The organism is Synechococcus sp. 60AY4M2 (genome assembly GCF_002760375.1).
Lineage (GTDB): Bacteria > Cyanobacteriota > Cyanobacteriia > Thermostichales > Thermostichaceae > Thermostichus.
In genome coordinates this window covers 2,425,715-2,475,361 of the sequence record NZ_AUMZ01000001.1, presented here as the reverse complement: position 1 = coordinate 2,475,361, position 49,647 = coordinate 2,425,715, and the positions used below count along the sequence as shown (strand labels likewise).

Here is a 49,647-nt window from a genome sequence, read left to right as displayed (position 1 = left end):
TTCTGTTCCCATCGCCTCAAGGTGTGGAGACACACCCCAAAATAATCCGCCGCTTCTCTCGGTTTTACATACCTAGCCATACCAAGCAGCCATACTGAACATATTGTACATTATTTTCAGTATAGTCCAGCATATCATTGACTAGAGTCATGCTCCACCTGGCTTAAGACCCGAAAAGGCAGCAGGGCTGGCCAATCGACGTTGGTTGGCAAGTTGCATTCCCACAGGCGAATGACCTCAAACTCGTGGCTCAGCCGTTCTAGGCGAAAGGAAGTTTGGAAAACTCGCTCCGAGGTCGTTTTGCGCAGATAAATCACCACCTGATGCACAGGTAGCTGTGGATATTTCCGGTAAAGGCGCAGCCGATAGTCGGCCATGCGAAAGGGGATTTCAGGATCTGGATCTGTTTGAAATTCCAGGTGCAAAATGCCCTGCTGCAGCCCCAGCAAAATAACAGAATCTGCTCGAACAGGTTCCTCCGAAAGTTCTGTGGGCAACATTTGCACCGGCTCAGCCACTTCTCCCACTAGCCAACGGGCAAACTGCTCCGGGAAGCGCTCTGCCAGGTACTTGCAGACGTTGTCGTAAGCCATGGGGGATCCCTGGGCCTAGCGCCCGCCCACGGTGATGGCGTCCACCTTGATGTGGGGCTGGCCGACGGTGACGTAGATGCTGCCGCTGACAGAACCACAGAAGCCAGGGGCCAGGCGGAGATCCTTGGAGCACATGGAGATCTTGGTCAGGATATCCTTGGCTTCCCCGATTAAAGTGGCTCCCTTGAGGGGCTTGGTGATCTTGCCGTTTTGGATGAGATAGGCTTCTTCCACGGCAAAGTTAAATTGGCCGGTGGGGCCGACGCTGCCGCCCCCCATGCGCTTGCAGTAGATGCCTTTGTCGATAGAGGCAAACAGGTCGTCCAGTTCGGCGTCGCCGGGGGCGATGTAGGTGTTGCGCATGCGGCTGGCGGCGGCAAAGGTGTAGTTTTGCCGGCGACCGCTGCCGGTGCGGGGATGGCCGGTGCGCATCGAGCCGGCCCGGTCGGCCAGGAAGTTCTTCAAAATGCCCTTTTCAATGAGCAAAGTGCGCTGGACGGGCATGCCCTCGTCGTCCACATCCAAGCTGCCAAAGGCCCCCTCGGAAAGCCCCTCGTCCCAGGCGGTGAGGTTTTTGTGGGCAATCTTCTGGCCTTTTTTGTCGGCAAAGGGGGTGGTTTTGCGCTCAATTTGGGTGGTTTCCAAGAGATGCCCACAGGCCTCGTGGAAGATGACGCCGCCAAAGGCGTTGGACATCACAATGGGGTAGGTGCCCGATTCCACGTAGTCGGCATAGAGCATCTGGCCGGCAGCCTCTGCCAGCTCCTGGCTGTGGGCCACAAGATCCCAGCGGCGCAAAAAGTCGGGATCCCCGGTGCCCCCCGCGCGCTGGCTAACGGAAGCGCGATGATCCCCGTCGGCACAGAGCAGGGTAGAGCTGACCGACTGGGTAAGGCGGATGTCGCGCACAAAGGTGCCGTCGCTGCAGGCTACCAGGATCTCCTGCCAGTCGCGGAAGTAGTTGGTGCGGCGGGACTGGATGTGGTGAGCTTGCCGCTTGAGCTCTGCGTTGGCCCGCCCCAAGATCTCCCCCATCTCGGCAAGGGAGCTGCATTCTTTGAGCCAGCCGTCTTTGCGGCGGCGCTCGGCGTAGTCCTGCAAGATCCCCAAGTTGACAGGGGAGACCAAGGCGGCAGGGCCTGGGGGGGTAAGGCCCATCAAGAGCAGGCCTTTTTCCAGGGCGGCTTTGAGGCCGGCAAAGGAGAGATCGTTGGTGCTGACGTAGCAGTCGGCCAGGCCGCGGAACACCCGCACGCCGGCGCCAGTGGCAAGCCGAGGGGTGATGCTGGTGATGGCGTCGTCTTCGGCCAGGCAGCTGATGGAGTTAACCCGCTCCAGGAAGATCTCCACCAGGTCGGCGCCAGCAGCCCGCCCCCAGCCTAAGAGAGTTGCAAGGGGATCCCGCCAGTCTTCGTCGAAGCGCTGCAGGGTGGGACGATAGTCGAGGTTGGGCAGTTCTTTGGACAAAAGCAGCATAGGAGGCCGAGAGCACTCAAAAGAGGGAAAGGGCAGGCTGAGATGCCGCCACCTTTTGTTCCCTCAGTTTAACAAGACGTAAAGGCTGCCCTTTTGGGGAAAGAGACTCCAAGCTTGACAAGGGCAGAGGAGCAGCCGAAGATCGCTGCACAAGGATCCCTCACCTTGCAATGGCTGCCAAGAAAAGATCCTCGGAGCTTCAGCCCAGCCTATTTGACGATCCCCTAGAGCCACCTGCCCCCGCTGCGGAGACGCTTCCCCAATGGGATCAGATCCCGCTCTCGGCCCAGGTGCCCATTCCCCCCGGTACCTATCGAGAACTAGAACAACTGGAGCAGCACTGCCGGGTCTGCCAGCGCTGTGAATTGGCGGCCAACCGTACCCACGTGGTGGTGCACCGCGGCAACCCCAAGGCCAAGATCGTGATCGTCGGAGAAGGGCCGGGGGAAAACGAGGATCTGCAGGGGCTGCCCTTTGTGGGCAAGTCGGGCCAGTTGCTCGACAAGATCCTGGCCTCGGTGGGCCTAGATCCGGAGCAGGATACCTACATCTGTAACGTGGTCAAATGCCGCCCTCCCCACAACCGCGTGCCCACCCAGGAGGAGATGGACGCCTGTCGGCCCTATCTGCTGGAGCAGATTCGCCTGGTGGATCCCTGGATCATTCTGTTGACGGGGGCCACTTCGGTGCGCTCTCTTTTGGGGGATAAGCGCGGCATCACCAAGATCCGCGGCGAGTGGATCCAGTGGCAGGGGCGCTGGTGTATGCCGATTTTCCACCCGGCCTATTTGCTGCGCAACCCCGACCGCACCCCCGGCAGCCCCAAGTGGCTGATGTGGCAGGATATTCAGGCGGTGAAGCAAAAGTACCTAGAACTTGCCGGCGCAACGCCGCCCCAGCCGGACTTCTGAGCTACTTTCCCTGGTATTTGGCCAGCGCCGCTACCCTCACCCCCAGCCCCTCTCCCAAGGGAGAGGGGGGTATGGGATCCCTAACTTGCAGGCTTGAAGCCGCTCAGCAGGCCGAAGCGCAGCAAGCCGCTGGCATAGGCCCGCCGCATCAGGCCCAGCCCCAGCGCCCCACGGACGGTGACCCAGCCGCTGCGCAGCAAAGCCGGGATCCACCGCCAATCGCGAGCCGAGGCGATCACCTCGTCCCAAAAGGGGGCCACCCGCTCCGACCAGTCGGCGGTGCGCAACCGCTCGAACCCCACCTGGTGGGCCAGCGCTTCATACTCCGACAAGCTGATGACATAGGGCAGGCAGTACACGTCGTAGATCTGCTGCAAAAGGCGCTCATCCTGGCGGCTCAGGGATCCCTCGCGGTGGCACCAGGTAACCACCATCATCTGCCCGCCCGGCTGCAAGACCCGCCAGCACTCGGCCAGAAACCGCCGCTTATCCGGCATGTGCTCGCCGCTTTCCAGAGCCCAGACCAGATCGAAGGTGTTGTCGGCAAAGGGCATGTCCAGGGCATCGGCCACCCAAAAGCGCACCCTGTTGCTCAGGCCGGCTGCTTGAGCGCGCTCCTCGGCCCGCTGGGCCTGGACAGGGCTGAGGGTAATGCCTGTTACCTCGGCGCCAAAGCGCCGCGCCAGCTCCAGGCTGCTCCCCCCAATGCCACAGCCGAGATCGAGGATGTGCCGGGGGGGCTTGGGATCCCCGATCTGGCCCCATTGAATGACTCGGTCGATGAGATCGATCTGGGCTTGGCGGCGATCCTTGCCGGTCTGGCCCGGCTCGTAGTAGCCGTGGTGCATGTGCTCTCCCCACACCTGCTCCCAAAGGCCAGAGGAAGCATCGTAGAAGCGGCGGATGCGTTGGTTGAGCGGAGAGGTCATCGGCAGGTGCAGGTCGGGATCCCTCTTATTCTGGACGATCTTGCCGTCCTTCCTGGCCCTGGGGGCGGGCTGGCAAAACCCCGATTAAGCTGGGAAAGTAGGCTCTTGTTGCCGCTGGGATCTTGGCCACCTCAGACTTTGCCCTCGAGCAGCTTCTCTTCACCCCGGCCACGCCCGAGCCCGACGCGGTGCGGCTGATCTACGCTTTCCCCAACACCTACTCGGTGGGGATCACCAGCCTCGGCTACCAGGTCATCTGGAGCCTGCTGGCCAGCCGCCGTGATGTGTCGGTCGCCCGCCTGTTTACCGACCTGGCCGAGCCGCTGCCGCGGGATCCTGAGCTGCTGGGCTTTTCCCTCTCCTGGGAGCTGGACTACGTCCACATCCTGGATCTGCTGGAACGACAGAGGATCCCCCTCCAGGCCGAGGCGCGGGAAGAAGCGCACCCCCTGGTTTTCGGCGGCGGCCCGGTGTTGACGGCCAACCCTGAGCCCTTTGCTGCGTTCTTTGACTTGATCCTGCTGGGGGACGGGGAGGGGCTGGTGGAGCAGATGATCCAGACCTATCGGCAGGTACGGCGGGGATCCCGCGCCGAAAAGCTGCAGGCGCTGGCCCAGGTGCCGGGGATCTACGTGCCCAGCCTCTACGAGGTGCGCTACCGCGGGCCCGACGGCCCAGTGGAGAAGGTGATCCCCAAGCTGGACGGGATCCCCAGCTCCATCCGCAAGCACACCTTCCGCGGCAACACCCTCTCGGTGTCCACCGTGGTTACCCCCAAGGCGGCCTGGGAGAGCATTTACATGGTGGAGGTGGTGCGCAGTTGTCCGGAGATGTGCCGCTTTTGCCTGGCCAGCTATCTAACATTGCCTTTTCGGGCAGCGGATGTGGAGGGACATCTGATCCCGGCGGTGGAGCGGGGGCTGCAGGTTACCCAGCGGATTGGCCTTTTGGGGGCCTCGGTAACCCAGCACCCCCAGTTTGAGGAATTGCTGGAGTACCTGGCGCAGGATCGCTTTGAGCAGGTGCGCCTTAGCCTGGCCTCGGTGCGCACGGGCACGGTTACGCCTCGCTTGGCGCAAGTGCTTTCCCGCCGCGGCAGCCAGTCCATTACCGTGGCCATCGAAAGCGGCTCGGAGCGGCTGCGCCGGGTCATCAACAAAAAGCTGGCCAACGAAGAGATCCTGGCGGCGGCTGCCCACGCCCAGGCCGGCGGCCTGAAGGGGATCAAGTTCTACGGCATGGTGGGGATCCCGGCGGAAACCCAGGCCGACCTGGAGGCCACGGTTGCTCTTTTCAAGGAGCTCAAGAAGGTGGCTCCCCGCCTGCGCTTCACCCTGGGCTGCAGCACCTTTGTGCCCAAGGCCCACACCCCCTTCCAGTGGCAGGGGGTGGATCCCCAGGCGGAGAAAAAGCTGCAGTGGTATCAAAAACACCTGCGCCCCCTGGGCGTGGAGTTCCGCCCGGAAAGCTACAGTTGGTCGGTCATCCAGGCCTTGATCTCAAGAGGGGATCGGCGGGTGGCCCAGGTTTTGCAGCTAGCACGGCAGTGGGGCGATTCCCTGGGCAGCTACCGGCGCGCCTTCAAAGAGCTCAAAGGAAAGCTTCCGCCCTTGGACTACTACGTCCACAGCAACTGGGATCCGGCGGATCCCCTTCCCTGGCAACACCTTGAGGGCCCTCTCAGCCTGGAGCGGCTGCGGCAGCACCGCCAAGAGGCCTTTTCCGTGTAGCGCAGGAAGCTGTGCTTAAGGATGAGGGCCTGCAGCGGCCAGAAACGCCTCGATCTCGGCGCGGTGGGGCAAACTGGGCTGAGCGCCAGGGCGGGTTACACACAAGGCCGCAGCGGCATTGGCAAACCGTAGAGCTTCCCTCAGGGGTTTGCCAGTAGCTAGGCAGGCGGCCAAAGCGCCGCAGAAGCTGTCGCCGGCAGCGGTGGTATCCACTACCGCCACAGGGTGGGCCGGCAGGTAGCCGCTTTCTCCGCCATCGGCCCAGACCAAGCCTGCTCCCCCCAACGTGACGATCACTGTCGGGATCCCCTGCCGTTGCAAGGCTTGGGCCACTTTTTCGGCTTGCGCGGGTGTCTCCACCGGGGATTGGGCAAGGGCAGCGGCTTCGCTTTCGTTGAGCACCAAGTAGCGCACCTGGCGCAACAGGGATCCCGGCAGGGGCACCACAGGGGCTGGATTGAGCAGGACGGGGATCCCTTGGGCAAAGGCTTGCTCTGCCACCGCCTGCACCGTGGCCAGGGGGATTTCCAGTTGCAACAATACCAGAGCTGCCGCTGTCCAGGGGGGCAGATGGGCGGGTGTGTAGCGACCATTAGCCCCAGGGCTGACCACGATCCGGTTTTGCCCTGCTCGATCCACAGTAATTAGGGCAATGCCGCTGGGCCCTTCCAGCTCTCGCAGGTGGTGGGTATCGACGCCGTTCTGCTCCAGGTTCTCTTTCAGCAGGCGGCCAAAGCTGTCAGATCCCACTGCCCCCCACATCTCCACCTGGGCTCCCGCCCGTGCCGCTGCCACCGCTTGGTTGGCCCCCTTGCCGCCGGGGTAGGTGGCGTAGTCGGATCCCAGCACCGTTTCCCCAGGCCCAGGATGGCGTGGTACCTGCACCACCAAGTCCAGATTCAAGCTCCCCACTACGCGAACTAGGGCTGTCATTGGCTAGCTGAAAAACGGTGCCCTAGAGGTAGCTCATTCTAGCTCCCACCACTGGGTTGGAGAGCTTTCCACCTTGGAGAGGATTGGCTATCTTGTGAGGGGGTGACGCGGAAACAAGCCATGCTGCTGACCACTACAGACGTGCTCCAAGGTAGAGAGGTTGAGCGTTACTTGGGCATTGTTACCGCCGAAGTAGTTTATGGCACCAATGTTCTACGGGACTTCCTTGCTGCCCTCCGCAACATCATCGGGGGACGCACAAGAACCTATGAAGAAGTTTTCGAGAATGCCCAGAAAAAGGTTTTGGAAGAGTTGGAGCAGCGAGCCAAACGTTTGGGAGCAAATGGCATCCTAGGCGTTAGCATTCATACCAACATGAGCACGACCATGATCCTCGTCACCGCCGCCGGCACCGCCGTCAAGCTGCGCTAGAACCTTTAGGCCAGGCTCTCCATCACCGCCTCGTCGATCTCGAAATTGGCGTAGACATTTTGCACATCATCCAAGTTGTCCAGCCGCTCCATCAGGGTCAGCACCAGCTTGGCCGTCTCGGGATCCTCCACATGCACCTCCGTAGAGGGGATCCAGCGGATGGCCGCCTCTTGCACCTGGTAGCCTTCTTTTTTGAGGTAGGTGGCCACCTGCTCCAGCAGGGTGTAATCGCAGTAGACTTCTGCGTCGGTTCCCTCTACCTTGAGATCCTCCCCTCCTGCTTCGGCTACCGCTAGCAGCAGAGCTTCGGGATCTGTCACCCCCTCTAGGCTAATCACCCCTTTTTGCCGGAACAGCCAGCTGACGCAGCCGCTTTCCCCCAAGCTGCCGCCAACTTTGCTGAAGGCCTCCCGCACCTCGGCAGCCGTGCGGTTGCGGTTATCGGTCATGGCCTCGATTAAGACAGCTACCCCCCCAGGGCCGTAGCCTTCGTAGCGAATTTCCTCCAGGGGGCTGTCGTCGGTCCAGTTGCCGGATCCCTTAGCGATGGCCCGTTCAATGTTCTCGGCGGGCATGCCTGCCGCTTTGGCTTTCTCCACCGCTGAGCGCAGCCGAAAATTGGCTTCCGGGTCTGGCAGGCCGCTGCGCGCTGCCACAATGATGGCTCGGGAAAGTTTGGTAAACAGGCTGCCTTTTCTAGCATCTACGCGGGCTTTTTGCCGCTTAATGTTGGCCCATTTGCTGTGTCCTGCCATGCTGTGCACACCAGTCAAGCAATCCACGGGGAGGGATCCCCTAACTCTGAAGCCTAGATCACCACCTGCTCAGGTCTCAACCCCAGGGGAGTAGGTCAGGGCTGAATGGGTTGCCGCTCGATCACGCCCCCCGGTGGCGGTGGAGCTTCCGGCGTTGCTTGAGGTGTAGGCGTTGGTGTCTCTATAGGAGCTGGCGTGGGAGGCAAAGGAGGTACAGGCTCTTCAAGCACAGCCTCAGGCGGAGGGGTCGGGGTTGGCGGCTGAGTTAAAAAGGGCGTTACCTGTTCCAGCAGCTCGGCATAGAAGATTCCGTCCTGCTCCGACCCAAAGCGGCCCACCGCCCAGCGGTGACGGGGCACAAACAGGGTTTGCAGCAGCACTTCCCGACTGGCGAAAGAGGGAGTGCCCACAAAGACATAGCCATCGACAATGACACGGTTCAAGTCAGGCCGAGTTTGAAACACCCGATCCACCTCCCGCAGCATCTCCGCATCCAGCCGCTCCAGCAGAGTTTCCAGCGTATCCTCAGGCCTGACCAAAACTCGCACCTGAAAGCGATAGCCTTCGCAGCGATAATCTCCGCAGAGTTTAACCAGCTCGTTTCGCACCCGAATCTGCGCCGCCGGATCGATGTCCCTCACCGGCAGGAAGACTTCTGGCTCTGGCTGTTGTTCTGCTTCCTGTGCCCAGGTCAAGGGCTGGCTGCTCCACGCCCTCAACAGCAGGGATCCAAACAACAAGGCAAGTCCCCACCCTCCAAGGGGGAGGCTCCAGCCCAGGCTGCCCCGCTTAGGGCGTTGGGAAAAGAAGGGATCGCGATCCCGATTCGGGCTACTCAGCGGACTGTTCATAACCAATACGGCAGCGATGGCTACCGCCAACTCTACCCAACATCTGGCGAAGAGGCACTAAGCCGGAGAGAAAACGGAGTCGCTCTTGCTGGACATCGCTGCTCTAGGGATCCAGAAGCAGCTCAACAGAAAGACAGCACCCCAAATCAAGAGGAGAGCATCGTTGGCTGAGCTCTGTTCGCTGCAGCTTGCCGAGGTGGCTGTATTCTGGAGAAGCTAATGATCCTGTGGCAGAGGAGTGTCTATGCCATTGCCGGCATCGAAGGTTTTTGGATCCCAGGTGGGATTTTTCTGGGGTTTACTGGCCTCGACTGTACTCTTGGCAGGCTGTGGGGGAGGTGGGGGGACGGTGCCGCCTCCGGTCAATGTTTGCGAGCAAGCCTTTAGCCCAGAGTTTTTCGCAGCGATTGGCCTGCGCCGCCCAGGAGATAGCCGCAGCGGAACCTTGGGGCCGAATAGCCTTTTGGAGTTCTACTACGATAGCGCCGGCGAGATTCAAAATGCCCGGGAAGTTCCACCGCCGCCCGGCACCTTCACCTTTTACTCAGATGGATTTCTCTACTTTCCTTCTGCAGCCAACGTTACCGGAGTTACCATCCGGCTGACCAGCCCGGCTTTCGATCCGCTGTTGGTCATCGGTGCCTTTGATACCGGCAGAAACTTGGATCGGAATATCCTTTTTGTTAACGATGATGCCGCCCCTGGCAACTTTACCACCTCCCAGCTCACGATCCCGGTGCGGCAAGACCGCTGTTACTTGATCCAGGTGCAAAGTTACTGGGCGCAAAATGCTTCCCCAACCGCTGGGCCGGGCAGCCCTGGACGAGGGCCATATACCCTCCAGGTGGTGAGCGAAACGTTTGCCACCCCTCCCCCTCCCCCTGCCATCCAGCAGAAACCGGAGGATAGGGAATCGGGAGGCGGCGGTGACCGAGGTGGCGGCGTGGGTATTTAACTCTGGCGTGTGAGCTTAATGGCAAAGCTGGCGCTGCCGCAGGTGGCCGTGCCGCGAATGGAGCGCCCGTCGGCGCTGACGGTGCCGCTCCACGTGATGGTTGGGGTACCGCTACCCCCTATCCTACCGCTAACAGAAAGTTGGTTGCCGATAAGCTGGCCGCCGCGCTCGGAAAAGCTGGGTGAGGAAATGGTGATCTGGTTGCCGTCTTGCCGAATGGAGACGGTTTCCTCAATGCCGGTTGCAACATTAACCTTACACAGGGATCCCTGCCAGACAAAGGATCCTCCCTCATAGAGCCACTGACCGCTCAAGGCAAACTCTGGCGCAGGCGTTGGTGTTGCTGGGGCTGGCGTCGAGGTGGGCGTCGGGATCGGGGTGGGGGTAGGGGTAGGAGTACGGGGGACGAGCGGGGTAAAGCGAGGGATAGGGGTAAGCGTTGGTGTTGGCACCGGGGTGGGAGTGGGTGTTGGTGCCGGAGTTGGAGTGGGTGGCGGTGTCGGAGTTAGAGTGGGTGGCGGTGTCGGAGTCGGGGTGGGTGGCGGTGTCGGAGTTGGAGTGGGTGGCGGTGTCGGAGTTGGAGTGGGTGGCGGTGTTGGAGTCGGGGTGGGTGGCGGTGTCGGAGTCGGGGCGGGCTCGGGGGTAGGTGTTGGGGTGACTTCAGCGGTAGAAATCGGCTCCGGCTCTTCCTGAGTATCGCGGATTGTTGGGCGCGGCCAGAGCCAAAAGGCGGCCAACAAAGCCACAGCGCCTCCCCCGGCCAAGACCCACTTTAGGCTGCTGCCGGAAGGCTGGAGAACCGTTGGGGGGGCGGCTTGCGGCAGGGGACGGGTAGGGGGAGTATCCGTTCGTGGTGGGACGGGGGGATCCTGAGGGGGAGCAGCCGGAAGCGTGTTGCTGGCCTGGATGACTGTAGAGGGCGTTTCGGCAGTTTCGCCTTCAACTTTGGGGGAGGGATCCGGCGCAGCTTCTGCCGAGGGATCTGAGGGGAGAGGTTCCCGCTCGGCGATGTAATAGGGGATCCCTGCACCTGCAGGCGGGATGGGCTCATCTTCGACAAGATCCAGATCTTCATCGCGGATGTCTTCAAAGGCTCCAGAAGCCGATCCTGTATTGCCGGTGGTTTTGATCGGCGGTCTGGGATCGGAAGAGGGTGGAGCCTCGTTTTGAGCCTTGGCACCGCCGGTGGGAAGAATCACGGTACTGGCCTGGCTGCTGGGGAGTTGAGTGGCCACCGTCAGCTCATAGGCCTGCAGCAGCCGCTCCCCCAGCTCCTGCATCGTCTGCGGGCGTTCGTCCGGGTTTTTCTTCAGGCAATCCATCACCACCGCTACGATGGCGGGTGGGATCGGCTGGGGGGCTGTCTCCGGGTTGATCTCAAGGGGGTTTTCATAGCAATGGGCGTGGATCCAACTGTGCAATGAGTCGGTTTCCAAGCGAAAGGGCATGGATCCCGTCAGCATCTCGTAGAGCACCACCCCTAGGGAGTAGATGTCTGAGCGGGCATCCAGAGATTTGCCGCGTACCTGTTCAGGAGAGGCGTAACGGGCTGTGCCGATAAATCCGCCCCCTTTTTGGGTGCCTAGACTAAGGGTGTGATCCGCCAGCGTTTTGGCCACGCCGAAGTCGAGGATTTTCAGTTGAGACGTGAGTTGGCCCTCTTGCAAGACTTGCTCGAGAAACAGGTTGCTGGGCTTGATGTCGCGGTGAATCACGCCCCGAATCTCGCGGCCATCTACCTTGGCGCGGAACGTGTGGGCAAAGTGCAGCCCTTCACAAGCCTGCAGGGCCAACCGAATGACTTGCCGAAGCGGCAGAGCCCCTTTTTCCCGCATCAGCTTGCCCAGATCCTGCCCCTTGAGGTACTCCATCACCAGGTAGGCTTGCTCGCCCTCTTGGCCGTGATCCAAAACTTTGACGATGCGGGGATGCTGTCCCAGAAGGATGCTGATGCGGATCTCTTCGGCAAAGCGGCGGCGCAAATCATCGAGCTGGGCGTTCCCTCGGCTCAGCAGGGTAGGGGCATACAGGATCTTGACCGCCACCTCTTGGCCGTTGTTGTGTAAGTCCAAAGCCCGAAAGACGGATCCCATGCCGCCACCACCGATTTCTTGAATTAGCCGGTAGCGACCGCCCAAAATGCGATTGGTGAGATCAAAAGACATAGGTTTGCAGGCGCAAGAAAAGGCAGCTCAGGCCAAGATGTCCATACGATAAACCAATTGCTGGAATTCATACCCGCCCATTGCTCAGTCCAACTTCAGGGATCCCAATCTTTGACTCTCTGGAGGCCCAAGCGCTCCGCGCCGCCGGCGCGACCACCTCCAGCCCCTCTCCCAGCCCCCCTCACCCCCAGCCCCTCTCCCAAAGGGAGAGGGGAGTTAGGGATAGCGCTTTGCGCCGCCAGCGCGTGCGCGACAGCGTTGCGACAAGCCGTTTTTTATTACCATTTGGAATGACTATTTAGAGATTTTTTTAAGGATCTCCAGTAAATGTGAAAAAAGCGCAAGGGAATGCTGGGGGAAATTCAGCCTTCTGGGCAACCTTCAGCCCAAAGGGGGATGATCGGAAGGGATCCCTGCGCGAGGGCTTATGGACTTGGGCTTGGTGGTGATTGCCTACAAAGAGGGGGATCGGGAGAGCAAGGCCGCCTGTCAACTGTGTGCGGAGCAGTTGCGCCGGCGCGGCGTTACGGTGCTAACAGCCCCCACCGGCTTGCACCACAACCCCTACCCGGTCTTCCTGGAGGCCACTTCCGATCCCATCGACCTAGCTGTGGTACTGGGGGGAGATGGGTCGGTGTTGGCGGCGGCCCGCCACCTGGCCCCCCATGGGATCCCCATTTTGCCCATTCAGTCGGGGGGCAGGCTGGGGTTTTTGGCCCAGTCAGAGCGGGTGCTGCACCAGGATCCCTGGGATCGCATCCAGGCCGGAGACTTCGTCCTGCAAGCCCGGATGATGTTGCAGGCCCAGATTTGGGAGCAAGTGCAACTGGGGCAGGGGGCTATTCCTGGCGAGGGCAAGCGGCAGGGCCGCCCGGTCAGTGACGTGTACTACGCCCTCAACGAAATGTGCCTCAAGCCCATCAACCGGGAACGCCTGCCCGCCGCCATCCTGGAAATCGAAGTCAATGGCGAGATTTTGGATCAGTACCACGGGGATGGTGTGCTGGTGGCTACACCGACGGGATCCACCTCCTACACCCTGGCAGCCAACGGCCCCATTCTGGAGCCCAGCTTTGAGGCCATCATCATCACCCCCATCTGTCCCCTCAGCTTGTCCAGCCGTCCCATCGTCATCGGCGGCACGGCTACGGTGGAGATCTGGCCCCTTGCCGATCCGGAAGGGCTGACCCGCCTCTGGAGCGATGGCGTCTTGGCCCAATCGGTCAACCCCGGCCAGTGGGTACAAATTCAACGGGCTCACCTGCCGGCCAAGCTGCTGATCCTAGAAAAAGACCTCTCCTACTTCCGCACCCTGCGAGAAAAACTGCAGTGGGCCGGCAGCCGCATCTACATCCCCACCACCAACCACCGCCCGGAAGGGGGATAAAGGGATCCTAAAGTTGGGGAGCTAGAGTAGCGGAGTTTGACTCCCCTGGAATCCTCTCCCATGAGCCTCAGACTTTACCTACTCAGACACTTTTCCAGCAGTTCAACCTAAAGCTTTAAAGAGATCCGCGACTCAAGCTTTCCAAACGCTCCCCGACGGATTCCGCTATCAAAATGAGTCTGAGGTTCACTCAATTGGGATAAATTGCAGCAGGGATCCCGTGTGGATGAGATGGGCCGGGGCAGATTTTCCATCCTGGCCGGGATGGGCCAGCAGCACACAGCGATCTTGGGGGGTGAGGTTAAACCCGACAGAGGGATCAGGCTCTCTTTTCAGTTGAGAATTGAGTTGCGGATCCCCGACAAACGTCAGTTGAGCCAAGAGGGCCAATAGGCAATCTAGATGGGCCAAATCCGTTCCGAAAGGAGTCCGCTCCTGCAAGGTGGCCAACGCCACCGGGTGGCCTTCCCGGATGAGATAGGTGAGGATCCCGGCACAGCGCTCTACGGCCCGCTCCAGCTTGTTGCGATGCGCTTCAGGGCCTTCTCCCCGCGGCTGCCAGCGGTTTTCAAAACAGAGGACAATGGCCTGGGAACGGGGACGCTCCAGCTCGCGCACGACCAGTTGATCCCGTTTGGCCGAGATCTTCCAGTGCACCGAGCGCACATCATCTTGGGGACGATAAGGCCGCAAGCTGAGATAGTCCCCCTCCTGGCCCGGCTGAGGGCGCAACCGGCTGCCGCCGCTGAACTGATCCGGCAGCAGCAAACCCTGCACAGGGGCAGGCCGAGGAAACACGATCACCGTCTGCGCATCCTCAATTTCCACTGCCTTGCGGAAGAGTTCAAAGGGAAAGCTGGTGGCAATTTCAAAGCCCTGCAGCCGCCACGCCCCTCGCCGTGAAAAAGTGTGCTGATAGAAGGTATCTAGCTTGGCGCCGGGATCCAAGCGCAAAACGTAGCTGGAAGGCCAATCGGCCCGCCTGAGCCCCTCAATGCGCTCGCTGACCTGTAGGGAAAAACTGGGCAGGCGCCGTTTGCGGTTGACCAGCGTCAGCCCCACCAAGACCGGCTGGCCGGCAAAAATGCGGCTGGGCAACTGCCGGCTCACCTCCAGATCTTTGAGGGTAAGCTCGGAGAGCATGCCGCTGAGGAGAATGAGGCTGAGCAGCATCCCCAGCACCAAGTAAAGGGGATTGTTGCCGGTGTTGAAGGCGGCAATGCTTACCAAGAGGGTGATCCCAACAAACCGCCCCCCGATGCGGGTAAAGCGGAAGCGGCGCAGAAAACGAACCCGCTGCCTTGAGGACAACTGGGGAGGGCGGATCCCCAACTTCCGCGGCCACTGCAACGATTGCAGGAGTTGAAGTGCCGTTTGGCTAAGTTTCAATAACATTTGCCTGCCTCCTCTGCAGCCCTGTACCGCTAATTCTTGCTCCCCAACCCTCCGCGCAAGAATACCCGTATCTTGCAGCGTAAAGGGATCAGGCACTAGGAGCAGGTTTGTTCGGTGAGGATTTGGGCAATGGCCGCAGCCACCCGCTCCTGTTGTTGGAGAGTCAACTCAGGAAAACAGGGCAAGGACAACACTTGAGCAGCACAGAGCTCAGCATTGGGCAGATCCCCAGGTTTGTACCCCAACTTTTTGCGGTACACCGGCTGCAGATGCAGCGGGATGGGGTAGTAAACGCGGCTGGCAATGCCCCGCTCCTGCAACTGCTTTTGCAACCGGTCCCGCCGCCGCGAGTCCGTCGAGTCGGAACCAGGCACCCGCACCGTGTACTGGTGCCACACCGAGTTGCCCCCCACCGCCACCTGGGGCAGGATCAGCCCAGGGATCCCCTGCAACAGGCGGTGATAGGACTCGGCAATCCCCTGCCGCCGCCAGTTCCACTCCCGCAGGTGGGTCAACTTAACCGACAGGATCACGGCTTGCAGCGCGTCGAGGCGGCTGTTGAGGCCGATGTGCTCGTGCTGGTATTGGCGAGTCTGGCCGTGTTCTTTAAGAATGCGAACCTTGCGGGCCAATTGTGGATCCCGGGTCACCACCGCCCCACCATCCCCTGCTGCCCCCAAGTTTTTGGTGGGAAAAAAGCTGAAGCAGCCGATATCTCCCCAGGTTCCCACCGGCCTGCCCCCCCAACAGGCCCCCACCGCCTGGGCGCAATCTTCTATCACGGCCAACCCATGTCGCCGCGCGATGGCCAGAATCTCGGTCATGTTGGCCGCCTGGCCGAACAGATGCACCGGGATCACCGCCTTGGTGCGGGGGGAAATGCTCTTTTCCAGAAGCTGGGGATCCAGGTTAAAAGTGCAGGGATCCACATCCACAAACACCGGCCGTGCCCCCACCAAGTCGATAGCCTCGGCGGAGGCAAAAAAGCTAAAGGCAGTGGTGATCACCTCGTCACCTGCTTGGATCCCAAGGGCGCGCAAGGCCAGCACTAAAGCATCGGTGCCGGAATTGCAGCCAACAGCCTCCAGGTCCCCGCCGCCAAGAAACCGGGAGAATAGCTCCTCAAAACGCCGCACCGCCTCTCCCCCGATGTACTGGCCTGAGGCCAGCAACGCCTCCACCTCGGGCAGAAGGGTTTCAGCCAGAGCGCGGTATTGCAAGGTCAAGTCCAGCAGCGGAATAGGCTCATCCGTCACGGTGCTGCCTTTTGGGAAGGTAGCGGCCACAGCCCATTATCGAGGATGAGAGCTTTCGACACTCCCACCAACTAAAGAAAGCTGGAGAATTCTTACCCAGTCCGTTGCTGGACTCGTAAAGGCGTTGTCAAGCCGCCTCTAGACAGCTCTCACAGCCCTGTCCCGCTAGCGCAAGCAAGGACATAATGCCAAGGCTCTGCTTGGTTTGTCTTGCTTAGCTGCCGGCTAGGTTTTTCACGAAGGTAGGTCAGTATGTACAGTGTAGCAGAGAGAGAAATCAGCGATTAAAATCGCCTATGCCTCTTCCCTGAGGCGGAAAAGCTGATTTTCGGCGTCCACAACGCTCTGGCCCCAAGTGATTCTTCCCTTATCTTCGCTACAAGTGGACTGCTGGGATCCCAGCCCACTCCGAATCTATCCCAATCTGAGATAGAGTAAACGCGGTACGTCCCTGGCCAGGGATTCCCTAGGTCGGCTACAGCTATCGACAGGATGTTCTATGCAGGTTGCTTCTCAAGCAGTTCTCGGCAAAGCCCCTTTGGCCCCCCGAATTCTAGCTTTGGTGCCGGGAGGGATTGGCGACCAAATTCTTTTTTTTCCCACCCTGGCAAGTTTGCGGCAGCGCTTTCCAGAAGCGGAGCTAGAGGTGTTGGTGGAGCCGCGGGCGGCAGCTGCCTACGAGGTTTGTCCCTCGGTGAATCGGGTGCTAACCTTTCCGTTTAAAGAGCAGCTCTCGTTGGGAGATATCAGCGATCTGCTGGGGCGAATCCGGGAACGGCAGTACGATGCGGTGCTGAGCCTGGGCAGAAGCTTAGGGGTCAAGCTGCTGCTTTGGCTAACTGGGATCCCGAAGCGGGTTGGCTATGCTCCACCAGGGCCTGGGCGACCTTGGCTGACCGACCCGGTGCCCCTGAAGCCGGCCCAATATGCAGCGAGCATGTATCACGACCTGCTGCAGGGGTTTGGCATCACTGCGACGGCAGGCCTGCCTCAGGTTCGCCTAAAGAAGACAGACCTGGAGTGGGCCGAGCAGGAACGCAAGCGCCTGCTGGGGGATGCTGCCCAAGATTACGTGCTGTTACATCCCGGCGCCAGCCAACTGTCCCAGGAGAAGGGAATTCAGAAAATCTACCCCCCCGCCAGCTGGGTCAAGGTCATCAAGGGCTTCCGGGAAAAGCGGCCGGAGCTGCCGCTGGTGCTGCTGCTGGGGCCAGAAGATGAGCAGCTGGCGGAGGGCTTTCTGTCGCAACTGCCGGATCTGCCGGTGAGCCGCCCTCCCCACCTGGGCCAACTGGCGGCCTTGATTGCTGGCTCCACCCTGCTGTTGTGTACCGACAGCGCCCCCATGCACCTAGCAGTAGCCACCCAAACTCCCCTGGTGGCTGTGTTTGGCCCCACTGAGCCGGAGCGGCTGCTGCCTTCCGAAGGGCCGTTCCGCGCCGTTAAGGCTGCCAACGGGGTGATCGACTCGATTGCTCCTGAGCAAATCCTGCAAGTGATCTTCCCCGGCTAGCGGCAGAAGACTTTCCCCAAGACCAGCCCAAAAGGTTATGGGATCCTGCAGCCACTTCGGACAAGTTTGAAACCATTCCCTCACCCCAACTCCTCTCCCAGGACACTGCGCTCCTCGCCCCAGGGAGAGCTTGTCCCGCTATACCGGCTGTCCCAGCCTGGAAAGGGAGTAGCACAGTTTTCTCCTTCTCCCTCTAGGAAAAAGGCCGGGAATGAGGAGCTTGTTTGGCCATGCGGACGAAGGGACTTGAACCCTTACGCCTTGCGGCACTAGATCCTAAGTCTAGCGCGTCTGCCATTCCGCCACGTCCGCAAAAGCTGGCCCCGTAGGCCGGTTGTCAGCCGACTCGGATCCCGCTCAATTATGCTAACCCAAGCCGGCTCTGGCTAACCCGGCAACTGGGCAACGGCGACCTTCAGCTCCTCTGTGGCGTCCAAAACCACCCAGCCTTGCCCCCCTGCCCGCTTCCACAGCTCAAAGTGCAGGTGTGGCCCGGTTACCGCCCCGGTTGCCCCCACATAGCCGATCACGGATCCCTGTTCCACCACTTCCCCGGCTCTTACCGCGACTTCGGACATGTGGCCGTAGCGGGTGCGCCGACTGCCGCCATGGTCCAGCACAACCGTAATTCCCAGGCCTCCCAAGGATCCCGCGCTCACCACCTTGCCGCTCAACGCAGCCAGGATTGGCGTGCCCAGGCTGGCCCCCAGATCCACGCCGGCATGGAACTCTGGCTGGCCGCGGATGGGGTGAATTCGCATGCCAAACCCAGAGGTAATCGGCACGGGGTGGGGCAAAGGATAGAGCAACTGTTCTTCACCTGTCGCCAATTCGGGCAATGCCGGCGCTGGCGGCTTAGGCGTTTGGGGTTGGCTGGGATCCTCAATACGAATCTCTTCGCCTGGCATGAGGATGATGCGGCGACCGGAGCTGCGCTCCATCAGCACCACCGGCACCCCACTTTCCGGCTGAGCATCGACGGCCAAGTTCTGGGTTGCTGGCGGCTCCATAATAATTTCCCGCCCCACCACCGTCTCTGCGCGGGTTTCTGCCTCCAGGGTTGGAGAGCTGCCAGGTTTGGACGCCAAGCCTGGAGACTCTGGGCTGCCCGCCGGCAGGGGAATGGCACCATCCAACAGCAGGGCTTCTGCTCCAGGGGTGTCCAGAGCCGGGCCTATTGAGGGAGGAGGGGGCAGAGGATGGAGTTGCGTCTGCGCCAGCAGAGCGGTGGAAGAGAAGCAGAGCAGCAGGCCCAGTCCCAACCCTAAGCCCAGGCCCAGCCGCCGCAGCAGCCGCGCCCTTCTCGCCAACCGGCTGCCTGGCCGGGAGAGAAGACGCAGCCAAAAAGACTTTGCCGACATGCGCAAGGGATCCAACACGGGTCACTCAGGAGGAAACGAAGGGCCACTGGCAAGAGACGCTTGATAGCTCAGGCGCACCTGGTCGGGAGAAAGGACGAGGATCTGTCCTCCTGGAGTTTGTACCCGCAGCCTGCCATCCTCGGCAAGGCCCAAAACCGTAGCCGACGCCTCACCAGGGAGCCATTGGACTTGCGGCTTCACCGTCCAGGCTTCGTACCTGGAGCGCACAGGGGCAAACCCCTCCTGCAGCCAGATCTGAAACCCGCGCTCCATCCCCTGCAAAACCCAGGCGGCAACTGCGGTGCTGTCCTGCCGGGATCCCAGAATTTCTGCCAAGGCAATCCCGCCAGCGGGCACGGGATTGTTGACATTGACCCCAACGCCGGCCACCAGCCCCAGCAGTTGCCCTCTCTCCCCAAAGCGGCTCTGCACCAAGAGGCCACCCAGCTTGCGCAGAGAACCCGGACACTGCTCATCCACCACCACCAGGTCGTTGGGCCATTTCAGCCGCAGCGGGATCCCCAGTTTCTGTCGTAGGCTATCCACAACACCCCAGGCCAGCGTCAGGGTCAACTCCAGCAGCGAATGCCGCAGAGGCGGGGATCCCAGCCAGACCGACAGATACAGCCCCCCCGGCTCCGAGTGCCACACCCGCCCGTGCTGGCCCTGTCCTGCCCGTTGGCGGGTGCTGACCAAAACCGTGCCCGGCGGCAGGGGCTGAGGAAACTGGCGCCCCCACTGCAAAAGCAGCCGGTTGGTGGAGTCGGTTGTCACCACCTGCAAGAGGTGGTGGCCCCATGCCCCCTGGCCCACCAGGGATCCCAGCCGCGAGGGGGAGAGCATGGCTAAGTCCCCCCAGCCCTAGCTCAACACGATATCTTCTGCCGGGCGTTGGGCCAACCGCTTCAGATTTTGATAGCGCAACATGTCCAGCAGGTCGTTGCCGGAGCGCCCCTCCAGACGGGCCTCCACGTGCAGCGCCTGCCCCAGCGCCTCCACCGCCTGCAGCCGTGGGATCCCGCGCAACACCAGGCGATCCACGGCGTAGGCATCGGCAGCCAGAAGACGGCGGTCGTTGGTCTGGTCGCGGCGCAACTGCCAAAGCGCCAAGCCGCTCAACCCTCCCGAAACCGTCGCCCCCACCGGGTCTTGCTGCACGACCTCGAAGATCAGGCTCAGCCCTCCCAGAGCCGCTATGGCCAGGTAAAAGTCGATCTGCCGCGAGGCTGCCCGGCTGTAGTAGCCCACCTTGTGGAGAAACAGCCCTGCCCGCTGCAGGGGAGTGAACTGTCGCCACTCGTAGGGTTTGATGAACAGCCGCATCTGCCGTTCCCAGGGCATCTGTCGGCGGCCCTTGATCACCACCGTCTGCCGCTCCGAGGCCGGCAAGATCTTCACGCTCTCCCGCATGCTGGCGGGCAGCAGATCCAGCAGGCGATCGATCTCAGCCTGGTCGAGAACGTAGTTGTCGTAGCTGTAGTACTCCGAGTTCATGCCGGGCCTACTCCTGAGCTTAATCCCATCGCCTGACGCATCTCTCGCACTGCCCGCTCCAATCCCACCAGCACCGCTCGACTGATGATGCTATGGCCGATGTTCAGCTCTTCCATGCCAGGGATCCGGGCCACCGGGCCGACGTTCCAGTAGGTGAGGCCGTGTCCGGCGTTCACCCGCAAGCCCAGTTGAATCGCCTGTTGGCTGGCCTGCCGCAGTTGGGCCAACTCCGCCTCTTGCTGCGCCTCCGAGGATGCCTCCGCATAGCGTCCCGTGTGCAGTTCCACCCAGCGGGCCCCCACCTGGGCAGCGGCGGCAATTTGGATGGGATCGGGATCGACAAACAAGCTGACGGGAATGCCGGATCCCTGCAGTTGGCTTACCACCTCGCTAAGACGCGACACCTGCCCGGCCACATCCAGACCGCCCTCGGTGGTGACCTCTTCTCGCCGCTCGGGCACTAGGGTGACATAATCGGGCTTGATCTCCAGGGCGATGGCCACCATCTCGTCGGTGGCGGCCATCTCCAAGTTGAGGTGGGTGCGCACCGTCTGGCGCAGTAGCCGCACATCCCGCTCCTGGATATGGCGGCGATCCTCGCGCAAATGCACCGTGATCCCATCTGCCCCTGCCAACTCGGCGATCACCGCCGCGGCCACCGGATCCGGCTCTACGGTGCGGCGAGCCTGGCGCAGGGTGGCGACGTGGTCGATGTTAACTCCCAGACTTAACAAGGCTCAACTTCTTTCACTGTAGCTGGTGATGAATGCTCCTAGTATTACATTATTCATTACTTGTGCCGGTCAGACGAGTCAGGGTATTGCGGGGCGCAGAGCTAAGGGGCACAGGCTTTATGATCGAGAACGACACCTCGCCCCTCCGGGATCCACTGCGGGCTTGCCATGACCAATCCAGATACCTCTTTGGCGGTGGGACAACACTCCATTGTTGACCGGGCGCGGGTGCCGGTCCTGATTGCCCAATACCTGCCGGTAGAAATCTGCATCTACTACCAGGTTGTGCCCCTCGCTCTGGACACCGACAGCTTGATCTTGGGCATGGTGGATCCCCAGGATTTGGCGGCGTTGGACTACGTGAGCAAGATGCTCGCCTATTCCCAGATCTCCGTTGAGCCGATCCCGATTACTTTTGAGCAGCAGCAGGATTTAATTGCCTACTACTTCAGCCATCCGCCGAGCCCGGCAGAGGTGGAGCAGCTACGCCTCCAGGCCCAAGCCAGCCGCGTCACCCGGGAAGTTCCTGCTCCCGTGGCCGAGCCGCCCAGCCGACTGACCCCCACCCAGCCGCTGCCGGCACGGCCAACTGCTCCGCCCCTTCCTGTTGACGAATCGGAAGAGACGGCGCAGCAGTTGCTGAACTCGATGCTGCGGCGAGCTTTGGAGGAGAAAGCGGAGCAAATTTTTGTTGAACCCCAGGAGGGGTTGGTGTGTCGGGTGCGCTACCGCCAGCAGGGGATTTTGCGGGATCTATTTAAGGATCTCTCGGAGTCGATACGGGCAAAGTTGATCGCCGCCATGAAGCGGATGATGGCCCTGGATGCAGGGCTGATCGGGGAGCCCCAGCAGGCGGAAGCAGAGCGGATGTATCGGGGGGAGCCGCTGGTGCTGCAATTGCGCATCATTCCCCAGCGCTCCAAGAGTGGCCAGGTTTCCTCCTCCAGGGAAGGCGCCATCCTCAGCATTCTGCGAGGGGAGACCCTCCACAAGTATCAGCAAGGCCAAAACCGCCTCCGCGTCTCCGAGACTGTGGCTTTGGCCCAGCAGGCCCATCAACTGCTGCAACAACTGCAAGCTGCCCTCAGCACCACAATCGAGAAGCTGAAGCAATACCCCACCCCCCCCGGCAGCGACTGGCCCCTGATGACAGAAATGCTGGCGGCCATTCAGGCCCAAGCCCAGATGATCGCCATCCGCCAGCAGGACTGGGAAAAACTCAATTCCGGCAGTTGATCTCCTATGGGCATTTGGATACAGGCCGGGCCACTGCTCTCCTGCCCCAATCCCTGCCCGTAGGAATCCAGAAGCCTCTCCTCCTCGCTCCAGGCGTCCCATTCCCACGACAACCTGAGCGGCTTCTTCCTAGCGGGATCCCTCCCGCAACAGCACCAAAATCACCCCGGCAATAATGCTGATGGTGGCCCCGGCAATCAGGCTGGTGGCCAGACGTTCCAGCCGTTCCCCAATGGTTTGGGCGGTGTCGAACTTAAAAGTGAGCTTTTCGACGTCACCCGAGAGCTTCTCGACCCGCTCCGAGAGCTTTTGGGTATCTCCTGAGAGCCGATCGATCCGATCCAGAATCTCCCCTTGTTGTTGGGTGAGGCGAGCTATTGCTTGGCTGTTGGTTTCAACCAGCCGCTCGACCCGCTCTAGGCGCTCTTCTGTCGAAATCGTCATGGGGCTTGGAAGTCACGAGCAGGGTATCTCCGCCTATCGATCCTAGGCTACTCCCGGCCTTTTGTCTCTCTAGCGTCGGCTTGACCGGACAGCCTCTGCTCCTACTGCCTCGGTTGAGTGCGATAATCTGGAGATCGTGCAGTCTTGTGCGCTAGCCGCCATGTCGTCAAAAGATCCGACGTCTTTGCCCCAGCCCAAGCTGCCGCCAGGAGAAACCTCCGCTGGCTCCAGATCCCGCGCTTGGTGGCAGGCTCAGCGGGAGAACTTGCTGACAGTGGTGCTGGCGCTGCTGTTGGCCTTCGGCATTCGCACCTTTGTGGCGGAAGCACGTTGGATCCCCTCCGATTCGATGCTGCCCACCCTAGAAGAAGGAGATCGGCTGGTGGTGGAAAAGATCAGCTACCGCTTCAGCTCCCCCAGACGGGGCGACATCATCGTCTTCTACCCGCCTGCCAAGCTGAACTTCGACGGTGCCTACATCAAGCGGGTGATCGGCCTGCCGGGGGATCGCATCCGCATTGCCGATGGCAAGGTGATCGTCAACGGCATCCCGCTCCAGGAGGACTATATCTACGCTCCCCCCAATTACTCCTGTCCGGGCGAGCGCTGCCCCGGCGTGCCCAACCAGGGATCCGAATTTCTCGTCCCCCCCGGCTCCTATTTTGTGATGGGGGACAACCGCAACGACAGCCAAGACTCCCATGTGTGGGGATTTTTGCCGGAAGAGAACATCATCGGCAACACCATCTTCCGCTTTTGGCCCCCCAATCGCCTGCACTTTTTCACCCCGCCAGAGTATCCGGAGCTCTCTTCTGAAGGGGCGCAGGCCTCGGGGAGTCGAACCTAAACCTGGGAAAACCTCTCAGCGGGCCCGCTCCAGCACATAGTCCACCATCTGAAACAAAGCTCGGCGGGCTACCGAATCGGGGAGAACTTCCAACGCCTCAGCAGCCCGACGGGCATAGTCTCGCGCCAACTCGCGGGAGCGCGGGATCCCATTGCTCTGGTAAACCCACTCCAGGGCCTGCTGGAGATCCTGGGGTTCGGCCAGCTCTCGGAGGATCAGCTCTCGCATCTGGGGAAACTCCTCCAGGGCGAACAAAACCGGTGCCGTCAAGTTGCCCTGGATGAGGTCAGATCCCACCGGCTTACCGAGCATCTCTGCCGAAGCGGTGAAATCCAGCAGGTCGTCCACGATTTGGAAGGCAATGCCCAGGTCGCGGCCAAAGTCGAAGAGGCGATCGGCCACCTCAGGACTGACCCCGCTCAGCAGCCCGGCGGCCTTAGAACTGCCGGATATGAGGGAGGCGGTTTTGTAGAAGCTCTTGGCCAGGTACTCTTCCAAGGACACATCCGGGTCGAAGCGGGTGAGGCTCTGGCGCACCTCGCCCTCCGGCAGATCCATGATCACCTTGGACAGGAGCTTCACCACTTCCAGATTGTCCAGGTTAGCCAAATACCAGGCAGCTTGGCCGAAGAGGTAGTCCCCCGCCAGCACCGCTACGCGGTTGTCGAAAAGGGTATTTACTGTGTCGATGCCCCGCCGCACATCGGCAGTGTCGATGACATCGTCGTGCACCAAGCTGGCCGTGTGGATCATCTCGGTAATTTCCGCCAGGCGCCAATGCTGCGGGGTAATCTCCCCATCCGGCGTAGTAGCCCGCGCAATCAACAGCACAATCGCCGGTCGGATCCCTTTCCCCCCCGCCGAAAACAGATGTTCGGCAGCCATGGCCAGAATTGGGTGTTTGGCGCTAACCAGCCGCGACAGGTTCTGGCGTAAACGCTCCAGATCCGCTTCTACAGGGCCAAAGGGGGAGAGCACAGAGGTCATGGAGCCAAAGTATGAGAGGTTTTACAAAATTTCATATCTCCCCTTATTGTAGAGCACCCCAACGTTCTCGGGGAAAAGCGAGCGGTATCATGCAAACAGTCCTCTGCTTTTTTATGTCGGATCCCGTTCCCCCAGTGCCAACCGGCTCTGTCCCCCCCCTCCCTGCAGAACCCGATTGGGAGGAGGAGTGGGAGCTTGCACTGGAGCGGCCACCTCTATCGGGGCGAGCCCAGCCTCACCACCATGACCCGCAGTCGCGGCGCAAGCTGATCCATCGTCTGGCTCGCATCGAGGGGCATGTGCGCGGGATCCGCTCCATGATCGAGCAGGATCAGCCCTGTCCGGATGTGCTGCTGCAGATTGCCGCTGTCAAGGGGGCACTGGATCGGGTGGCGCGCCTTATTCTTGACGATCACATCCGTCACTGCATCCGCCACGCCATCGAAAGTGGCAACATCGAGGTGGAACTGGAAGAGCTGCAGCGGGCCCTGGATCGCTACATCAGCTAGTGGATACAAGCCTTTCCCATGGGGGTGGGCTGGGCTTTGCTCAAGCCAAGGCTAGCTGTTGCCGTCGGCAGCGTAGCGCTCCAGCAGAGCGGCGCTTTTCAGTTGCCATTGCAGGCCCATGAAGGCCCAGTCCAAGAACTCGTTGATCTCTTCCTGGCTGAACTGCATGGCTTTGCCGATCTCGAAAATCAGGGCCTCTTCTTTTTCCGCCAGCTCGTTGTTGACCACCGCCATCGCCGCCAAATCTCTCAGGATCAAGGCTCCGGCTGCATTGTGTAGAGGAGGGATCCGGCTGAGGTCTAGGGTTGCGCCTGTCTCGTCGGCCAGATAGCTTTGGGCCACCTGTTTTTCGACGCCCATCCCTTCTGCAATTTGCAGGAAAAAGTTGCTCTCCTCTTCGTCCAACTGGCCGTCCACGCAGGCCACCGCGATCAAGGCTTTGAGGTAGAGCTGGCGCTGCTCATCTGTCAAGTCGGCGTAGTTGACCATAGGGGTTGCTGCTGAGCTTGGGTTTCCTCTTCAACTTTGCCACGAAGATGCCACCTGGTGTCGATTCGACCCTTTTTCAGCCGAGGAAAAATCGATTACAATAGAGGGCCTGTGTCATAGCTAGCCGCCAAGACTTCCGCTGGGATGTGGGAAGGGGCGGCAACTTGGCTTGCTTCATCTTTTTTTCTCTTGGTAACCCTTTACAGCTTGCGGAGCACCCCCGAGGAGCAGACACCCCATGGTTAAATTGCGGCTCAAGCGCTACGGAAAAAGACGGCAACCCACTTATCGCATCGTCGCCATCGAAAGTAAGGCCCGCCGCGAGGGTCGTCCGCTGGAGGAGTTGGGCTACTACAACCCGCGCACCAAGGAGACGGTTCTGGAGACGGCAGGCCTGCTCAAGTGGTTGCGTTGTGGCGCTCAGCCTACAGATACGGTGGACAGCCTCCTCAGGAAGGCCGGCATCTACGAGATGCTCAAAGCCGGCGAGGGCGGAGTGGTTGCCGCGATTCGCATCCCGGCTATCGCCAAGCCGGAGGCTGGGATCCCTGATCCGGCGCCGTCCACAGAGGAGCCTGCCGCTGTTTGCGAGGCCTCTGCCGAGATGGCAGGGCAACCGGGGGAAGTCGAGCCGGCTGGGGCGGCAGCGGAACCGAACTCCCAGGAGCCGGAGCCTGAGGAGGAAAAGCCTCAGGTTGAGGCCTAGGGTCGGCTACGCTTTCGGTTAAGCTTGGCTCGGCAGTTGTTCTTCCCTGTCGTCTAGCTCCCCATGCCGGATTACGAGGCCCTTGTCCATCTCCTGATCGAGCCGTTGCTCAGCGGTGGCCCGCCGCAAATGGATGTGGAAACCACTTGTGGCGGGCGCAAGGTATGGCTGCGGCTGGCTTTTGACCCCAAGGATCGCGGGCGGGTGTTGGGGCGAGGCGGGCGCACCCTGCAGGCCATTCGGCAGGTAATGATGGCGGCAGCTCAGTTGGCGGGGCAATCGCTGTACATCGACATCTACGGAGAGTCTGGAGAGCGGGAATGAGCCAGATCCTTACCTTCTTGGGCAAAGGGGGCACAGGCCGGAGCACCCTGGCCGTGGCAGCGGCCCGGGCAGCAGCCCAGCAGGGGCGGCGGGTGCTGTTGGTGGGCCATCAGCCGGGGTCGGGGCTGGAGATGCTCTTGGGCGGGATCCCGCTTTCCGGCGAGCCGGTAACCATTGCCGCCAATTTAAGTGTGGTGCAGTTGCGCACAACTCAGCTCCTGGAGCAACACTGGACGGCGGCCAAGGAGCTGGAAGCCCAATACGTGCGCACTCCCTTTTTCCGGGAGATCTACGGCCAGGAGCTGGGGGTGTTGCCGGGGATGGATCAGGCCCTGGCTCTGGAAGCCCTGCGTCGCTACGATGCCAGCGGCCAGTACGACTGTATTCTCTACGATGGGCCGGGGGATCTGACCACCTTGCGGGCTTTTGGGATCCCGGAGGTGGCCAGTTGGTACTGGCGGCGGGCTTCTAAAGCTTTTTTGGGCTCCGACTTGGCCAAAACCCTGCGCCCTTTCGTCGAGCCCCTGCTGCGATCGGTCAGCACAGTGGAGTTCTCGTCTTTAGAGGATCTGTCGAATCGGCTGGGGGGGATGACCAACATTTTCGAGGAGGGACGCCAGGCCATCGCCGATCCTCGTCGCGTGTTGGCCCACCTGGTAACCACCCCGGATCCGATGGCCGTGCAGACTGCCCGCTACCTCTGGGGCAGCGCCCAGATGGTGGGGCTGACGGTGGGTGGCCTCTGGGTCATGCCGCTGGTTCCTGGGGAAGTGTCGGCTGCCGATTTTTCTCCGCTGCCTGTGCGCATCCTGCCGCGGCGCCAGGGATCCGATTGGTCGGCTTTGGAAGAGGCGGTAGGAGGGATTTTCGCGGTGCCGCAGGTGCCGCCGCCGGTGGCCATCGACGAGGGAGCCCGTACCGTCAAGCTGTTTATTCCCGGCTTCAGCAAGGCCCAGATCGAGCTGAGCCAGTCGGGGCCGGAACTGACCATCACCGCGGGGGATCAGCGGCGCAACTTGTTCTTGCCCCCCAGCTTGGCAGGCCGGCAGGTAACCGGGGCCAAGTTTCAGGAGCCTTTCTTAGTCATCACCTTTGGCTAGGCCATCGCGCCAGCGGAGGAGAAGGCGATGTTGGCCAAGCGGATCATTCCCTGCCTGGATGTGGCGGCGGGGCGGGTGGTCAAAGGGATCCGGTTTGTGCAGTTGCGCGATGCCGGGGATCCGGTGGAGCTGGCCCAGGCCTACGACCAGGCGGGAGCTGACGAGCTGGTTTTTCTAGACATCACCGCCACTCACGAAGAGCGGGAAATCTTGCTGGAGGTGGTGCGGCGCACGGCGGAGCAGGTGTTTATCCCCCTCACGGTGGGAGGTGGGATCCGCGATCTGGAAGGGATCCGGCAACTGTTGCGGGCCGGGGCCGACAAGGTGAGCCTCAATTCGGCGGCAGTCCGGGATCCGGATCTGGTCACCCAGGCCAGCCGTCGGTTTGGATCCCAGTGCATCGTGGTGGCCATCGACGCCCGTGCCAAACCTCAGGGTGGCGGTTGGGAAGTGTACGTGCGCGGGGGGAGGGAGCCGACGGGCCTGGACGCGGTGGAGTGGGCCAAAACCGTGGCCGAGCGGGGGGCGGGGGAGATCTTGTTGACCAGCATGGACGCCGACGGCACCCAAGCGGGCTACGACTTGGAGCTGACCCGCCGCGTGGCCGAGGCGGTGGCGGTGCCGGTGATCGCCTCAGGGGGGGCAGGGGAATGTGCCCACATCCGCCAGGCTCTGCAAGAGGGGGGAGCAGAAGCAGCCCTGTTGGCCTCGCTGCTCCACTACGGCCAGTTGACAATTGCCCAGATCAAAGCCGATTTGGCCGCCCACGGCATTCCGGTGCGTCGCTAAACCTGGAGAGTTTGCCCATGCAGGATCTGGCCGATCTCCTGCCCCATGTCAGCCGCCTTGCGGAAACAGCCGGGCAGGCCATTTTGGAGATCTATCGGCAAGATCAGATCCGGGTCAGGGACAAGGCCGACTCCTCCCCCCTCACCGAAGCCGATCTGGCCGCCCACCACTTGATCCTGCGGGGCCTGCAAGATCTGACCCCCGGCCTCCCCGTGCTCTCGGAAGAATCCGGCGGGATCCCGTATCCGGAGCGGCAACAGTGGCGGCAGTTCTGGCTGGTGGATCCCTTGGACGGCACGCGCGAGTTTATCGGGCGCAGCGGCCAGTTCACCGTGAACATCGCCCTCGTCGAGGCAGGGATCCCCATCTTAGGCGTCGTCCATGCCCCCGCTCTCGGCCTTACCTACAGGGCTGTGCAAAGGCTGGGGGCCTATAGAGGAGATCAGCCCATCCGGGCCCGCCCGCCCGCCCAGGCCCCTCTGCAAGTGGTGGCCAGCCGCTCCCACCGCGGCCCGGAGACGGAGCAATTTCTCGAGCGGCTGCGGCGGCGCTACGGTTCCCTCGAGGTGAAGTCGGTGGGCAGCGCCCTGAAACTCTGCCTTGTGGCCGAGGGATCCGCCCATCTCTACCCCCGCTTCGACCCAACCATGGAGTGGGATACTGCTGCTGCCCACTGCATCGTCGAGCAAGCCGGGGGAAGCGTCACCGATCTAAAAGGGGATCCCTTGCGCTACAACAAGCCTGATCTGCACAACCCGCCCTTTGTGGCGGCTGCCGCCGATGCAGCCCAACTGTGGCAGGAGCTGGTTCCCTAGAAAGCCTGGGATTACATGCCCATCTCGGTGGGGTTGAACCCCTCCGGAAACTTGGTGTACTCATCGTAGAGGGCGCCGCGAAAACGGGTGTTGGTGATGATGGCTCCCCGCAGATCGGCGCCAATTCGCAAATCGGCGCGGCTGAGATCGGCCTCGCTAAGGTCGGCCCTGAGCAACTTGGCCCGGTAGAGGTTGGCCCCCCGCAGATCGGCCTTGACCAGCTTGGCCCCAATGAGGTTCACCCGCCGCAGTTTGGCTCCGCGCAGGTCGGCCCCTGAGAGATCTGCGCCCGACAGATCCCCCTCGCGCAAATCCGCCCCACTTAAGTCGGCATCCCGCAGGACAATGCCCCTCAAGTTCGCGCCGCTCAACTGGGCTCCGCTCAGGTTGGTTCCAGAAAAATCCCGCCGGCCAGACGCATAAGCCTGCAACAGTTGCTTGGCGTCCAGCAGAGGTTTGATACTCGCTGTGGTCATCGCTGTTTGTTTCTCTCGCAAAAACGCAGAAGGCTACCCTAACCCCACCAGAGGCAGGCCAAGAGCTCTTCTGGGCTAGCTTACCACTCTGTGTCCCCCTGCTTAGGATACCCCAACGCCCCTGAGCCCAGAGGAGACACTCTCAAGAAGACGCTACCTCCCATTCGTTCAAAGCCGGTCGATTTCGCGGCGTAGATTTTCTAGCTCTACATCTACCTCGCTCTCGCTGGTGGCAGCAGATTGATCTCTCGGCAGAGCTTTCTGCTCTCCGGCGGGCAATTGGCCCCCCATCGCCGCTTTCAGCATCATCAGCTCGTGATCGATGTCCGAGCCACCTGCTTCCAAAGCGGCAAACTGTCGCTCCAAGTTGTCCACCGCCAGCTCGGCCACGGCCGCCGACTGAGCTTCCAGGGCGTTTACCTTCTCTTCCATACGCTCGAAAGCCGCGAAGGCACTGGTGGCGTCCACCCGTCCGATAACCTGGTTAATTTGTTGGGAAGCTTTGGCCGCCCGAGCCCGCGCGATGAGCATATCCTTTTTGGTCTTGGCCTCGGCGATCTTGCTCTCCAGCTTGGTCATGTTGGCCTTCAAGACTTCCACCTGTTTGGTCTGCTCATCCAACTGCCGCTTCAGGCTCTGGGCGGTTTCGGCAAAGGTTTTCTTGCGCACCAGCGCTTCGCGGGCCAGGGCCTCGTTGTTGTTGCGCAGGGCCAACTCGGCGCGCCTTTGCCACTCGTCGACGTTCTGCTGCGCCTGCTCGTACTGCCGCTCGATCCGCTTCTGGGCAGCAATGGCCTGGGCAACTGCCTGCCGCATTTGGTAGTGATCCTCAGACATGTCCTGAATGGTTTGGTTCAGGATTTTCTCCGGATCTTCGGCACTGCTGATCAGCGCGTTGAGGTTGGCTCTGATGATCCGGCTGACCCGATCGAACAATCCCATCGGTCGTTTCCCCCTCTCGCAGTTTGACCTAATGCTACCCTTGCCACGCCGGCGCCTTCCAGGGCTCCTACTCCAGTATAGGGATCCCTGGCCGGGATCCGAAGAAATTGGCCGTAACCCCAGACCAACGCTCCAGCCCTCCAAAACAGCCGCTGCAGAGAGGAGCCCGTCCCCCCCTGGATTTTCGCAGGTTGCATGGAATTGTCGGGATCCCTGAAAGCCGAGAGGGTTTGCCGGACAAGGCCTTTTCGAACTTTGGCAGAGTCTTTGGGATCCTCTGACAATGGGCTGTGCTGGAATCGAACCAGCGGCTCCCACCGTGTCAAGGTGGTACTCTACCTCTGAGTTAACAGCCCTCGCTGAAGATGCGGCTGCGCATCTGCCCAAGGGTTGGAAATTGATGATATCACATCTGCAAGCCACTTCGAGGCCCACTCCTTGCCGCTCGGGGCTGCCAAGACGACGACTTCTATGGCCTTGTCCATCCCCTCCTACACTTGTGCCTGGCCCAGCGCAGGCGGGGATCCCATCTGCACAAGCGGCACTTCTCCCAGGTGTCGATACAGGACATTGTGCAGCAGCGCCATCTCTACCATCCGCAGAGGAGCTATCAGTCTTTTGCCGAGATGCAACGCTCCTGAGCTTAAGAGTCAGTCGTCGCGGCACAGGGATCCAATACGAGCTTGGCAGGTGGCGATTTCTTCGGGGGTGAGGTTATCCCAGTTAACATCGCGGCGCAGCACCAGGCCGTTGTGGCCGGTGATGAAGCGGGGCAGTTCGGCTTGGTCGATCACGCTCAGATCCCGCATGTGGTAGGTGGTGTAGTAGGTAACCTCCGGAGCGTCGAAGTCCACATCGATGAGGGTAAGGGTCTTGCGGGGGGGCAGGGGGCTATTCAGGAGGGGGCGGGGGCCGGAGCCGAGGATGCCGCAATGGAGCAGTTGCAGTTGCCCCTTGTGGCCGGGGTAGTAGCCGTGGTGGTGGCCGCTGATGTAAGTGTGGACGCGATATTTCTCCAGCAGGGCCCGTTTGGCGTCTGCCTCCAGCAGCACCTCTCCCGGATCGTCGCGTCCGACGGTAATCGCATAGAGAGGTAGGTGACCGATGACGATGCGCAACTTGGCCTTCTGGGCTCGTTCGCTGGCCAGCGCCGCTTCTGCCCAGGCCATCTGTTCCGGCGGGATGTAGTTGCAGGTGGCATCCCAAACTAAGTAAAACACCCCGTCTTTTTCGAAGGTGTAATAAAAGGGAAAGTCGCCTCGATCCACAAAATTCAAACCGGGATCGTGGGCCGGGTCGTTCCAAAACTCGCGGGCCAGATCCCGTTCTTTTTGGAAGAGAAAGCCCCCGCGCGTGCTGCGGGCACAGGACGCATCGTGGTTGCCCAGCGTGAAGCCGTAGGGCAGTTTGGCAGCACGAAGCGGGCCGGCCACATGCCGGTCAAAGGCTGCCCACATGGCGCGGATGCGCTCCTCCGACAGGCGGGGATCTTGGCCAGCCACCATGTCCCCTCCCCCCAAGACGATATCCGGCTGGAAATAGGGGATGAGGCGGATGGCCCGATCCACCTCCGGGTCGTAGTCCACCGAGCCGTAGATGCCATTCAGGTCGCTGATCACCATCAGGCGCAGATCGCGGCGGGCTGGGATGTAAAGGCCCCGGGGAGCTTCCGGATGGGGGACAACTGTGGGCGTAGGCCGAGGGGTAGGAGGCGGGGAAGCAGGGGATCCCATCTCTGCGGATAGAGGCACAGAAGCAGGGCGCTGCCGACTGGCCCAATAGGCCCCCACCAATCCACTGCTGCCGGCCAATCCCAACAGGCCTAAGATCATTTGGCGCCGCCGCATCCCGCTTCTCCTCAACACCCCAGCGATATTCGTAGATAGGCGATATCGTATTGTAAATAACTGAAGAAAATAACTGATAATTGACGCGCTCCCGTTGGCGCCCTTTCCTCCGCACACTGCCTGGACAGGTCGATGCCCGACGGAGATCTGGAGATCAGCCTTTGGAAACTTCGATTTAGGAATGTTAAACTAGTGTGAATGAGTAACCAGCTATCTCAGACTCGGTATGACTTGAGGTTTGCCCATGCCTCGCCCTGTGGATTCTTTGGAAGCTGCTTTGGAGCGATGCCGGGCGTGCAATCTGCGCCTCAGCCGGCAGCGTCGCTATATTTTGGAACTGCTGTGGCAATGCGGCGAGCACCTTTCTGCCAGAGAGATCTACGACCGCCTCAATCGGCAGGGCAAGCCCATTGGCCACACATCCGTCTATCAAAATCTGGAGGCTCTGGCCAGCCACAACATCATCGAGTGCCTAGATCGCGCCGATGGGCGCCGCTACGGCAATCGTACCCATCCTCACAGCCATGTCAACTGCCTGGATAGCAACCGCATCCTGGACGTAGATGTGGAGCTGCCGCCGGAGCTGCTGGCCCAGGTAGAGCAGAAGACAGGCACTCGCATCCAGAGCTACCGCATTGAGTTCTATGGGGTGGAAAATCCCGGGGAAAGCTGAGCTGGCCAGCCAGTAGATTCTCGGGGCGGGATCCCGAGTTCTTCTGGAAGAGGATGAGCCAATGTCAGTAGGCTCGGTTTTGCCCTTTGCCGATCTGCGACTGGATTTGCTCAAGAGAAGCGGCGGGGGCCAGACACTTGCTGCCCCAGCACACCAACCCCACAGCTCCTGCCGGCAACGGCTCGGCTGCGGTGGGCAGGGCAAAGACGGTGGTGGGCCAAGAGCGCTGTTGCAGCGCAGCAATGTGCTCCGCTTCTAGGGTTGCCTTTACCCAGTTGTTGTACCAATCCAGCCCGACGAACAAACTGGGGCAGACCCGCGGCTGGGTGCTCATGATGTGGGCAAAGGTTTTCAGGGCCTGTTCTGCCCGTTCCAGGTAGTCCAGATCTCCGGTGATGGCGGCCAGGCGCACCAGGTTAGCAACAGCCACCCCATTGGCTGCGGGGGTGGCGTTGTCCTGAAACTCCTTCTCCCGCACCAGCAGCTCCGGGGTGCTCTGGGCGTCGCTGACAAAGTATCCCCCCCTGGCCTCATCCCACAGTCGCGTGTCCATCTCCTGCTGCAGCCGAATGGCGGCCTCCAGCCAGTACTGGGAGCTGGGATCGCCTGTCCGCGGCAGGCAGGCCTGGTGCAAATCCAACAGGGCCTTGATCAGCAGAGCGTAATCTTCCGATTGGGCAGGTACCTGGGCTGTGCCATCGTAGTTCAACCGCAGCAGGGATCCCGTCTGGGGGTGGCGCTGCTGGCTGAGGATGAATTGGGCGGCCCGCAGGGCCAACCGCAGATAGTCCTCCTCGCCAAACACCTGGTAGGCCCGCGCCAGGCCGGAGATCATCAGGCCGTTCCAGGAGACGATCATCTTGGTGTCGGTGACCGGCGGAATGCGTCCTGGCCAAGATTGCCGGCGGGCCGATTGGGCATCTACTGCGGGCGGGAAGGGGGTTCTCCGCTCGGTGGAGCCGTAGCGAGCTCGAAACAAATGGGTCGTCAAAGCCGTTTCCACTTCCGGCGGCAGCTCCCCTCCTTGCCTGCGCTGTAGGACGATACAGCCGGGCCGATCGGGGAAATTGCCCCCCGGCGAGAGGAAGAAAGCCTGCTGCAGGGCGCGGAAGGTTTCTGCATCCAGCAGATCCTGCAGCTCCTGCCAGCGCCAGACGTAGAACTCGCCCTCCTCGGGCTCCGCATCCTCTGCTCGGGCAAAACTGTCGGCATCCTGGGCCGCGTAGAAATACCCGGCAGGGGCGGTCATCTCCCGCGCCACCCATTCCACCGTCAGGCGCACCGCCCGCTCGATGGCCGCATCCTGGATCCCGTGGGCCCACAGCTCGGAGAGAAACTCCAAGATCTGGCCGTTGTCGTAGAGCATTTTTTCAAAGTGGGGCACCGTCCAGGTGGGATCCACGGTGTAGCGGTGAAACCCGCCGGCCACATGGTCGAAGATCCCTCCTAACACCAAGGCCATCCCTCGCTCCTTGGCCCGTTCTAGCGCCGTCGGCGAGCCGGGGATCCCTTCTGGCGGGTCGAAGCGGGCCGAGCGCAACACCAACTGGGCGTAGGGCATCATGGGAAACTGCTGCACTGCCCCGGCGTTGGCCAGCAAGGGTTGGATTTTGGGGATCCCGGAGCGCAACAGGTCAGGGGGAATATGGTCTTCCGGCACCAGGTCGCTGAGGGTGGTCAGGGCCGCCAAGATTTGGCCCTTCATGTCCTCGATTTTGTCTTTTTCCTGGCGGTAAAACTGCAGGATGCGCTGCAGTACGGTCAGAAACCCCGGCCGGCCAAAGCGAGGCTCCACCGGAAAATAGGTGCCCGCGTAGAACGGCACCAGGTCGTCGGGCGTGAGGAAGACATTGAGGGGCCACCCCCCCTGCCCGCTCATGAGCTGCAGCGCCTGCATGTAGATGCTGTCTAGATCAGGCCGCTCCTCGCGATCCACCTTGATGGGCAAAAAATGGGCATTGAGGAAGGCGGCGATCTCCGGGTCGGAGAAGGCTTCCCCCTCCATGACGGTGCACCAGTGACAACTGGAGTAGCCGATGGACAGAAAAATCGGCTTGTCCTCGGCCCGGGCTTTCTCCAGGGCCTCCGGGATCCAAGGCCACCAATCCACCGGATTCTCGGCGTGCTTGCGCAGGTAAAGGCTGGAACACGTGGCGAGGCGATTGGCCATAGGTACACCCTCTCACCCTTTTTGCTTCAGGCTAGCGCGTCCTCTTCCCAAGGCGGAGCCAACCCACTGTTGTTCAAGATACACTGACCTACGCCTCCCCTTGCCCCAGGGATCCCTGTTGGTCAGACCTGCTCCTGTTCGGCAGCCGGGATCAAAAAATCCAGCGGACGCCCGTGCAAAACCAGCGTGGTGCTGGGGTTTTCCACAAAGCCAATGCGCTCGTAAAAGCCGCGCTGATGGGTGGTAAACAGGTAGATGCGCTCCACCGACTGCAGGTGGGGATGGCTGATCAGGGTTTCCACCAGCTTGCGCCCGATGCCCTGCCGTCGATACTCGTGATCGACCACGATGTCCCAGAGGACGGCCCGGTAAACCCCATCGGAGGTGGCGCGGCCAAAGCCAATCAGGCGCTCCCCGTCCCAGGCGCTGACCACCGGGTGGCTGTGGGCGATGGCCCGCTCCATCTCTTCCCGCCGGCGATTTTGGGCCCAAAAGGCGTTGCGGTTCAACAACACCAGGAGCTGATCCAGATCCAGATCTTGCCGCTCCAGGGAGAAGCGAATGTTGCGGTTGTCCACCGGTTGATGAGAAAAGGTGATGACAGGCTCGAGGGAGGGATCGGACATGAAGCAGACCTTGGGCAACGAAGATTGGCAACGGTTCACTGGGCAGCAGAAAACGGCAGCAAGATCGAGGCTAGCCAGCGGAGGCATTGTCGGCGGCCCGCCCTGCCTGCTCCAAAGCATAGGCTTTGAAGCGCTCCAAGTCCGCTTGAATCGTGCTCTCCACCACTTTGCCCACAAACAGGCCGTCCAAGATTTTGCCGAGGAGCCCCGGGATCTTGTAGGCCACCGACAGCTTGACAATAGTACTGCCCTTGCGATCGTAAAACCGCAGTGCCCCCCGATTGGGAAGCCCCTCCACCGATTGCCAGCCGATGTGCTGATGCTTCACCACCGTATGGGTGCGGGAGATCCAACTGAAGGTGAGGCCGCGCGTATCCAGTGTCCACCGCGACAGCTCCTGATCCAGCAGCTCCACCGAGCGGATCCACTTCATCCAGCGCGGCATGAGGGCGAGGTTGGCCCACAGCTCCCACACCTGCTCGATAGGAACCGGGACCTCCACCTGACAGGTGTGCTCTAACCAATCCGACTCTGACATAGGGCCTCCCACACGACATCCGGCAGAGATGAGGGAGCATCCTACGGCTTGACCACAAAGCCTCTAGGAGGGATCCCTGCCTTTACAAAATTTTATATCGACCTAAGATAACAATATCAGCTCAGCCGAGTTTGGGGCTTTGCGCTTTGGAGCAGCTCCAACCTCTCTCCAGGCAAGTTGCAGCTGATGCCCATGAGAGAGATGCAGAAGGCAGGTATCATGGTTGCCATCTGCAAGCTCCACTTGCATCGGCTCGGTGCGTCCACTTGTTTGACTCGACGGAACGATCTCACCATGATTTCCCAGTGGAAGCAGCATCTCAAGAACTACTTCGTGGCGGGGTTGCTGGTGGTGATCCCGTTGGCAACCACCATTTGGCTGACGGTGGAAGTGGCCACCTGGAGCATTGGCTTTTTGACCAGCATTCCCAAGCAGTTTAATCCCATCCAGGGGCTGCACCCGATTTTGATCAACCTCATCGATCTGGCGGTGGGCTTGCTGACGCCAATCCTGCTCATTTTGTTGATTGGCTTCATGGCCCGCAACATTGTTGGCCAGTGGCTGCTCAACCTAAGCGAGCAGTTGCTCCACGCCATCCCGATAGCGGGGCTGGTCTACAAAACCCTGAAGCAATTGGTTAGCGTTTTGTTTGCCCCCAACAACCAGCGCTTTCGACGGGTAGTGCTGGTGGAATATCCTCGGCCTGGGGTTTGGGCGTTAGCTTTTGTAACGGGCGTCATTCAAACTCCCATTCGACCGGATGGGCCGCAGCGCTCCCTCAGCCTGTTCGTGCCCACCACGCCCAACCCAACCACCGGCTGGTACGCCATCGTGCCGGAAGACCAGGTGGTGGAGGTGTTCATGCCGGTGGAGGATGCTTTTAAGATGCTCATCTCCGGCGGGATCGTGACCCCCGAGACCTTTGAGGCGGGTCTCAAACGGCGCGAAGGGGCTCTGGCGGTAACCATGCCCAGCCTGCGGGAGTTGGTGGAGCAGGAGCGGGCGGCAGCATCCACTAGGGCCGACTCAACGGCTGCCGAGGTGGGCTTTGAGGCTTCCTAGTTGGCCGCTTCCTCTGCTGGCAGGCCGGGCTGCCAGAGCTGGTATTCTTTGGCCTGCTCCAGGCGCACGTAGAAGGGCTGCATCTGCCGATCCAAGGCTTCCGCCTGCTCCGGGGGGAAAGCTTTCCAGGCGGCGCGGCTGGCCCAGCGGAGGATGAGGTGGACAAGTTCGGGATCCTCTACATCCAGCCAGACTTCTTTGCCCAAAAAGCCCGGCTGTTGGCGCAGGGCCGGCCCCCAAACCTGCTCGTCTTGTAGGATAAAGGCCCTCTGGCCACCGGGAGGAACGCGGAAGCAGAGGTGCTCGATGGCGATGGGCTGGTCTGACATTGGCAAAGGTTGGCTCTTGGCTGGCTAGGAGGCGGACGAAGGGTTGATCAGCCGCTGCAGGGTGGGAATGAAGTCGGGGTAGGAGATGCGGGCACAGTCGGCCCCTCGAAGGGTGGTGGATCCCTGGGCGGCCAGGGCAGCTACCATCAAGCTCATGGCGATGCGGTGGTCGGCGTGGCTATCCACCTCGGCCCCCTGCAGAGGGATCCCCCCTTTGATTTCCAGGCCGTCGGGATATTCGGTGACCTGGGCCCCCATCCGGCTGAGTTCCTGGGCGATGGCCGCCAAGCGGTCGCTCTCTTTAACCCGCAATTCCGCCGCATCGCGAATGACCGTAGTCCCCTCGGCAAAGGCTGCCGCCACCGCCAAAACCGGGATCTCATCGATGAGGGTGGGAATGAGATCGCCGGCAATGCTGCAACCCCGCAAACGGGCCGAGCGCACGCGCAGATCCCCCAGAGGCTCGCCGGCCACCTCCCGCCGCTTCTCAACCTGAATATCGGCCCCCATCTCCTGCAACACCTGCAGCACGCCGGTGCGCGTGGGGTTGAGACCCACATCCTGTAGCAGCAATTCGCTCTCGGGCACAATCGAGGCGGCCACCAGCCAGAAGGCTGCCGAGCTGATGTCCCCTGGCACCTGCACCGTCTGGCCCACTAGGCGGGATCCCCCCACCACCGCCACGGTTTTTGCCGCCACATCGACAGAGATCTCGGCGCCAAAGGCCCGCAACATCCGCTCCGAGTGGTCGCGGGAAAGGGCCGGCTCTGTAACCTGAGTAGTGCCTTCTGCCAACAGGCCCGCCAGCAGCAGGCAGGACTTGACCTGGGCCGAGGCCACGGGCGAGTGGTAGTGGATCCCCTTTAGGGATCCCCCCTGCACAGCCAGAGGTGCCAGGTTGCCCCCGGCCCGTCCCCAGATGTTGGCCCCCATCTGCCGCAGCGGCTCCACCACCCGTCCCATGGGCCGCGAGCGCAGGGAGCGATCCCCAGTGACAGCAAAAAAGCGACCCGCCTGGCCAGCCAGGATCCCCAACATCAGGCGCAGGGTGGTGCCGGAATTGCCGGCATCCAACACCTCTGCCGGCTCCTGCAGGCGATCCAAGCCCACCCCCTGGATGCGGACGCACTCGCTGTTGAGCTCTGGGATATCGGCCCCCAGGGCCCGAAAACAGGCTGCCGTACTGCGGGGATCCTCCCCCAACGACAGGCCGTGAATGACGGTTTCCCCTTCCGCCAGGGATCCCAGCATCAGGGCGCGGTGGGAGATGGACTTATCGCCTGGAATGCTCACTTGACCGCGCAGGCCGCGGGCGGGCGAGAGCGTCAGGATGTCGGCAGAAGAAGCGGTGGTCAGCACAGCAGCCGTAACACCAAACTAAAGAACAGACAAAGGCAAGAGCAGTCTTAATCATACGTTAGGCTGGAACCTGCCCTGCTCTTGCCGGCGGTCGGCCTTGCACCCAGATGATCCTGAACCACTGGAAGACAGCCCGTCTTTTGACGGCAGCCGACCCTATCCTCGAGGATGAGCTTAACAACATGGATTCCTCGGTCGGGGCCTGGCCTCGGCCTTTTTTTTGCAAGCCCTTACGTTGTGAATGCTAGCGTTTGATGGTACTAGAGTTGTCTACCGATCCTGCAATAGGTAAAGCTAGGAGCGGGGAAAGAATCAAAGCCACCCCCTGCGCCTATGGACTTGGCAAGAGCTGAGCTTGGGGAAATGCTTCTGTACCACCACGAGTCCGTTTTGACGGAGGCAGTGGTGGCCTACCTGCAACCCCAGCAGGGCGGCGCGTTTTTGGACGTGACGTTGGGAGGCGGTGGGCACAGCTTGGCGCTGCTGCAGAGGGGAGCGGATCGCGTGGTGGGGCTGGATCGCGATCCGACGGCTCTGCAAGCGGCCCAGGCGCGTCTGGCCGCAGCCGGGATCCCCGGCAATCGCCTCCAACTCTGGCACCTCAACTTTGCCGATTTCGACCTGCAGCGGCACGGCTTTCGGGATGAGCGAGGGCAGGGGATCCCTTTCGATGGCATCGTAGCCGACCTCGGGGTGAGCTCGCCCCAACTGGACTGCCCCGAGCGGGGCTTTAGCTTTCGCGCCGAGGGGCCGCTCGATATGCGCATGGATCCCACTGCCGATCAGGAAACGGCTGCCGACTGGGTCAACCGCCGCCCCGTCGAGGACTTGATCGACATTTTCGTTCGCTATGGCGAGGAGCGCTTTGCCCGCCGCATCGCCCACCACATCGAACGCTCCCGCCCCCTTTTCACCACCACCCAACTGGCCCACGTAGTCTGGCAGGCGGTGCCGCCGGCGGCAAGACGGGGCCGCATCCACCCGGCCACGCGGATCTTTCAGGCCCTGCGCATTGCCGTGAACCGAGAACTGGAAGCCCTGGAAACCCTGCTGGCCCAGGCTCCCAATTGGCTAAAACCCGGCGGCAGGTTGGCCGTGATCAGCTTTCATAGCCTGGAAGATCGCCTGGTGAAATGGGCCTTTCGTACGGATCCCCGCTGGCAGGTGCTCACCCCCAAACCCCTGTGCCCTTCCGAGCTGGAGCAGCAACGCAATTCCCGCGCCCGCTCCGCCAAACTGCGAGTGGCTGCCCGCAGCAGCTAAGTTGCCGCCCTGCCCCCCTGGAGGCCCTCTGAGGTGCGTGGAGATCGGATAGAGTGGGGCCCAGTTGGCAGCAATTTCTTGGTGTGGGTGAGGTGCAAACCCCTATGGTCAGCCAGCCTTTGAACGCGAGCCGTGGCCGCAGTTTTCTCCCTGTCCAGCGCAAAACCGCGACCTTGGCCCCTCGTTCCCATCTAAGGACTACCCCGCCCCTCCCCGCCGGCAAAGTCAGAACCCGTCGCCCCCAACCCTCGAAATCAGCCTATCCCCATAGCCGGGATCCCGCCTGGAGAGAGCACCTGATCTGGTGGAAGCAGATCTCCACGGGCATGGCCATCGTCTCGGGGTTGTCAGTGCTGAGTGTGTACAGTTGGACGGTGCATACCCAAAGCCGATGGAGCCAGCGCTACCAAGTGTGGCAGCAGATGCAGCGCAACGAACGACAGTTTCTCCTCACCCAAGAGTCCATCGCCAATTCCTTGCGGGAAATCGCCGATCGCTCCGACATGGTGCCTCTGGTACCGGAGCGGATGATCGAGGTGCCAATTGCCCTCCCCAGCACGGCTTCTGGGCAGGGGCAGAGCAAAGCCAAGCCTCTGGAGGCATCCGAGCAAGCCCCTCCTTTTTACCCGGTTGGATACTAATCCAAAGGCTCTAGGCGGTAGCGGCTGAGCCAGTGATCCAAGTGCACCTCCTCCTCATCCAGGAGTTGGGCGTTGATCAGACCCCGCTTGAAGGCAAGGCGAATGGCGCGGGCCCGCAAGCTAAAAGTTGTGCCCCACTCCTCGCTCTCAATTTGGTCGTTGCTCACCTCAAGCTTGTCGTAGAGATTGCGCAGACGATTGGTCACCCCTCGCCGCGACAAAAACCGCCGTGCGGCAATAGCTTGATCGGTGAGGCCGAGGGCAATATCGATCAACACCTCGTACTCAGCATCGCTGAGGCCGGTAATTTTGTTTTGCGAACGGGAATCGACCCCCCGCACCTCCCGATCGATCACGCATTGCTCATCCTGCACCACGGCCTGGATGGCACTGACCAATTTTTCGTCGGTGCAATTCTTCAGGAGATAGCCGTAGACAGTTTGCGGCGGCACGATCTTGTGCAGTTCCCGCACATAAACCTCATCGGCAAAGTGGGACCAAAAGATGATGCGCGTACTGGGTTGCTCCGACCAAACTTGTCGAGCCACCTCGATCCCGCTCATCTCGGGCATGCGGATGTCCAACAACAGGAAGTTGGGACGGTGCTGACGGTAGAGCTCCAATGCCTCTCTGCCGTTGGAGGCCATGTACACCGGGCCAAACTGAGGCAGATGCTGCATCAGCAGGCTGTGCACATGTTGGCGGTAAAGGGTGTCATCTTCAGCAAGGAGGGTGCTCACAGGCCTTGATCGCTAGTCGACCTACTCTATATGTTTCCTACCCTAGAAATCTCTGCGAAGGAAGACAAGGCACTAATGAGCAGTGGCAAAGTCGAGCCAGCGATCCCCTACGGCAGCTACAGGTAGCCCCTCAGGACGGTATTTGATTGACCCGGAACTGTTGCCATTCTTGGCGGGTTCGTTGCAGCATCTGTAGCAGCTCCTCCCACCGTTCGCCTTCGATCAGCCGCTCTATTTTCCCCAACTGGACTTGATAGCCACGCAGGGCGGCCAGGAGCGCCTGTCGGTTGTGACGGGCCATCTCCAGCCCCAACTGCGGGATCCCGCCACCGACACGGCTGGTATCTCGGAACCCGCTGCTGGCCAGGGTGCGAGCCAACTCCAGAATGTCGGGATCCTCCTCTTGGCCGACAGCAGCGATCAAGCCGGCGCCGATCATGACCGGCAAATGGCTGATCCAGGCCACCGCCTGGTCGTGGCGTTTCGGATCGGCCAGGACAACTTCTGCACCGACCGCTGTCACCAGTTCTTTCATCGCCTCGATCGCCTGCGGCTGCGTCTGGGGGAGGGGAGTGAGTACATAGGGCCGCCCCAGAAACAAGCTGGCTTCCGCCGCCTGGATGCCCTGCAACGTCTTGCCGGCCATCGGGTGCCCTCCAACAAACAGCGGCCACAATTCCGTTGCCGGAGCAACAATCGGTTGTTTCACCGAGCCGACATCGCTCACCACCGTCTGCGGCGATAGATGGGGCACCAAGGCCGCCAGCGTGACCAATACCTGCTCCAGGGGGGTGCAGATCACCACCACCTGGGGATCGAAATCAGCCAACTGAGCCAAATCGGTTCCACAGCCCTGCAGCGCTCCCCGTTCCAGCACCGCCTGACAGGTGGCCCGATTGCGGCTGATCCCCCAGACGGGATAACCCTCTTCGCTGAGTTTGAGGGCCAGGGATCCGCCGATCAACCCCAACCCGACAATGGCAATGCGCATGGTTTTCCGTATCTATGGTTACTATTAAGTACTCTGAAACGGCTTGGGGCATGGAGAGACGGCCTTTCCGGATCCCTTCCAGATTAAAACCAGATTAAAGCCAGATTAAAGGCTCCATCCCGCCGCGCAAAAAGCATACAGCGGAGGGATCCAGCAGCTAAGATGGAAGGATGAACTGGGTAACCCCCACAACAGTTCGCCCGGATCTTTCATCTCAGGAGGGGACCGTGCTTCATCGTAGGATCTATCAACTCAGCCGCGAAGGCAAGGATGTGTGGATCTACCTGCGCGATCAGGGACGCTGGCTGGAACGAGCCAAGATCCTCGATATCGAAGGGGATACCATCCTGGTTCGCTACGAAACGGAAGACGAAGAGGAGATTTGCTCCTGGGAGGAGATGATTCGTTTGGAGAGCATCGGAGCTGTTGCCCAGCGCCTTTCCTCCATCCCGAAAGGGGTGCTCAGCACCTCGGATTTGCTCATTTCCGAGGATTGTCCTCCTGCTGAGTTACTGCATTCTCCCTCTTCGCCTCGCGCCACAGAGCCCCTCAGCGAAGAGCATGCCGGCAGCGAGCGCCTTGAAGAGTATTACCTGGATCGGGAAACCTCTGCCGTCCGTGACGGCGAAGCGGAGTCTTTGCTGCCCCTGCGCCTGAACGGAGAAGACCTCAAACGGGCGGATCGGGCCCGAAACGATGTGGAAGGCCAGCGGGAGGGCAACCACGACTGAGCCGCAGTCTTCATGGAAAGCGGCAGAAAGGGATCCCTGGGTAGGATCTATTCTAGGAGGGATCCCCTACGGCAGGGACGAATGGTCAAGGGGCCGTAGAACTCCTCCTGGTAAAGCTCAACCTGCGAGCGAGAAGCCATTAGCAATAGCGACCAGAACACCTGAATCGGGTGGGAAGCCCCGCCACTGCCTTTTAGAGCGCTTTCTTGGCAAAAGTATTGCTGCAGGTCGTCAAAGCTGATTTGGGCGAGACCCTGCTGCCAAAGTTGGGCAAGCAGAGATTCCAGCTCGGCGGCGGTCTCTACGAGGTTTTCTGGGTGGGCCAACTGAGCGACTGCTGATAGCGCTTGCTTGCGAGAAACCCGTTGAGCCAGGGGCCTTGAGGCAGGCTCAAGGCGCTGTTCCAGCAAGGTCTCCAGCTCCTGCAGGTGGCCGATTAGTTCTTTGAGGGTGATGGGCCGAGTCCGACTCGGGCGGGGCACGGCCCTGGGTTGCAACACGCGATCCAGTTGGGCCGACGACCAACTCAGCCAGGGATCCTCCTCCACCTGCACCGGGTTGGTCTCCTCACTTTCTTCGTCTTCCGGCTTCGACAGCGCCATCGCCTTGAGATAGACCAACATAGCGGCATGGAGAAAAGCCTGTCCCGACTCCGACAGGTCATGGCTGCTGGCAGTGGGAGCCATACGGGCTAAAAACCGATCGATGACGTCGATAACCTGCACATCCCACGGGTTAATCTCGCCCCGTTCCGCCAAATCGATAAGCAAAGCAATTGCCTCTTCAGTCGGTGAGTAGGCCATAGTGCCCCTAGCCTCTGTCCCTCACTGTAGCCCCCAAGCGGGATCCCGGCCATCTCCAGCCGGATTCAAACCTCCAGCTCAACTTCTCAAGCCAACCGGCTGTGCAGAGGCGGCGCGATCGTGTAAGAATCGTGTAAGATAGTAGTCCAGCTCTAGCAGTTGCTAGAGTGAGAGTAAGGGCGGTTAGCACAGTGGTAGCGCACTTCCTTCACACGGAAGGGGTCACAAGTTCGAATCTTGTACCGCCCATAGGTTTTGACCTTTAGCAGACAGAGCTCCCCCTTCTCCTGCTGGGTGCTGCTTCTGTCTACAGGCTCCCCCGCCTTTGCTGGGGAGCCACCGCTTATCGGCAACGAGGACAGACAGCTTCCTCCCTGCCCTTAGGCAGGTGCTTCAATCGGGGTAGGCTGGGAAGATGCAGGGCTCCCCTGACTATAACCAAAAGCCAGGAGATGCTGCATGAGTCCCTTCACCAACCCTCCTCAATCATTGACTGCCGGCGAGTTTTTATCTCACTTAGAGGAGATAACAGGAGCCTACAAAGTCAAGACGTCTATTATCACCTTTTACAGCAGAATTTGGAGCCAAGCATTCGATCTCAAGTTTTCCAAGGGTCAGTGGGTTTTCGGGTACAGCCCCTACTGGAGAGCGCTTCTGGAAGCCAAGCTCCAAACCAGCGAATACTATCCAATATCTTGCGTTGTCAGGACCTTCACTGACGAAAAACACAAGCGCAAGGCCCCAAATGGCAAAACCGTCTTGATCCCGACCAAAGAGCTAAGGATGTTCTTTCTTCCCGCTCCAGGTCAGGTTATTAAGCTAACTCCAGAGGAATGCTTTGCCTGTCACCATACGGACTCCCAAACAGGAGAGCCACTCCCCCTTGAGCAAGATGTCAAGTTCTTGTAGTGGCGGCAGTGGGAGTTAGAAACTCTGCCGGGGCTGGGGCCATGTAGCTTAACCCCAATCAAGAGCTTGGCTGCAAGCGCAACAGGGATCCGTTGGGGGCATCCGTCAGCAGGTAAAGCAAGCCATCCGGCCCCTGGCGCACATCCCGGATACGGCCAACCGCCCCTTCCAGAAGGCGCTCTTCTGCCACAACGCGATCCCCATCCAGCACCAAGCGCGCCAGGTGTTGCCCGGCCAGCGCTCCCACGAATAGGTTGCCTCGCCATTCGGGGAAAGCCTCTCCTGTGTAGAAAGTCATGCCAGAAGGGGCAATGGAGGGGGTCCAGTGCAGCAGCGGCGAAGCCAATCCAGGAGCTGCCGCCAGTCCTTGACCAACCGGTTCGCCGCTGTACTCCCGACCATGGGTAATCAGGGGCCAGCCGTAGTTGATGCCGGGGGCCAAGATGTTGATCTCGTCCCCACCTTGCGGCCCATGTTCGTGCGTCCAAATGGCTCCTGTATCGGGGTGGCGGGCCATTCCCTGAATGTTGCGGTGGCCGTAGGTAAAAATTTGCGGCAAAGCCCCCGCTTGATTCACGAAAGGATTGTCCGCCGGGATCCCGCCTGTATCCGTAACGCGCAACACCTTGCCAGCAGCATCCCCCAGATCCTGAGCCCGATCCCGCTCGCCGCGGTCGCCGGTGCTGATGTAGAGAAACCCTTCTTCGTCAAAGGCCAGGCGGGAGCCGAAGTGCTGTTGGGCAGGCGTCTTGCGCTCCATGTCAAAGATCACTTCCAGATCCTGGAGTCCCTTCTCCCCCAGGCGGGCCCGCGCCACCCGCGTCCCCCCGCCGCCCGGCCCAGGAGCCGCATAGGACAGGTAAATCCAGCCGTTCTCCGCGTAGTTGGGGTGCAAGGCGATATCCAGCAGCCCTCCCTGGCCGCGGGCAAACACCTCCGGCACCCCGGCAATGGGCTGGGGATCCAACCCCTGCTCGGTAACTCGGCGCAGCCGGCCCGGACGTTCGGTAACCAGGATGGTGCCATCCGGCAGAAAGGCCATTCCCCAGGGATGCTCCAGCCCGCTTGCCAACGTCACCACCCGAAAGCGCTGCTGGCTTTTGGCTCTGGGCAGAGCTTGGGCGTGATCCCCCTGTTGCAGGGACATGACCGTTTCCGGGCTAACCGGGTAGGCCCCCACGGCAGCAGGGACAAATACCCCTCCCAAAAGCAACAAGGAGAGGAGTGGTATCGCCGGGATCCGCATGGCCATTGCCGCCTCGTTTTCGCGATGGATTTTGAGGTCTGAGCTAGCCGATCATTGCTGCTGCTCTTCACAAAAAGATGTACCGATGGGAGCAAAGTTGGCTGCGCACAAGAGTGGGGAGCTCCCTGTTCCCTTGCGGCCTTGGGTTAGCCTTGAGGGCGGCGATCTGTCCCCAACCCATGCTGGAACCCGGCGAGATCTTCGGCCAATTCCCCGCCCGCCCACCCCAGCGGCAAACCTGCGGATCCCTGCAGGAACTCCAGATCCATCCCAGAGGGATCCAATTGCTCTGCAGGCAGGGCTGCTGGTCTGTGCAGGTGCTCACCCCTCGTCTGCTGCGGCTGCGCTTTAGCCCCAGCGGCGAGTTCTTGCCCCGCCGCTCTTGGGATGTGGCTCTGGCGGATGAAGAGTGGCCGCCGGCTTTTTTTGAGCTGCAGGAAAGCCCCACCCAAGTTCACCTAGCCACCTCTCAGGTGCAACTGCAGATCGACCGGGATCCCCTCCGCTTTAGCTTTCGCGATCCCCAAGGCCAGGTCTTTTGTGCCGATCTCCCCGCCGGCCTCAGTTGGGGATCCGATGACATCCGCCTGGTCAAATCCCTCCACCCCGCCGAGCGCATCTACGGCCTGGGAGAACGGGCTGGCCTGCTCAACAAGCGGGGCCGGCGCTACAGCCACTGGACCCGCGACTGCTGGGGCTACGACGCCCAGAGCGACAACCTCTATCTGGCCATTCCCTTCGCCCTGGTTCTACGTCCTGGCCTCTCCTACGGCCTTTTTCTGCACTGCACCCACTGGAGCCAGTTCGACCTGGGCCAGGCGGATCCTAAACAGTGGGCCATCGAAGTGCGCGCCCCCGAGCTGGACTACTACCTCATCTACGGCCCCACCCCCGCCCTGGTGCTCCAGACCTACACCCAGCTCACCGGGCGAACCCCCCTGCCTCCTCTCTGGGCCCTCGGCTACCAGCAGTGTCGCTGGAGCTACGCCAGCGCCGCCCAGGTTCTGGCTGTCGCCAAGCAATTTCGCCAGCGCCAGATCCCCTGCGACGCCATCTACCTGGATATTGACTACATGCGCGGCTACCGGGTCTTTACCTGGGATCCCCGCCGTTTCCCTGAACCAGCCCAGCTCATGGCCCAGCTTCACGAAGCCGGCTTCCGAGGGGTAGCCATTGTCGATCCCGGCGTCAAGTTCGATCCCGAAGCTGACTACGCCGTCTTTGACGAGGGCCTGGCCCAGGACTTCTTCATTCGCCGCGCCGATGGCCACCTCTTCCACGGCTATGTTTGGCCGGGCAAAGTCCTCTTTCCCGACTTCTCGTGCCCCGAAGTGCGGCGGTGGTGGGGATCCTGGCAACGGGTTCTCACCCAAGCCGGTGTGGATGGCATCTGGAACGACATGAACGAGCCGGCCCTCAACGACCGCCCCTTCGGCGACGGCGGCCAGATCGTGGATATCCCCCCCGACGCCCCCCAAGGCCCTCCTGAGGAGCGCACCACCCACGCCGAGGTACACAACCTCTACGGCCTGCTCATGGCCCGCGCCTCCCGCGAGGGTCTAGAACAGCTCAACCCCGCCCGGCGCCCCTTTGTCCTCACCCGCTCCGGCTTTGCCGGGATCCAGCGCTGGGCTGCCGTCTGGACAGGCGACAACCAATCCTCCTGGGAACACCTGGAGATGTCCCTGCCCATGCTCCTCAACCTGGGCCTGTCGGGAGTTAGCTTTGTCGGGGCCGACATCGGCGGCTTCGGGGGCAATGCCACTCCTGAACTGTTTGCCCGCTGGATGCAAATGGGGATCCTCTACCCCCTCATGCGCGGCCACAGCGCCCTGGGCACCCGTCCCCACGAGCCCTGGAGCTTTGGCCCTGAGGTGGAAGCCATTGCTCAGCAGGCCATCCAGCTTCGCTACCGGCTTCTGCCCTACCTCTACAGCCTCTTCTGGGAGTCCAGCCAAACCGGCTCCCCCATCCTGCGCCCCCTGTTCTACGAATTTCCCGACGATCCCCAGACCTACGAGATCTCGGATCAAGCCCTGCTGGGATCCGCTCTTCTGGCTGCCCCCGTCGTCCGCCCCGGCGTCCGCTGCCGCGCCGTCTATCTCCCCGCAGGCACTTGGTTTGACTGGTGGACAGGCCAAGCCCAGCGCGGCCCCGGCTCCATCCTCGTCCCCGCCTCTCTGGAGCAGCTTCCCCTGTTTGTGCGCGGCGGCTCCATCCTTCCCCTGGCTCCTCCCTGCCAATCCACCGCCCACCTGCGCCGCGACCAGCTCCACCTCCGCCTCTATCCCGGCGACGGCAGTTTCACCCTCTACGAAGACGACGGCCAAACCCTCGCCTACCAAAGCGGCCATTGGGCCACCACCACTTTCTGCCTGCGCCAAGAAGCCCACCAGCTCATCCTGGAGATCCAGCCGCGCCAGGGCAGTTGGATCCCGCCCCAACGCAACTGGATCCTCGAGCCCCTCGGCCAGAGCCCGCTTATTTTGGCAGACAGCGGACAAGCCCAGCAGATTCGCCTGCCCACTCCAGAAGGATCCCGCCCCTAGCCCACTGCCCTCACCGCCTCCAGCAGTTCGCGGTTGTCCCGCTTGAAGATGGGCAGCCACTCCACATGCTGATAGCGCAGGATCCCTTGGCTGTCCACCACAAAATAGGCCCGCCGCGTCCCCAAAAAACTGTCTACCCCATAGAGCTGGCTCACCTTCCTATCCACATCGCTTAGGAGGGGAAACTCCAGCTTAAGCTGCTCGGCAAAAGCTTCGTGTCGAGAGAGGGGATCGCTACTGATGCCCAGGATCTCACACCCTGCCGCCCGAAAAGCTCCCCAATCCTCCCGAAAGCAGCGCATCTCGCTTGTGCACACCGGCGAGAAGTCCGCCGGGTAAAAAGCCAGCAACACCTTGCTCTTGCCTCGGTAGGCCCCCAGCGAAATCGTCGCCCCCTTCGGGATCCCTTTCCCCACTGCAGGCAGGTTGAAGTCAGGAGCTGCAGTCCCAATCACAATCCCCATAAAGCCGTCCGAAACCTTAAGATCCCCTCACCAGTCTAACGGCGAATCCGGATCCCTTGCTGCGTCTGGAGGGGTTATGGTGGGTGGTATTGACATATGGGTTGAGGTGGGGGTAAGGTAGTAAAGCGCCAGCAAGGCCACCGGCCACGGCGCGCCAGAACCTTGACAAGTA

General features: G+C 61.2%; 49 protein-coding genes, 3 tRNA genes and 2 pseudogenes. 22 read left to right on the top strand and 32 right to left on the bottom strand.

Annotated elements, in window-relative coordinates; all coding sequences use genetic code 11:
* From SYN60AY4M2_RS10875 to SYN60AY4M2_RS10865, 3 genes and pseudogenes are all read right to left on the bottom strand, one after another.
* Positions 1 to 80: pseudogene (locus tag SYN60AY4M2_RS10875) on the bottom strand (IS607 family transposase); the annotation flags it as partial.
* 54 nt (positions 81 to 134) lie between these two features.
* Positions 135 to 593: a hypothetical protein gene (locus SYN60AY4M2_RS10870; RefSeq protein ID WP_011431061.1), complete on the bottom strand. Its 459-nt coding sequence runs from the start codon at positions 591 to 593 to the stop codon at positions 135 to 137.
* Positions 594 to 608: 15 nt separating this feature from the next.
* Positions 609 to 2,069 (bottom strand): TldD/PmbA family protein, encoded by a 1,461-nt coding sequence (locus tag SYN60AY4M2_RS10865; RefSeq protein ID WP_011431062.1) that lies wholly within the window; start codon positions 2,067 to 2,069, stop codon positions 609 to 611.
* A 290-nt stretch (positions 2,070 to 2,359) separates the two neighbouring features.
* Between SYN60AY4M2_RS10865 and SYN60AY4M2_RS10860 the strand changes: the two genes are divergently transcribed.
* A complete protein-coding gene (locus tag SYN60AY4M2_RS10860) occupies positions 2,360 to 2,980 on the top strand; it encodes a uracil-DNA glycosylase (RefSeq protein ID WP_099813338.1) in 621 nt (206 codons plus the stop codon).
* 80 nt (positions 2,981 to 3,060) lie between these two features.
* Here SYN60AY4M2_RS10860 and SYN60AY4M2_RS10855 read toward each other — a convergent pair whose 3' ends face one another.
* On the bottom strand, positions 3,061 to 3,909 hold the full coding sequence (locus SYN60AY4M2_RS10855; protein ID WP_011431064.1) for a methyltransferase domain-containing protein: 849 nt from the start codon (positions 3,907 to 3,909) through the stop codon (positions 3,061 to 3,063).
* 122 nt (positions 3,910 to 4,031) lie between these two features.
* Here SYN60AY4M2_RS10855 and SYN60AY4M2_RS10850 point away from each other — a divergent pair, with 122 nt between their 5' ends.
* Complete coding sequence (locus SYN60AY4M2_RS10850) at positions 4,032 to 5,639, top strand: radical SAM protein (protein WP_099812895.1); 1,608 nt, start codon at positions 4,032 to 4,034, stop codon at positions 5,637 to 5,639.
* Positions 5,640 to 5,654: 15 nt separating this feature from the next.
* On the opposite strand, the gene rbsK is transcribed toward SYN60AY4M2_RS10850, so the two are convergent.
* Complete coding sequence (rbsK, locus tag SYN60AY4M2_RS10845; protein ID WP_099812894.1) at positions 5,655 to 6,572, bottom strand: ribokinase; 918 nt, start codon at positions 6,570 to 6,572, stop codon at positions 5,655 to 5,657.
* A 120-nt stretch (positions 6,573 to 6,692) separates the two neighbouring features.
* Between rbsK and SYN60AY4M2_RS10840 the strand changes: the two genes are divergently transcribed.
* On the top strand, positions 6,693 to 7,004 hold the full coding sequence (locus SYN60AY4M2_RS10840; RefSeq protein WP_099813337.1) for a YbjQ family protein: 312 nt from the start codon (positions 6,693 to 6,695) through the stop codon (positions 7,002 to 7,004).
* Positions 7,005 to 7,009: 5 nt separating this feature from the next.
* Here the strand turns inward: SYN60AY4M2_RS10840 and SYN60AY4M2_RS10835 are convergent, their stop codons facing one another.
* Together SYN60AY4M2_RS10835 and SYN60AY4M2_RS10830 are read right to left on the bottom strand one after the other, a co-directional pair.
* Positions 7,010 to 7,759: a YebC/PmpR family DNA-binding transcriptional regulator gene (locus tag SYN60AY4M2_RS10835; RefSeq protein WP_099812893.1), complete on the bottom strand. Its 750-nt coding sequence runs from the start codon at positions 7,757 to 7,759 to the stop codon at positions 7,010 to 7,012.
* A gap of 95 nt (positions 7,760 to 7,854) precedes the next feature.
* Positions 7,855 to 8,454, bottom strand: coding sequence for a hypothetical protein (locus SYN60AY4M2_RS10830; RefSeq protein WP_240527829.1), 600 nt, complete (start codon positions 8,452 to 8,454; stop codon positions 7,855 to 7,857).
* 400 nt (positions 8,455 to 8,854) lie between these two features.
* Between SYN60AY4M2_RS10830 and SYN60AY4M2_RS14520 the strand changes: the two genes are divergently transcribed.
* On the top strand, positions 8,855 to 9,565 hold the full coding sequence (locus tag SYN60AY4M2_RS14520) for a hypothetical protein (protein ID WP_099812891.1): 711 nt from the start codon (positions 8,855 to 8,857) through the stop codon (positions 9,563 to 9,565).
* Here SYN60AY4M2_RS14520 and SYN60AY4M2_RS10820 read toward each other — a convergent pair.
* Positions 9,562 to 11,730, bottom strand: a complete 2,169-nt coding sequence (locus tag SYN60AY4M2_RS10820; RefSeq protein WP_099812890.1) for a serine/threonine-protein kinase — start codon at positions 11,728 to 11,730, stop codon at positions 9,562 to 9,564. The genes SYN60AY4M2_RS14520 and SYN60AY4M2_RS10820 overlap by 4 nt on opposite strands.
* 427 nt (positions 11,731 to 12,157) lie before the next feature.
* Between SYN60AY4M2_RS10820 and SYN60AY4M2_RS10815 the strand changes: the two genes are divergently transcribed.
* Entirely contained in the window at positions 12,158 to 13,117 is a 960-nt protein-coding gene (locus SYN60AY4M2_RS10815; protein WP_011431074.1) for an NAD(+) kinase, read from the top strand.
* A 186-nt stretch (positions 13,118 to 13,303) separates the two neighbouring features.
* Here the strand turns inward: SYN60AY4M2_RS10815 and SYN60AY4M2_RS10810 are convergent, their stop codons facing one another.
* Positions 13,304 to 14,512, bottom strand: a complete 1,209-nt coding sequence (locus SYN60AY4M2_RS10810) for a DUF58 domain-containing protein (protein WP_099812889.1) — start codon at positions 14,510 to 14,512, stop codon at positions 13,304 to 13,306.
* A 95-nt stretch (positions 14,513 to 14,607) separates the two neighbouring features.
* Positions 14,608 to 15,768, bottom strand: coding sequence for a DegT/DnrJ/EryC1/StrS family aminotransferase (locus tag SYN60AY4M2_RS10805; RefSeq protein ID WP_011431076.1), 1,161 nt, complete (start codon positions 15,766 to 15,768; stop codon positions 14,608 to 14,610).
* 499 nt (positions 15,769 to 16,267) lie between these two features.
* Between SYN60AY4M2_RS10805 and SYN60AY4M2_RS10800 the strand changes: the two genes are divergently transcribed.
* Complete coding sequence (locus SYN60AY4M2_RS10800; protein ID WP_049749781.1) at positions 16,268 to 17,281, top strand: glycosyltransferase family 9 protein; 1,014 nt, start codon at positions 16,268 to 16,270, stop codon at positions 17,279 to 17,281.
* 231 nt (positions 17,282 to 17,512) lie between these two features.
* On the opposite strand, the gene SYN60AY4M2_RS10795 is transcribed toward SYN60AY4M2_RS10800, so the two are convergent.
* The 5 genes from SYN60AY4M2_RS10795 to SYN60AY4M2_RS10775 form a co-directional block, all read right to left on the bottom strand.
* A tRNA-Leu gene (locus SYN60AY4M2_RS10795) sits at positions 17,513 to 17,593 on the bottom strand.
* Between the two features lie 74 nt (positions 17,594 to 17,667).
* Positions 17,668 to 18,642 (bottom strand): M23 family metallopeptidase, encoded by a 975-nt coding sequence (locus SYN60AY4M2_RS10790; protein WP_099812888.1) that lies wholly within the window; start codon positions 18,640 to 18,642, stop codon positions 17,668 to 17,670.
* 21 nt (positions 18,643 to 18,663) lie between these two features.
* The gene (locus tag SYN60AY4M2_RS10785; protein WP_099812887.1) at positions 18,664 to 19,485 is read right to left on the bottom strand and encodes a biotin--[acetyl-CoA-carboxylase] ligase; all 822 of its coding nucleotides are present in this window, start codon (positions 19,483 to 19,485) and stop codon (positions 18,664 to 18,666) included.
* Between the two features lie 18 nt (positions 19,486 to 19,503).
* Complete coding sequence (locus SYN60AY4M2_RS10780) at positions 19,504 to 20,136, bottom strand: DUF3318 domain-containing protein (protein ID WP_011431080.1); 633 nt, start codon at positions 20,134 to 20,136, stop codon at positions 19,504 to 19,506.
* On the bottom strand, positions 20,133 to 20,870 hold the full coding sequence (locus SYN60AY4M2_RS10775) for a pyridoxine 5'-phosphate synthase (protein ID WP_011431081.1): 738 nt from the start codon (positions 20,868 to 20,870) through the stop codon (positions 20,133 to 20,135). Before SYN60AY4M2_RS10775 ends, SYN60AY4M2_RS10780 begins: the two co-directional genes overlap by 4 nt.
* A gap of 168 nt (positions 20,871 to 21,038) precedes the next feature.
* Between SYN60AY4M2_RS10775 and SYN60AY4M2_RS10770 the strand changes: the two genes are divergently transcribed.
* A complete protein-coding gene (locus SYN60AY4M2_RS10770) occupies positions 21,039 to 22,106 on the top strand; it encodes a general secretion pathway protein (RefSeq protein ID WP_011431082.1) in 1,068 nt (355 codons plus the stop codon).
* A 129-nt stretch (positions 22,107 to 22,235) separates the two neighbouring features.
* Here SYN60AY4M2_RS10770 and SYN60AY4M2_RS10765 read toward each other — a convergent pair whose 3' ends face one another.
* Positions 22,236 to 22,550, bottom strand: a complete 315-nt coding sequence (locus SYN60AY4M2_RS10765) for a hypothetical protein (RefSeq protein ID WP_011431083.1) — start codon at positions 22,548 to 22,550, stop codon at positions 22,236 to 22,238.
* Between the two features lie 136 nt (positions 22,551 to 22,686).
* Between SYN60AY4M2_RS10765 and lepB the strand changes: the two genes are divergently transcribed.
* Positions 22,687 to 23,397, top strand: a complete 711-nt coding sequence (lepB, locus tag SYN60AY4M2_RS10760; RefSeq protein WP_240527828.1) for a signal peptidase I — start codon at positions 22,687 to 22,689, stop codon at positions 23,395 to 23,397.
* Positions 23,398 to 23,412: 15 nt separating this feature from the next.
* Here lepB and sds read toward each other — a convergent pair whose 3' ends face one another.
* Positions 23,413 to 24,384, bottom strand: a complete 972-nt coding sequence (gene sds / locus SYN60AY4M2_RS10755; protein WP_011431085.1) for a solanesyl diphosphate synthase — start codon at positions 24,382 to 24,384, stop codon at positions 23,413 to 23,415.
* An 89-nt stretch (positions 24,385 to 24,473) separates the two neighbouring features.
* Here sds and SYN60AY4M2_RS10750 point away from each other — a divergent pair, with 89 nt between their 5' ends.
* Positions 24,474 to 24,893: a metal-sensing transcriptional repressor gene (locus SYN60AY4M2_RS10750; protein ID WP_228375284.1), complete on the top strand. Its 420-nt coding sequence runs from the start codon at positions 24,474 to 24,476 to the stop codon at positions 24,891 to 24,893.
* Positions 24,894 to 24,944: 51 nt separating this feature from the next.
* Here the strand turns inward: SYN60AY4M2_RS10750 and SYN60AY4M2_RS10745 are convergent, their stop codons facing one another.
* Entirely contained in the window at positions 24,945 to 25,382 is a 438-nt protein-coding gene (locus tag SYN60AY4M2_RS10745; protein WP_099812886.1) for a TerB family tellurite resistance protein, read from the bottom strand.
* A 238-nt stretch (positions 25,383 to 25,620) separates the two neighbouring features.
* Between SYN60AY4M2_RS10745 and rpsP the strand changes: the two genes are divergently transcribed.
* The 5 genes from rpsP to cysQ all read left to right on the top strand — a co-directional run bounded on the left by rpsP (position 25,621) and on the right by cysQ (position 29,116).
* Positions 25,621 to 26,088 (top strand): 30S ribosomal protein S16, encoded by a 468-nt coding sequence (gene rpsP, locus SYN60AY4M2_RS10740; protein WP_011431088.1) that lies wholly within the window; start codon positions 25,621 to 25,623, stop codon positions 26,086 to 26,088.
* A 63-nt stretch (positions 26,089 to 26,151) separates the two neighbouring features.
* Positions 26,152 to 26,412: a KH domain-containing protein gene (locus SYN60AY4M2_RS10735; RefSeq protein ID WP_011431089.1), complete on the top strand. Its 261-nt coding sequence runs from the start codon at positions 26,152 to 26,154 to the stop codon at positions 26,410 to 26,412.
* Positions 26,409 to 27,512 (top strand): ArsA family ATPase, encoded by a 1,104-nt coding sequence (locus tag SYN60AY4M2_RS10730; RefSeq protein ID WP_011431090.1) that lies wholly within the window; start codon positions 26,409 to 26,411, stop codon positions 27,510 to 27,512. The genes SYN60AY4M2_RS10735 and SYN60AY4M2_RS10730 overlap by 4 nt, the downstream gene beginning before the upstream one ends.
* A gap of 27 nt (positions 27,513 to 27,539) precedes the next feature.
* On the top strand, positions 27,540 to 28,301 hold the full coding sequence (gene hisF / locus SYN60AY4M2_RS10725) for an imidazole glycerol phosphate synthase subunit HisF (protein ID WP_011431091.1): 762 nt from the start codon (positions 27,540 to 27,542) through the stop codon (positions 28,299 to 28,301).
* A gap of 17 nt (positions 28,302 to 28,318) precedes the next feature.
* On the top strand, positions 28,319 to 29,116 hold the full coding sequence (cysQ, locus tag SYN60AY4M2_RS10720; protein WP_011431092.1) for a 3'(2'),5'-bisphosphate nucleotidase CysQ: 798 nt from the start codon (positions 28,319 to 28,321) through the stop codon (positions 29,114 to 29,116).
* A gap of 11 nt (positions 29,117 to 29,127) precedes the next feature.
* Here the strand turns inward: cysQ and SYN60AY4M2_RS10715 are convergent, their stop codons facing one another.
* From SYN60AY4M2_RS10715 to SYN60AY4M2_RS10700, 4 genes are all read right to left on the bottom strand, one after another.
* Entirely contained in the window at positions 29,128 to 29,592 is a 465-nt protein-coding gene (locus tag SYN60AY4M2_RS10715) for a pentapeptide repeat-containing protein (protein WP_011431093.1), read from the bottom strand.
* Positions 29,593 to 29,760: 168 nt separating this feature from the next.
* Positions 29,761 to 30,534, bottom strand: coding sequence for a PspA/IM30 family protein (locus tag SYN60AY4M2_RS10710; protein WP_011431094.1), 774 nt, complete (start codon positions 30,532 to 30,534; stop codon positions 29,761 to 29,763).
* Between the two features lie 284 nt (positions 30,535 to 30,818).
* Positions 30,819 to 30,890 (bottom strand) — tRNA-Val (locus tag SYN60AY4M2_RS10705).
* A 294-nt stretch (positions 30,891 to 31,184) separates the two neighbouring features.
* On the bottom strand, positions 31,185 to 32,381 hold the full coding sequence (locus SYN60AY4M2_RS10700; RefSeq protein ID WP_011431096.1) for a metallophosphoesterase: 1,197 nt from the start codon (positions 32,379 to 32,381) through the stop codon (positions 31,185 to 31,187).
* Between the two features lie 244 nt (positions 32,382 to 32,625).
* Here SYN60AY4M2_RS10700 and SYN60AY4M2_RS10695 point away from each other — a divergent pair, with 244 nt between their 5' ends.
* Positions 32,626 to 33,054: a Fur family transcriptional regulator gene (locus tag SYN60AY4M2_RS10695; protein ID WP_099812884.1), complete on the top strand. Its 429-nt coding sequence runs from the start codon at positions 32,626 to 32,628 to the stop codon at positions 33,052 to 33,054.
* A gap of 64 nt (positions 33,055 to 33,118) precedes the next feature.
* On the opposite strand, the gene SYN60AY4M2_RS10690 is transcribed toward SYN60AY4M2_RS10695, so the two are convergent.
* The 3 genes from SYN60AY4M2_RS10690 to SYN60AY4M2_RS10680 all read right to left on the bottom strand — a co-directional run bounded on the left by SYN60AY4M2_RS10690 (position 33,119) and on the right by SYN60AY4M2_RS10680 (position 36,388).
* Complete coding sequence (locus tag SYN60AY4M2_RS10690; RefSeq protein ID WP_099812883.1) at positions 33,119 to 35,224, bottom strand: thioredoxin domain-containing protein; 2,106 nt, start codon at positions 35,222 to 35,224, stop codon at positions 33,119 to 33,121.
* 122 nt (positions 35,225 to 35,346) lie between these two features.
* Complete coding sequence (locus SYN60AY4M2_RS10685) at positions 35,347 to 35,850, bottom strand: GNAT family N-acetyltransferase (protein ID WP_099813335.1); 504 nt, start codon at positions 35,848 to 35,850, stop codon at positions 35,347 to 35,349.
* Between the two features lie 70 nt (positions 35,851 to 35,920).
* A complete protein-coding gene (locus SYN60AY4M2_RS10680; protein WP_011431100.1) occupies positions 35,921 to 36,388 on the bottom strand; it encodes an SRPBCC family protein in 468 nt (155 codons plus the stop codon).
* A gap of 294 nt (positions 36,389 to 36,682) precedes the next feature.
* Between SYN60AY4M2_RS10680 and SYN60AY4M2_RS10675 the strand changes: the two genes are divergently transcribed.
* The gene (locus SYN60AY4M2_RS10675) at positions 36,683 to 37,450 is read left to right on the top strand and encodes a DUF502 domain-containing protein (RefSeq protein ID WP_168173335.1); all 768 of its coding nucleotides are present in this window, start codon (positions 36,683 to 36,685) and stop codon (positions 37,448 to 37,450) included.
* On the opposite strand, the gene SYN60AY4M2_RS10670 is transcribed toward SYN60AY4M2_RS10675, so the two are convergent.
* Together SYN60AY4M2_RS10670 and aroA are read right to left on the bottom strand one after the other, a co-directional pair.
* Positions 37,447 to 37,779 (bottom strand): TIGR03792 family protein, encoded by a 333-nt coding sequence (locus SYN60AY4M2_RS10670; protein WP_099812882.1) that lies wholly within the window; start codon positions 37,777 to 37,779, stop codon positions 37,447 to 37,449. The two genes, SYN60AY4M2_RS10675 and SYN60AY4M2_RS10670, sit on opposite strands and share 4 nt — an antisense overlap.
* A 24-nt stretch (positions 37,780 to 37,803) precedes the next feature.
* Entirely contained in the window at positions 37,804 to 39,138 is a 1,335-nt protein-coding gene (gene aroA, locus SYN60AY4M2_RS10665) for a 3-phosphoshikimate 1-carboxyvinyltransferase (protein ID WP_011431103.1), read from the bottom strand.
* Positions 39,139 to 39,471: 333 nt separating this feature from the next.
* Here aroA and rsmH point away from each other — a divergent pair, with 333 nt between their 5' ends.
* Together rsmH and SYN60AY4M2_RS10655 are read left to right on the top strand one after the other, a co-directional pair.
* A complete protein-coding gene (gene rsmH / locus SYN60AY4M2_RS10660) occupies positions 39,472 to 40,401 on the top strand; it encodes a 16S rRNA (cytosine(1402)-N(4))-methyltransferase RsmH (RefSeq protein ID WP_011431104.1) in 930 nt (309 codons plus the stop codon).
* A 104-nt stretch (positions 40,402 to 40,505) separates the two neighbouring features.
* Positions 40,506 to 41,042, top strand: a complete 537-nt coding sequence (locus SYN60AY4M2_RS10655) for a hypothetical protein (protein WP_011431105.1) — start codon at positions 40,506 to 40,508, stop codon at positions 41,040 to 41,042.
* Here the strand turns inward: SYN60AY4M2_RS10655 and SYN60AY4M2_RS10650 are convergent.
* Together SYN60AY4M2_RS10650 and SYN60AY4M2_RS10645 are read right to left on the bottom strand one after the other, a co-directional pair.
* Positions 41,039 to 41,782, bottom strand: coding sequence for a response regulator transcription factor (locus SYN60AY4M2_RS10650; protein WP_099812881.1), 744 nt, complete (start codon positions 41,780 to 41,782; stop codon positions 41,039 to 41,041). The two genes, SYN60AY4M2_RS10655 and SYN60AY4M2_RS10650, sit on opposite strands and share 4 nt — an antisense overlap.
* Before the next feature lie 130 nt (positions 41,783 to 41,912).
* Positions 41,913 to 42,773: a prephenate/arogenate dehydrogenase gene (locus SYN60AY4M2_RS10645; protein WP_011431107.1), complete on the bottom strand. Its 861-nt coding sequence runs from the start codon at positions 42,771 to 42,773 to the stop codon at positions 41,913 to 41,915.
* Between the two features lie 227 nt (positions 42,774 to 43,000).
* Between SYN60AY4M2_RS10645 and SYN60AY4M2_RS14515 the strand changes: the two are divergent.
* Positions 43,001 to 43,291: pseudogene (locus SYN60AY4M2_RS14515) on the top strand (DUF6679 family protein); the annotation flags it as partial.
* A 260-nt stretch (positions 43,292 to 43,551) separates the two neighbouring features.
* Here SYN60AY4M2_RS14515 and SYN60AY4M2_RS10635 read toward each other — a convergent pair.
* Positions 43,552 to 44,307 carry a ScpA family protein gene (locus SYN60AY4M2_RS10635; protein ID WP_011431109.1) on the bottom strand — a complete coding sequence of 252 codons (756 nt, stop codon included), beginning with the start codon at positions 44,305 to 44,307 and terminating at the stop codon, positions 43,552 to 43,554.
* Positions 44,308 to 44,484: 177 nt separating this feature from the next.
* Between SYN60AY4M2_RS10635 and SYN60AY4M2_RS10630 the strand changes: the two genes are divergently transcribed.
* Both SYN60AY4M2_RS10630 and SYN60AY4M2_RS10625 read left to right on the top strand, forming a co-directional pair.
* A tRNA-Val gene (locus SYN60AY4M2_RS10630) sits at positions 44,485 to 44,556 on the top strand.
* 210 nt (positions 44,557 to 44,766) lie between these two features.
* On the top strand, positions 44,767 to 45,216 hold the full coding sequence (locus SYN60AY4M2_RS10625) for a hypothetical protein (RefSeq protein ID WP_041438520.1): 450 nt from the start codon (positions 44,767 to 44,769) through the stop codon (positions 45,214 to 45,216).
* 58 nt (positions 45,217 to 45,274) lie between these two features.
* On the opposite strand, the gene SYN60AY4M2_RS10620 is transcribed toward SYN60AY4M2_RS10625, so the two are convergent.
* The gene (locus SYN60AY4M2_RS10620) at positions 45,275 to 46,468 is read right to left on the bottom strand and encodes a PQQ-dependent sugar dehydrogenase (RefSeq protein ID WP_228375286.1); all 1,194 of its coding nucleotides are present in this window, start codon (positions 46,466 to 46,468) and stop codon (positions 45,275 to 45,277) included.
* Positions 46,469 to 46,641: 173 nt separating this feature from the next.
* Here SYN60AY4M2_RS10620 and SYN60AY4M2_RS10615 point away from each other — a divergent pair, with 173 nt between their 5' ends.
* Complete coding sequence (locus tag SYN60AY4M2_RS10615; RefSeq protein ID WP_240527827.1) at positions 46,642 to 49,011, top strand: glycoside hydrolase family 31 protein; 2,370 nt, start codon at positions 46,642 to 46,644, stop codon at positions 49,009 to 49,011.
* On the opposite strand, the gene SYN60AY4M2_RS10610 is transcribed toward SYN60AY4M2_RS10615, so the two are convergent.
* Positions 49,008 to 49,475, bottom strand: a complete 468-nt coding sequence (locus SYN60AY4M2_RS10610) for a peroxiredoxin family protein (RefSeq protein WP_011431112.1) — start codon at positions 49,473 to 49,475, stop codon at positions 49,008 to 49,010. The two genes, SYN60AY4M2_RS10615 and SYN60AY4M2_RS10610, sit on opposite strands and share 4 nt — an antisense overlap.
* Positions 49,476 to 49,647: the final 172 nt, after the last annotated feature.

Bases quoted from the DNA above. Each gene is read 5' to 3' on its own strand.
- SYN60AY4M2_RS10670 (WP_099812882.1), bottom strand. From the start codon at position 37,779: ATGTCAGACCAGCCCATCGCCATCGAGCACCTCTGCTTCCGCGTTCCT.
- SYN60AY4M2_RS14520 (WP_099812891.1), top strand. From the start codon at position 8,855: ATGCCATTGCCGGCATCGAAGGTTTTTGGATCCCAGGTGGGATTTTTC.
- SYN60AY4M2_RS10715 (WP_011431093.1), bottom strand. From the start codon at position 29,592: ATGACCACAGCGAGTATCAAACCTCTGCTGGACGCCAAGCAACTGTTG.
- SYN60AY4M2_RS10765 (WP_011431083.1), bottom strand. From the start codon at position 22,550: ATGACGATTTCGACAGAAGAGCGCCTAGAGCGGGTCGAGCGGCTGGTT.
- SYN60AY4M2_RS10835 (WP_099812893.1), bottom strand. From the start codon at position 7,759: ATGGCAGGACACAGCAAATGGGCCAACATTAAGCGGCAAAAAGCCCGC.
- rbsK (WP_099812894.1), bottom strand. From the start codon at position 6,572: ATGACAGCCCTAGTTCGCGTAGTGGGGAGCTTGAATCTGGACTTGGTG.
- SYN60AY4M2_RS10685 (WP_099813335.1), bottom strand. From the start codon at position 35,850: ATGTCCGATCCCTCCCTCGAGCCTGTCATCACCTTTTCTCATCAACCG.
- SYN60AY4M2_RS10690 (WP_099812883.1), bottom strand. From the start codon at position 35,224: ATGGCCAATCGCCTCGCCACGTGTTCCAGCCTTTACCTGCGCAAGCAC.
- SYN60AY4M2_RS10645 (WP_011431107.1), bottom strand. From the start codon at position 42,773: ATGCGCATTGCCATTGTCGGGTTGGGGTTGATCGGCGGATCCCTGGCC.
- SYN60AY4M2_RS10625 (WP_041438520.1), top strand. From the start codon at position 44,767: ATGAGTCCCTTCACCAACCCTCCTCAATCATTGACTGCCGGCGAGTTT.
- SYN60AY4M2_RS10675 (WP_168173335.1), top strand. From the start codon at position 36,683: ATGATTTCCCAGTGGAAGCAGCATCTCAAGAACTACTTCGTGGCGGGG.
- SYN60AY4M2_RS10770 (WP_011431082.1), top strand. From the start codon at position 21,039: ATGACCAATCCAGATACCTCTTTGGCGGTGGGACAACACTCCATTGTT.
- SYN60AY4M2_RS10680 (WP_011431100.1), bottom strand. From the start codon at position 36,388: ATGTCAGAGTCGGATTGGTTAGAGCACACCTGTCAGGTGGAGGTCCCG.
- hisF (WP_011431091.1), top strand. From the start codon at position 27,540: ATGTTGGCCAAGCGGATCATTCCCTGCCTGGATGTGGCGGCGGGGCGG.
- SYN60AY4M2_RS10820 (WP_099812890.1), bottom strand. From the start codon at position 11,730: ATGTCTTTTGATCTCACCAATCGCATTTTGGGCGGTCGCTACCGGCTA.
- SYN60AY4M2_RS10730 (WP_011431090.1), top strand. From the start codon at position 26,409: ATGAGCCAGATCCTTACCTTCTTGGGCAAAGGGGGCACAGGCCGGAGC.
- SYN60AY4M2_RS10800 (WP_049749781.1), top strand. From the start codon at position 16,268: ATGCAGGTTGCTTCTCAAGCAGTTCTCGGCAAAGCCCCTTTGGCCCCC.
- SYN60AY4M2_RS10865 (WP_011431062.1), bottom strand. From the start codon at position 2,069: ATGCTGCTTTTGTCCAAAGAACTGCCCAACCTCGACTATCGTCCCACC.
- SYN60AY4M2_RS10735 (WP_011431089.1), top strand. From the start codon at position 26,152: ATGCCGGATTACGAGGCCCTTGTCCATCTCCTGATCGAGCCGTTGCTC.
- sds (WP_011431085.1), bottom strand. From the start codon at position 24,384: ATGACCTCTGTGCTCTCCCCCTTTGGCCCTGTAGAAGCGGATCTGGAG.
- SYN60AY4M2_RS10615 (WP_240527827.1), top strand. From the start codon at position 46,642: ATGCTGGAACCCGGCGAGATCTTCGGCCAATTCCCCGCCCGCCCACCC.
- SYN60AY4M2_RS10785 (WP_099812887.1), bottom strand. From the start codon at position 19,485: ATGCTCTCCCCCTCGCGGCTGGGATCCCTGGTGGGCCAGGGGGCATGG.
- SYN60AY4M2_RS10750 (WP_228375284.1), top strand. From the start codon at position 24,474: ATGCAAACAGTCCTCTGCTTTTTTATGTCGGATCCCGTTCCCCCAGTG.
- cysQ (WP_011431092.1), top strand. From the start codon at position 28,319: ATGCAGGATCTGGCCGATCTCCTGCCCCATGTCAGCCGCCTTGCGGAA.
- SYN60AY4M2_RS10620 (WP_228375286.1), bottom strand. From the start codon at position 46,468: ATGGCCATGCGGATCCCGGCGATACCACTCCTCTCCTTGTTGCTTTTG.
- SYN60AY4M2_RS10610 (WP_011431112.1), bottom strand. From the start codon at position 49,475: ATGGGGATTGTGATTGGGACTGCAGCTCCTGACTTCAACCTGCCTGCA.
- SYN60AY4M2_RS10790 (WP_099812888.1), bottom strand. From the start codon at position 18,642: ATGTCGGCAAAGTCTTTTTGGCTGCGTCTTCTCTCCCGGCCAGGCAGC.
- SYN60AY4M2_RS10655 (WP_011431105.1), top strand. From the start codon at position 40,506: ATGGTCAGCCAGCCTTTGAACGCGAGCCGTGGCCGCAGTTTTCTCCCT.
- SYN60AY4M2_RS10810 (WP_099812889.1), bottom strand. From the start codon at position 14,512: ATGTTATTGAAACTTAGCCAAACGGCACTTCAACTCCTGCAATCGTTG.
- SYN60AY4M2_RS10780 (WP_011431080.1), bottom strand. From the start codon at position 20,136: ATGAACTCGGAGTACTACAGCTACGACAACTACGTTCTCGACCAGGCT.
- SYN60AY4M2_RS10710 (WP_011431094.1), bottom strand. From the start codon at position 30,534: ATGGGATTGTTCGATCGGGTCAGCCGGATCATCAGAGCCAACCTCAAC.
- rpsP (WP_011431088.1), top strand. From the start codon at position 25,621: ATGGTTAAATTGCGGCTCAAGCGCTACGGAAAAAGACGGCAACCCACT.
- SYN60AY4M2_RS10870 (WP_011431061.1), bottom strand. From the start codon at position 593: ATGGCTTACGACAACGTCTGCAAGTACCTGGCAGAGCGCTTCCCGGAG.
- SYN60AY4M2_RS10700 (WP_011431096.1), bottom strand. From the start codon at position 32,381: ATGCGGCGGCGCCAAATGATCTTAGGCCTGTTGGGATTGGCCGGCAGC.
- SYN60AY4M2_RS10695 (WP_099812884.1), top strand. From the start codon at position 32,626: ATGCCTCGCCCTGTGGATTCTTTGGAAGCTGCTTTGGAGCGATGCCGG.
- SYN60AY4M2_RS10815 (WP_011431074.1), top strand. From the start codon at position 12,158: ATGGACTTGGGCTTGGTGGTGATTGCCTACAAAGAGGGGGATCGGGAG.
- SYN60AY4M2_RS10635 (WP_011431109.1), bottom strand. From the start codon at position 44,307: ATGGCCTACTCACCGACTGAAGAGGCAATTGCTTTGCTTATCGATTTG.
- SYN60AY4M2_RS10745 (WP_099812886.1), bottom strand. From the start codon at position 25,382: ATGGTCAACTACGCCGACTTGACAGATGAGCAGCGCCAGCTCTACCTC.
- SYN60AY4M2_RS10855 (WP_011431064.1), bottom strand. From the start codon at position 3,909: ATGACCTCTCCGCTCAACCAACGCATCCGCCGCTTCTACGATGCTTCC.
- rsmH (WP_011431104.1), top strand. From the start codon at position 39,472: ATGGACTTGGCAAGAGCTGAGCTTGGGGAAATGCTTCTGTACCACCAC.
- SYN60AY4M2_RS10840 (WP_099813337.1), top strand. From the start codon at position 6,693: ATGCTGCTGACCACTACAGACGTGCTCCAAGGTAGAGAGGTTGAGCGT.